Genomic DNA, 43,765 nt, shown 5'->3' on the forward strand with positions numbered 1-43,765 from the left:
TCTCCACCAGTTGCCCGTCAGCTACGAGGCGACTTGGCTCTTACCTCGGCCGGACTTGCACCGGCTAGTTGTGCCTAGCTTGGCTAGGCGCGCGTGAAATACAAAAACCGGTGCTGTTTCCAGCACCGGTTTAGCGTATGGTTATTTATCTTTATCTGGGTCTTTGGAATATATTTTATCCAAATCCGATTGACTTTCTTTGCTTTCCTGCGAGGGCTGACTTTGGATGTTCACTTTCACTTCCTCGGATTTGGCTTCAGAGGAACCGTCTTTCTCCAAAGGCGGCAGCGAACCTTTTTCGATCAGCTCTTTAATTTGATCCTTCTCAAGGGTTTCCCTCTCGATCAAGGTTTCCGCTACAAGACGAACCTGGTCTTTATATTGGGTAAGAATTTCTTTGGCCCGTTCATAGCAAGCGCGGGTCATCGCTTGCATCTCCTGGTCAATTTCATAAGCAATCGCATCGCTATAGTTTTGCTCGTGCCCAAAATCGCGGCCCAGGAAGACCTGACCCTGCGATGTGCCGAACTGCATCGGACCAAGCTTGTCGCTCATCCCGAATTCCGTAATCATGCGGCGAATAATGCCGGTAGCTCGTTGGAAGTCGCTATAAGCGCCGGTTCCGATTTCTCCGATGAACAGCTCCTCGGATACCCGGCCTGCCAGAAGTCCGGTGACTTTATCGAGCAGCTCGGACTTCGTCTGCATCATTTTGTCTTCGCCTTCCTTCGGCAGCATCATCACGTAACCGCCTGCGCGGCCGCGCGGAATGATCGTGACCTTATGCACCACATCGGCATTCTCCACATGAAGACCTACAATGGTGTGGCCCGCCTCGTGGTAAGCGACCATTCTCTTCTCCCGCTCGCTGATCAGCCGGCTTTTCTTCTGCGTCCCGACGATGACACGGTCGAAAGCCTCCTCGATCTCAGACATCGAGATATCCTTCCGGTTGCGGCGGGCTGCGATCAGCGCTGCCTCATTAAGCAGATTCTCAAGATCCGCACCGGTAAATCCGGTCGTATAGCGGGACAGTTGATCCAGCTTCACGTCCTTATTGAGCGGTTTGTTTCGGGCGTGTACCTTCAGGACGGCTTCACGGCCTTTCAAATCCGGACGATCTACTGTAATCTGGCGGTCGAAACGACCCGGACGGAGAAGGGCCGGATCGAGAATATCCGGACGGTTTGTCGCAGCGATAATAATAATCCCTTCGTTTGCGCCAAAACCGTCCATCTCAACCAACAGCTGATTGAGCGTCTGCTCGCGTTCGTCATGCCCACCGCCCAAACCGGCTCCGCGCTGGCGACCCACGGCATCGATCTCATCTATAAAAATAATACAAGGGGCGTTCTTTTTTGCATTCTCGAACAAATCGCGCACGCGGGATGCACCGACACCGACGAACATTTCGACGAAATCGGAACCGCTGATGCTAAAGAACGGCACACCGGCTTCACCGGCCACAGCTCTGGCAAGCAGCGTCTTCCCTGTACCCGGAGGCCCGTTCAACAGAACCCCTTTCGGAATGCGGGCACCCACTGCCGCAAATTTGCGGGGATCCTTCAGAAATTCCACCACTTCTACCAATTCTTGCTTCTCTTCATCGGCTCCGGCGACGTCCTCGAAAGTGACGCGTTTTTTCTCTTCATTATAAAGCCTTGCTTTGCTCTTGCCGAAGTTCATCACCTTACCGCCGCCACCTTGGGCTTGATTCAGCAAGAAGAAGAACAGAATGAAGATGATCACGAACGGGATGATGGAGGTGAGGAAACTGATCCAAACATTGTCCCCTTCCATTCTCTCGATGTAAACGTTCCCCGGGGGAATGTCGCTGGATTCAATCAAACGGAAGATTTGTGGGTCATACGGCGCACGGGATTCGAAATTTTTATTATTCGACGATGGCGCATTTTTATATGTCCCCCGAACTAAATACGTTTGAGCATCGTACTTGACGATGATCGATTCGACATTCTTTTCCGTTAAGGTCTGTCGGAGTTGATCGTAGCTGATGATGTCTTGTTGCTCATTCTGAGTGCTGATAAAATGAACGATTCCGACGGTAACCAAAAAAATGAGCAGATAAAAGCCTGTATTGCGAATAATGCGATTCATTCCCTACCTCCTCTCAGGCAAACGGCAACTTTGTATATTGTACCACAGCAAGTCTTGGCTTCTCAAGAAATGCTAATGGGAGTACACTTCCGGCTTCAATATGCCTACATACGGCAGATTCCGGTACTTCTCGCCGTAGTCCAGACCATAGCCCACCACGAACGCATCCGGAATAACATAACCTTTATAGTCTGCATCCAAATCCACCGTTCTACGCGCAGGCTTATCAAATAAAGCGGCGACCGTGATCGATTTCGCATTGCGTCTTTCCAACACATCGATCAGATAGCTTAACGTCAACCCGCTGTCGATAATATCCTCAACAATGATTACGTGACGGCCTTCTACAGAGATGTCGAGATCCTTGATGATTTTGACTACACCCGACGATTTGGTAGAGGCTCCGTAGCTGGACACCGCCATGAAATCGATTTCGAGCGGTATCGTTATCTGTTTTACCAAGTCAGCCATGAAAATGAAAGCACCCTTGAGCACGCAGATGACGAGAGGGTTGCGCCCTTCGAAATCGCGGCTGATCAATTCGCCCATTTCCTTCACTTTGTCTTGAATTTGCTGCTCAGAGTATAGTACTTCTTGGACGTCGTTTTGCAAAAGAGATCCTCCTACTTCTTAAGTAAAATCAATATCAAGCTTCATACATACCACGTGTTTCGTTTCTTTGCCGGCCAACGCATGCCCTGACCGCCGAACTCCGGGCAGCCATAGAATGCGCCCTTTGGCATCCGTTACAATCGGGATCTTCTCCCTCAAGCTCAACGGGAGCTTGCCGTCAATGAACATATCCTTTACCTTTTTCGATCCATTTAGTCCCAGAGGACGCATACGATCTCCGGGACGACGGCTTCGAAAAATGACAGGGAAGGCCAGTTCATCCACATCGAAGCAAGCCGAATACATATCTCTTGTCTGCGGCTTTTCCGTCGTCCCTATAAGCCATCGAAACTCCGCCCGAACCCCCGTCTCGGGGATCAGCAGCTCCGGCTGGTTCTTCTTGATCTCGTAGACATAAGGTAAAGGTGATAACACCATCGTATGTACAGCGATTTGATCATATTCCCTGCTGAGCGTAATGTTTTGTCCGATGACTCGCCTGAAATTCGTCGGCTGCTTACTAAGCGCGGCTATCCGCATCTGCTCGATTTTCAGGAAATCGATGGATTCCGGATCGGAAGCAAGATAACTTAATATTAGTTTAATCAAACGCCTTTGTAAAGCAACATGTACCCCGCTAAACCACTCCGCACTCCAGAACCAGGCATCGTTCTTCCGGCTTACATGAGCCTTGTAGAGCCTGAGCGTTTCCGCCTCCAGGTAATCGTCCTCTCCGGCCATCATTTCAGCCAGTCGGTTTAAAGCGGAAGGAAGCTGGTCATTGTAGCGGGAAAGAAAAGGCAGCACATCCAATCGTATTTGATTGCGAAAATATTTGGTCTGCAGATTGCTGCTGTCTGTGCAGTAAGGTAAGCCCTGCGCGGAACAGTAATGCAGCAGCTCTGATTTGTATATACGCAGTAAGGGACGAATAAGTTCCACATCATTTTTTTCTTTGCGCCTGATAGGGATACCGGCCAAGCCGGATGGCCCTGTTCCCCGCAGCATACGCATCATAACGGTTTCCGCCTGATCGTCCGCATGGTGCGCAAGCGCGATGCGCCGAGCCTGATAGCGTGCAGCCGTATCCAGCAAGAAAGCATAGCGTTTTTCCCTGGCGGCCGCTTGTGTATTCAGCCCTGTTTCTTCTATATAACGCGGCATATCGATATAGGTGGAAGCCAAAGGAAGGCCAAGGCGCTGTGCCAGTTCACTCACGAGCTCCGCTTCCCGATCGGATTCCAACCCCCGAAAGCCATGGTTTACATGGGCTACGACGAGCCTCCATCCGTATCGATCGGACAACGCAAACAAAAGATGAAGCAGCGCTACGGAATCGGGCCCTCCCGATACCGCTACGACAACCCCATCTCCCGGTTCAATCAGCGTTTCGTCTCGTATGTACCGCTCTATCTTAGCGGATAATGATTGTGCCGTCTCCATCCCTATGTCCCTCTCATTTCCCCAATAGCCCGTTTCTTCTTGTTATCCCGCTCTCTTATGTATTGCCCCTATGGCCAAACCAAATACAACGTTGCGCCGAATACAATTAATGAGGCGGCAAAGCACAGCTTAATCCAATCCCCATTTACCGGCTTTTTATGGACGGTTCCATTTCCCAGACTGCGGGCCCGCCAATCGGCCAGCATCTGCTTTGAGCTGTCGTACCGTCCCGTAAGCGCTTTGCGGAGCAAGGGGGCTGCCTGCGCCAATGGGGGACACCCCTGCAAAAGCTCAATCAGCCATTCTACGTTCCGGGTTTGCGGCAGGATGGATGTCACGCTTTGAAACCTCTCCCGGTCGGTCACTTGGAGGAGCAGCACTGCAAAAGAAAATAAATCATATCCTTCATCCGCCGTTCGCGATCCGTTGTTCCAAAACCCCCGGTCATACACTTCCGTAAACTGTTTAACCGACCGGCCTTTGGCCGTCACCCCTCCGAAGTCGATCAGTTCCACTTCTCCGTACCCGGTAATGATCATGTTCTCCGCCTTCAGATCTCCGAAGACAAAGCCGCTTGAGTGAAGCTCCGATAACTTGCGCAGCAAATTCAAGCCAATCAGAGGAATCCAATCGGTTCCATATTGTTTAATAAACTCTGTAAGAGACTTTCCTTTGATATAACGCATCACACAGAAAGGATAATCCATACCCTCCTGTGAAAAATCATCCGCTTCCACGAGCATATCCTGAAAGGAAGTCGAAGATTTCGTTAACGCCTTGAGCGCATTCACTTCCGATTGATGATCCGCCGGATCAAAGCCTATTTTGAGCGCGTAAAGCCGCTTGCGCCGGCTCACGAGAAACACCTTTCCGTTCGCCCCCTCGCCAAGCAGCCGCTCGACCCGGTACTGGTTTTTGTTCCACTTGCCCTGAATCCAGGCTCCCACAGGTACTGCGGGTTCAAACAACGTAGTCACGGAGTATCCCTTCCTCGTTTGTTATCACAGTTCCGCTCGTTATAGAGAGGCTCCCGGCTGTATAACCCGCGTTCTCTTTGTTATCATCGGCATTCCGGTTCATAGATTGAACCACTTTCAGCAGTGCGGGACCTGTGGGTGTCGTTCCCTTCATGTTTAATTTATAAAACAACCGGTTCAGATTTGCAAGCTCGTTGGTCCAATCCAAATCCATGACAATCTCTTGGTCCCCCGATACGTTCCCCGGAAAATGGAAAACGGCAATCCGGCTTTGGCCGATTCGGGACTGCAAGCTAAGCTGGAGATCCGCTATGGCTTCTTTTACGGCCTGAAGCTTGGGCTTCATGCTGGCGCTCGCATCGATCAACAGCGCGACCTGCAGGCTCGTCGTCTCCGTTAAATCGTCGATGACCCGGACGACCTCGGAGCGCTGTTCCGGCGGCAGCGCTTCAAGCCTGGAATGTCCCAGGATGCTGCGAAGCTCTTGTCCTACGACCTGCTGAATCGTTTGCGCAACTGTCTTGCGCGTCATCATTTGCACCGTCGGGGACAGCTGTGAAGGCTGAACCATGCGGCTCATCCCGCCACCCGCCTTGGCAATTTCCGCGATTTCCGCCGCAGCCGAATCGTCTGTATCGCCGGCATGCAGCACGCCAACCACATGAACAATAATCCCTTCCGCCTTGGCATGGGCCGCCGCTACAACCGGACTGATTCCAACATTCGAACAACCGTCTGTGATGAGAATAATCTGCTTCATCTTTCTGTCCTCCTTCTACTCTATTACATATCTTTACCAGTAGGGAGGATTCTAAACTTGGTTTCCGACAAAAAGGAACATCCCTGTTCATTGGCACAGCAATCCGCCATACCTAAAGAACGGATGTCCCTTAGAAAATCTATCTATTAACTAACCGTCTTCGGACGTTCGACGCGCTGCATTCCCGGCCAGGAGAAGGTAGCCCATTCCGGTTGGAATTTATCAATCCGTGCCACAACCACCGTCATATCATCATAGATATCTCCGTGATGGTACCTTACCACACGCTCGAGCAAAACATCCGCAAATTCCTGCGGGCTGTCCGCCTCGATTTCCGAGATCATTCGCTTCATCCACATTTCTTTGTTGACGGCGTGGCCGGGCGCATCGTAAATGCCGTCGGTCACCATAATCAAAATATCCCCATGCTTCAAAGACACGCTCACGAGATCGATGTCCATGTCCTGCACAATGCCTACAGGCAAATTGTTCGCCGTAACGGCAATCACATCATTCCCCCGTTTGATGAAACTTGGCGTGGAGCCAATCTTCATAAATGTCGTATTCGCGCTGTACTGATCGATCAAGGCCACATCCACTGTCGCAAATACCTCATCCGACGAGCGCAGCATCAGAATGGAATTGAGTGATTTGATCGCCAGCTTCTCGTCCATGCCGGATTGCAGCAACTGCTGCAAAATCGAGAGCGCCGTGCTGCTCTCCGCCCGCGCCCGCTCGCCATTGCCCATTCCGTCACTGAGCGCCACCGCAAATTTGCCGTTGCCCAGCTCTACCGTGCTAAAGCTGTCTCCGGACAGCAAATCCCCTCCTTTCGCCGCTCCGGCGATCCCCGTCTCCACTTCGTATTCCTTGGCTGACCCGAGCAGTACGGCGCTGTACCCTCCTTTTTGCTCGAGCAGCTGCTCGTTCTTGACTGCAATGTTTTCCCCGAGAATATCCGAAAGCAGGGGAGCAATAATTTTACGACATTCATCAAATCCTTTCGTGTATTGATGGATAATTTCAATCTCCACGTTCCCTTCATCCAGACTGATGATATCGATGCTGTGAATGGACAGGCCCAGTTCTTCCAATGCGCTGCGGATCTGCTCCTCCTGCATGAAGAGCTCTTGTCCTTCCCGCTTGATTTCCTTGGCCAGATCTTCCATGACCTGAGAAACGCCCGATAGCTGTTCCGCCACAAGCTGGCGGCTGTCGATGATTTGCTTTTTCCAATGCTGGTCATTCTTATACTGGCCATACTGTTGTTTCATCACCTCCAGCACCTGATCCGGTTTAATGCACAGCTTTTTCCATTCGGGTAGGATGTCTTTGCGTGTCATGTTCTCGCGCAGCTCTACCTCGGTCATCATGTCGGTCATAAATTTATACGTTTGATAAAATTTGCCGTCCCAGCACTGCTGTCGTTTCCAGCACGATGCACATGATTTTTCGGCCACGGAATTCATGAAGTGCCCGACTTCTTCCTCTTTGTGCAGCGGCTGGGCATCCACCGTAATTTGCTTGAAGCTGCGCGACAGCTGGCGGAATACTTCGGAGAACTGTTCAACGCGGTTTGCCGTTACATCGCGGACCCTGCGGGCATAATCATGCTGTGACTTTAAATTCTCTTGGGTCCCCGGCACATATTTGGCCAACGTCTGTATCACTCCCTTGGGAGTCAGCAGGAACAACGCCACCGCCGCGACCGATTCCCAGGTTGAGTTTAGCACCTGAGCTTGGGTCCCCAGATAAACGGATAAGATGGAGGAACCAAGCAGCATGCCAAGCGCTACCGCCAGCCTGCCGCCTTCCCGGAGCAAGCCCGCCAGCATCCCGGCAAAAGCGAGCAGGCTCATCTGGTAGATTGCACTGGAGCTGGCCAAGCTAAGAATGAGTCCGGAGATCACTCCCACCGAAGCCCCCAAAGGCGCTCCCCCGACAAGCGCGAACAGGAGGATCAAATACCGGGACAGCACATGCTCCAGCGTTACCGGACCAATTAACCAGCCGACCGTCCCCGTCATGACGGACGCAAGCAGAATAATAAGACAGATCACCTCTTCATTTTTTAAACTGTAATTTTTTCTGGATAAGGTAAATACCGGTACGGCCTGCAAAAAGATATGAGTCAAAATCAAGCTGAGCATCGATTCGATGGCCGTCATCATTAAGGTATACCACGTGAGCTCAGCGGAAGCGAGGTGTGAAAACAACTGCACAAAGAAGATGGATGCAAACACGATGACCGGCGCGTATGAAATGTCCGATCGTTCGAACCGTTCCACTCCTCTTTGTATGAGAAGAAACACGATCATGGAGGCCGCAAGATAGCCCGCATTCATAGGCTCTACAGAGAACAGGCTGCCGGCTGTCAGGAACAGGCCGGACCAAAAGAGCAGCTCCCGCCTCAAGAAATACATCACGGCAAAATAAGCGACGGCAAACGGCGCAAGCTGTTCAAGAATCATTGCGCGGCCCAGCAGGAACGCCATCACAAGAAGCAGAATGGACCATCTCTTACCGACAAGCGACTGGACAAGCCTGTTTTCTACGGTGACTCTGGAAACGGACTTCATCGAGCGCTGCATCCACCCGGACCATGCCGTTCCCGCTTTGGAAAAAATTTGACGTTTGTGCATAATATGATTACACCACCCATAAACTATTAGTGGTACCTAGTATACGTGGTGCGTTGTGGAAAGTTTGTCAGAATGAGTTGGTAGATTCAAAGTTTTTTCCGACAAAAAGAAGTCTGTCCGCGAATTTCGTTCAGGCGTTGTCCTACCTGTATTTGTTAGGGCTTTCAAAATGGTTTGGAGAAGAAATTCAGTCTTGTTCCCCTTTGTGTTCGCCGCGGACAAGCACTCTTTGCGTTACAACCTGTCGATTCGGGGAGCTGAAATGGAAGATACGACAAATATTGGAATATTTCACAAAAAAAAGAACCGCCCCCACAGTTTCTATGGAAGCGGTTCTGAGCACTTATAGCGGCGGAGGGGATCGAACCCCCGACCTTACGGGTATGAACCGTACGCTCTAGCCAGCTGAGCTACGCCGCCGCAACAAGCATGAGTATATAATAGCCGGCAAGGGCTTGTCAAGTCCCGATGCGCGAAATATACGACCCGTAAAATATTTCCTCCGTATGCAAAAAAGCCGTTCGGACTTGGCCAGTCGAACAGCTTCGAAATATCGTTTCCTGCTAGTCTCGGCGTGCGCCGCGACCGCCGCGCTTACCCTCGGTGTTCTTCTTAAGGGAAGAAATGCGGTCTTCGCTGTCTTTCAGGAAGCGAGCCATTTTATCTTCAAAGGAAAGCCTGGTTGCGGGAGGTTTACCACCACGGCCTCCACGATCCCCACGGTCTCCTCGGTTAAAGCCTCCGCGGTCTCCTCCTTGTCTTTCAAAACGAGCGGGCCTTGTCGGCGGAGCAGCATCTACCGGACGATCCACCGTTTGCTTGATGGATAAACCGATTTTGCCGTCTTTGTCGACATTAATCACTTTCACGGTAACGATATCGTTCAGCTTGAGATGATCGTTGACATCCTTGACATAGTTGTCCGCAATCTCCGAGATGTGTACAAGGCCGGTAACCCCCTCGGAAAGCTCGACGAACGCCCCAAAGTGAGTAATGCCTGTTACTTTTCCTTGCAGCTTGCTGCCCACTTCAATTGCCATAAAGTAAACTGATCCTCCCTTAAATAGTTAGCAATGCAAAAAAAACAATAATGAAGCTACGCAGATTATAACTTATGGAGAAAATACGGTCAACACAAGGCGTAGACCATCATTTGCTAGGTTATTTCTGTGGCGGCTTCGGGGTATAAAACAACGTTTCTCCTTGCTTTACATAATGAAGCTCTTTACGGATTTTTTGCTCTACGTATTCCGGGTCATTGAGCCTTTCGATTTCGCGCTGCAGGCTGTCATAGACCTGCTGCGTCTTGGTCAGTTCCTGCTCAAGGGCGCTAACCTTCTCTTTCCGGTCACTGATTTTGTCAGCCTGGTTCCAAAGGGTAATGCCGGCCCAACTCAAAAAGCATGCCAGCACCAGCATCACAAAACGGCGTCGGCGATACGAGCCTTTGTTTTGCGGCTCACTATGTTTTGCTTTAGAAGCTGCCTGCATGAACCTTGTATCCTCCCAGGTTACGATAAGAGCGAAACTCTTATCTGAATTTTTGCAGCCAGGCTGCGACAGTTGTTATCATTTGCTTCATCCATGCGGGAACCGGAATTCGGGCGCGAATCCATCGGCTAATCGGCCTCACCAGCCATACAAGCAATTTCCGCACAGGATAGCATAATTGTATCACAGTTTTATAAAGGAAAATAGCCACCGCGAGCAAAAATCCTAAAAAGATGATCAAAAACCGGTATAATCCGATCGCGGGCTTGACAATAAACACCCGGATCAACTGCTTTCCAATGCGAACGGCGGCCAGCACAATGCGGATCAATAACCGAATCACCCAGATGACCGCACGGCTAAACACCAAAAAATATAAAACGATGCCGATGCCAAGACCAAGAAAAATAAACGGGCGAACCTCGCCCCAGTTGCTCTCATAAAGAAGCCTGAACACGATCAGCGTGCCGATGAACCAATACAGGAGATCCAGGACGGCTTTCATCCAAGAGGGTACTTTCAGCTGGCCAGCAAGCACCCGGTACATGTCGAACAGCACTCCCAGCGCGAGCCCTCCTGCAGACATCATGCCCAGCGTCACAAATTGAATCTGCAGCGTCACTTAAACAGTTTACCGAAAAATCCCTTGGTTTTCCCCTGGGAGTTTGCATCCACATACGCCAGCTCGTTGACATACCCTTCAATCGCGACCAGGCCCTGCTCGAGACTTAAATTTTTGATATGTAAATTTTGGCCTTTGATCATCAGATAGCCGCACTCGGTTTCCAGCAAAAACTCCTCGCTGTCGAAGCTTTCCACATTCAGCACTCCGGATACTTCCAGCAGCTTGCGGTTGAGCATTTTAATCTCCTGGCGCTTTACCTTCCCCGGCAATTCTGCCATGGCACGTCCCCCTCCTCATCACTTTGGCCTGCCCAAAGCATGCTTACTATAAACGTATGGGGGTCGTCCGAGGTTTAGAACTCCCAATCGGAATCCGATGCGCCATCCTGCAGGATCCGCCTGTGACCGGAAATTACCGCCAGACTAAAAAGAGACCGAGCATCCGCTCAGTCTCTTCTTGATCGAAATCGGATCACAACAAAAAGTCCGAATCACGTTTGTTCATTTCTTCTTTCAGCAGCGTGTACATCTTGGCCGCGTCTTCCTTGCGGGTTGACTCGGACAGCAGTTCCACGCGAACGGTGACCAGCTTCTGCCCGAATTGAATCGTCAGTTCGTCGCCTACCTTCACCGTGCTGCTGGGTTTGGCTTCCCTTCCGTTAATCCAGACGCGGCCCTGTTCGGATACGTCCTTAGCGACCGTACGGCGCTTAATTAAACGGGAGAGCTTGAGAAACTTGTCAAGCCGCATTATTTCACCGCTTCTTTAAGCTTGTTGCCTGCTTTAAAGGCTGGAACCTTGGATTCTGGAATTGTAATCTCTTTACCGGTTTGCGGGTTGCGGCCCGTGCGTCCGGAACGTTTGCGAGTTTCAAATGTGCCGAAACCAATCAGCTGAACCTTGTCACCATTCGACAAAGCTTCTGTTACTTCGCCAAGAAAACTGTTTAATACAGATTCCACGTCTTTTTTTGTAAGGCCGCTTTTTTCAGCGATGTTGTTGATCAAATCGGTTTTGTTCATGAGTAAATATCCTCCTCTTTGAATGACGCTAAGCTTATGTATTCTTTGCTTGCATAGGAAATTCCTGCAAAGATGCTTATTTTTTTAGAACTTTTTTTGCTTCCTGCCAAAGAGATTCCATCTCCTGCAAATCAGTTTGGTCAAATGTCTTGCCCTTTAAACGCAGCTGCGATTCAATATAGCTGAATCTGTCGAAAAATTTTCGGTTGGCGTCGGCCATGGCTTCCTCGGGATCCACCTTCAAAAAACGTGCAAGATTCACGACGGCAAACAGCAAGTCACCAATCTCCTCCTGCTGCTCCGCTTTACCGAACCGTTCGATCGCTTCCTTCACTTCGGCCAACTCCGATTCCACAATCGGCAGCACCTCTTCCAAAGCGCTCCAATCAAAGCCAACGCCGGCGGCTTTCTTCTGAAGCTTATACGCCTTCATCAGCCCCGGCAGATCGCGCGGCACGCCCGACAGCACCGATTGCTCGTCAGGGTTTATGCCTTTACGGCGTTTTTCTTCGTCTTTGATCTGCTGCCAGTTGCTTAGCGCTTCGTCCGCATCCTCCGCCTGCATGGAGCCGAATACGTGAGGATGACGGCGGATCAGCTTTTCGTTGAGCTCCTGAATCACATCGAATACGGTGAAGGAGCCGGCCTCCGCTTCAATTTGCGAATGCAACATGATTTGCAGCAGCAAGTCGCCTAATTCTTCGCACATATGATCTGGATCGTCGTCGTCGATCGTTTCCAGTACTTCGTAGGCCTCTTCAATCAAGTTTTTGCGCAGCGACTTGTGCGTTTGCTCCCGGTCCCACGGACACCCTTCCGGGCTTCGCAGAATGTGCACGATTTCGTGCAGACGGGAGAAGGTGCGGCTGCGCACATCGTCCCGATCCGTCCGCGGCACCCACACCAATGACAAGTTGCCGTAACCTTCTACACGGTCAAGCTCATACAAAGGCACCTCACGAACGCGCTCCTCCCCTGTCACGCCAAGCGAATGGCCAACGGTTACCGGATAGTCGTCCGGGTACAGTTCCATCAGCGTCAGCTTCACATCCGAGGCCGTATAGACATCATACACTTGTCCGATCAAGGTATGCAGCTGCGGATTCAGGGAGCTTGCCTGAAGTGAGGTACCGTCAAGCAGCTGAAAGCCCTCGATGGGATCAAAGCCGAGCCTCAGAAAGGCCTGATCGAGAAAGCTCTCGCCGCCCATGAACCCGAGCAGCACGCCTTCGGCCGGACAACGCTCGCGAAGCAGCTGCACCGTCCGCTCGGCGACCATCGGATGTCCGGGGACGGCGTACAGCACTTCCCCCGCCCCTGGAGTCTTCGCCCGGGCGATCAGCGTAGAGGCGATCGTTTCGTACACCGTGTCGAACGCCTCATTGGCTTCATATACGGCGTCGAACGTCTCATAGCGCAGCCCGTGGTGATCAAGCATCGAGACCATCGGATGCTCCTTGGTGCGCAGATACAGCGCTCCGCCCGTCGTGCCGGTGGATTCGAGCTTTCTCCAGACGCCGAGCGTCAGTTGATTCGGGTCGCCGGTTCCGAGGCCGACAACGGTAATTTGCGGTTGCATAGACATGGCGCAAGCGCCTCCTTAGGTTTTGATGCGGCGCTCCGCTCTAGGGGAGCAGCCGGAGTCTGCGCAGCAGCGCTAGGGGCTTGCCCCCAAGCTTGGGCACCTGAGCCAGCTCCGCGGCGCTCACCGCGCCCAGACGCAGCAGCGCGAACGCGAAAGCCAGCGCCCCCAGCGCGACGCCGCTAAGCGCGATGATCGCGGCCATGCCCCGCTCGGGCAGGGCCACAGGCAGCCGTGCAAGCAGCGGCGGAGCGCCGTGCGTCACGGCCAGCAGGCCGAGCGTCATAAAGCCGACCGCCAGCAGCGGCTTTATGACGGCGCGGCCGCCCGGGGCCGTGATGCCGGCGGCGCGCAGCGCGTGCGCGAGCGTGAGGCCGCCGGCGAGCGCGTAGGCGGCCACCGCGGCTGCCGCGGCGCCGGCGATGCCGAAGCGCGGCACAAGCAGCGCGTTCGCCGCGACCTTCACGCCGGCGGCAAGCAGCAGATACAGCGCCGGCGCACGCACGGCGCCAAGCCCTTGCAGCACGCTGCCGGCGACAATATTGATCACCGAGAACAGCGCGGTGAACGAAAGGATCGCCATCGCCGCCGTACCATCGGCGCTTTTGAAGAACATTACGTTCAGCGGCTCCGCCAGCACGGCCAGACCGAACGAGGCGGCGAGCCCGATCATCCAGGTGAACCGCAGCGATATCTCCGCCCTGCTGCGCGCTGCCGCCAGATCTCCCCGCTGTCTGGCTTCCGCCATCGCCGGCACCAGCGCCGCCGACATGGAAGACGCAATCATGGCAACCAGTTGCACCAGAGGCAGGCCGTGATGATAAAGCCCGAATTGATAAAGCGCCCCGGTTTCGTCATAGCCTGAAATTCGAAGGAGCCTGGGCAGCGTGAAGGAATCCACAAGTGTCAAAATCGGAACCGCAATGGCGCCGAGGCAGAGCGGAATCGCGTAGACCGTCAACCGTTTCATCAGCGCCCAATCCCGCTTCCATTGCCAAGCGCCGAAGAGGGAAGAACCGCCGACCGCACCCGTACTCCCCAGCGTTTCGCGATCCCTCCGCCAAAAAAACAGCATGACCGCCAAACCCGCCATCGCACCTGTCACAGAACCAAACGTGGCGCCTGCGGCAATCCATTCCGGTCCATAACCCAGATGCATGAGCACGATAAGCAGGATCAGCATCGTACCCACCCGCACCGTTTGTTCGGCAACCTGCGACCAAGCGGTCGGAACCATATTTTGAAATCCTTGATAGTAGCCGCGCAGGCAGGACATGACCGGTACGATCAACAGTGCAAACGACACGCTGCGAATCGCCTCGACGGTTTGCGAAGCACCTATCCATCGCGCGATCGTATCGGCTCCGGAATACAGCAGCAGGAAGAAACAAATTCCCGTCGCCATCAGCGCAACCAAGGCCACACGAAGCACACGGCGCGCTTCGTCGAAGCGGCGGGCGGCCGCATACTCAGATACAAATTTCGATATCACCAGCGGAAAACCGGCCGTCGCCAAAAACAAAATTAAAATATAGAGCGGATAAACCGCGTTATAAATGCCGAATACCGCATCGCCGGCCAAATTCTGAAGCGGAATTTTCTGCAGCGTTCCGATCAGCTTGGAGATGACAGCGGCCATCCCCAACAAAGCAGCGCCTTTGAGCAGCGCCGAGCCCGCGCGTCCCCCATCGGTCCGCCCCTCCGGCCCGAACGCCTTGTCCGTCTCCTTTCCTCCGATGCTCTCCCTCTCCTTCTTGCCGTACCGCACTAAAGCTTGGCTTAGCGTCCGTCTTAACGCCAACATTATACCGCACTTGCCGCCCATTTTCCAAAACCAAGCAAAAAAGCTTCCCGATATCCCTTCAAGAGGATGCCATCAGGAAGCCCTGCTTTTGCTTTCTTGCGGTTGATTTCAGCCGCACATTATTGTTCCATTTGCTTGGCGAGGAAGCCCGCAGCCGTTTCCGCCATTTTGAGCTCCATTTGGCCCATTTTCACACTTTCATCCTTGCTGACCAGAATCACCGCTCCGATCGGGTCTCCGCCCGCCACAATCGGAGCAATCACATACGAGCTGTAAGTTTCGTTTACATCCTTGGAAATTTCATATGACCCGCTGCTGCTTTCTATCGAAGCCTTACGGTTTTCCATGCATTGTTCAACGAGAGAACCGATCGGCTTGTCCAAATATTCCTTCTTGGAACCGCCGGCTACGGCAATCATGGTATCGCGGTCCGATATCATCGTAATGTGGCCTGTACTTTCATATAAGGACTCGGCATATTCTTTTGCAAAATCACCCAGTTCACCGATAGGAGAGTATTTCTTAAGAATCACTTCTCCGTCGCGGTCTACAAAGATTTCGAGAGGATCCCCTTCCCGAATCCGCAGCGTACGGCGAATCTCCTTGGGGATGACGACCCTGCCAAGATCGTCTATACGACGAACGATTCCAGTTGCTTTCATAATTCTAGATGCCTCGCTTTCCTGAGAGTTAGATACAGACTGGACTCTAATTTATGCCAATGGAGGGAATTGAACTAATCTTAGTATTCTTCGATTCCCAAGTGGTTATGCATGATACCTGGCGCTTGATCCTTGCGGTCATCGGTTCATTATGTAAGAATGTCCGCCGCTGTTTACATTATGTCCAAAAAAATGAAAACAAAACAGGGCATCCATACGGGTGCCCTGGTAAATCTTACTTGCCGTTTTCCGTCTTTGGAGCATCGGATTGAGGAGCGTCCGGTTGCGGAGCTTGCGTACCCGGCGTTTCTGCGGGCTTAGACTCTTCCGGCTTAGGCAGATTGTTCGTCTCAATAAGCCCAGGAAGCTCTTTCTCCATAAATTCATGCACCTTGTTTTGCGCCGCTTCAGAGCGTAAGTCCGGCTTTACTTCATCAAACGTTTTGGTTTTGCGGGATTCAACCTTCATGATATGGTAACCGAATGTCGTTTCTACCGGATCGCTGATCTGGCCGATCGGAAGCTCGATAGCAGCCTGTTTGAATTCAGGCACCCATTGAGAAAGAGGCATATCCGTATAGGTCCCCCCCTTATCCTTGGAGCCCGGATCTTCCGAATATTCCTTGGCCAGCGCGGCAAAGTCGCCGCCCTGCGTCAGCTTGTCCTTTACTTCTTTCGCCCGCTTTAAGGCTTCTTCCTTCGTACGGGTCTCTTTCCCCGTCGCCGGATCATTAATGCCGATGAGAATATGGCTGACCGTAGCGATATCGTAGGCGTTCTTGTCCTGCGTCAGCTTCTGGTCATAAGCCGCTTTGAGATCCGCATCCGGAATCTTGCTCTCTTCCGACACGAAAACTTGAATGCTCTGATGCACGAATTCATCCAAGTCCTTTTCCGTAATGTTGTTATCCTTCAGCAGCTTTTCCATGCCGCCTTCCTGCATGCCCATAAAGCTTTTAAGCTGTTCAAGCTGCTGCTGCGACTGCTTGTCGGCTTCCGCTTTCGCTTTGTCGTCCGCACGGGACGCCAGAATCTTGAACGCAACCAATTGATTCATCATGTCATGCTGAAACGCCGGCTCATCTTTATACTGCGCATACTGCTGGTTAAAAAGCAAATTGACGTTCATAAATGTTTCAAATTCCCCGCGTGTCACCTGGCCGCCGTCTTTGTACGTGACAAGCACTTCATCAGGATTGCCTTCCGGCGCCGCGGTGGAGCCGCCCTCGTCTTTCTTTCCGCATCCTGCCGTTACACCAATAATCAATATGAGTGCGAAAAGAGCCAAAAGCCCTTTTTGCAACGGGTTCCCTTTATTTTGCCACATTCTGCAGCTCTCCCTTCGATTTCAAAACACGCTTGTATTGTACCAGAAACCTTTCCAGCAAATCGATGGATTCTTCTGGTTTTAACCCTTTGCCCTTCAGCTCGATAATGATTTGCTGCCCGCCGATCAGTTTGATCCGATTCTCGAATTCGCCTGACAATTGGTGCAGCTTCTGCCCGTCCAAATTGTCGTTTTGTCCAGGGTGAATCCGAAGCTCGTAATCCAAACCTTTCTGCGAGATCGTTTCGATCCCATACATCGCGCCGTAGACCTTCAGGCGGGCCGCCTTGAGCAGATTGACCACCGCCTGCGGCAAATCGCCGAACCGGTCCACGAGTTCATCCTCCAGCTCCATCGCTTCATCCAAGGTTTGCACAGCCGCCACTTTTTTGTAAATTTCAATTTTCTGCACGCTGTCATAAATGTAATCGCCGGGAATATAGGCATCCAACTGAATATCAAGCTGCGTTGACCAAACCTTTTCTTCGGGCGTCGTTTCGCCGCCCATTTCCTTCTTCCGCTTATTAATTTCTTCTCCTAGCATCTGGGAATACAGGTCGAATCCAACCGATGCGATAAAGCCGTGCTGTTCGGCACCGAGCAAATTACCGGCGCCGCGAATGGAAAGATCTCTCATGGCAATTTTAAACCCGGAACCCAGCTCCGTAAACTCCTTGATGGCTTGAAGACGTTTTTCCGCTACCTCCGTCAGCACTTTGTCCCGCTGATAAGTAAAATAGGCGTAGGCGATCCGGTTGGAACGTCCGACCCGACCGCGCAGCTGGTACAGCTGCGAAAGCCCCATCTTATCGGCATCATGGACAATGAGCGTGTTCACGTTTGGAATGTCGACTCCGGTTTCAATGATGCTCGTGCTGACAAGAACGTCATATTCTCCGTCAAGAAAATCCAGGATGGTCTTCTCCAGCTCCTGCTCCGACATTTGGCCGTGAGCTACGGTCACCCGCGCATCGGGAACGAGCATCGAGATTTGTTCAGCCATTTGGGTAATTCCCTGTACACGGTTGTACAAATAGTATACCTGGCCTTCACGGGCAAGCTCCCGCTCGATCGCCTCACGTACCAAAGAAGCGCTGTACTCTACGACGTAGGTCTGTACCGGGAAACGGTTCTCCGGGGGCGTCTCAATGACCGACAAGTCCCTTACCCCAAGCATCGACATATGGAGCGTGCGCGGGATCGGCGTCGCTGTCAAGGTCAGCACGTCCACGTTCGTTTTGAGCCGCTTCAGCTTTTCCTTGTGCGAAACACCGAAGCGCTGCTCCTCGTCGACGATAAGCAGACCCAAATCTTTGAATTGGATATCCTTGGACAGCAGCCTGTGGGTGCCGATCACGATGTCCACGGTACCGTTCTTTATGCCCTTCATCGTCTCCGTTTGTTCCTTCTTGGAACGGAATCTGCTCAATACGTGAATGTTAAACGGATAACCCGAGAAGCGTTCCCTGAACGTCTCGTAATGCTGCTGGGCCAGAATGGTCGTCGGTACCAGAACCGCTACTTGCTTCCCGTCGATCGCCGCTTTGAACGCTGCGCGGATCGCCACCTCCGTCTTGCCGTAGCCAACGTCGCCGCACAGCAGCCGATCCATCGGCCGGGGCTTCTCCATATCCCTCTTGATCTCCTCAATGGCACGGAGCTGGTCTGCTGTTTCCTCGTACGGGAACATCCCTTCGAACTCCTGCTGATAGGCGCTGTCTTTGGAGAATGCGTATCCGGGAGTCGCCTGGCGTTCGGCATAAAGCTTGATCAGATCGTCCGCAATATCCTGCACGGATGCCCTTGCCTTGCTCTTGACCCGGTTCCAGTCGGTCCCGCCCAGCTTATACACTTTCGGCTCTTTGCCTTCCTCGGCGCCTACGTACTTCTGGACATGGTCGATTTGATCAATCGGTACCGACAGCTTGTCGCCGCCGGCATACATAATGTGCAGATAATCTTTATGAATCCCGCCAACCTCAAGCGTTCCGATGCCTACGAATTTCCCGATCCCGTGGTTGACATGGACGACATAATCCCCCACCTTAAGCTCCTGGTAGCTTTTGATGCGTTCGGCGTTCTCAATCTTTTTGTCTACCTTGCGGGCCTTGCGCTGCTTTTGGGTGAACATTTCGGCTTCGGTAATAACGACAAGATGAATGCTGGGCAGCTCAAAACCGGTCTGCAGGCTGCCGTCCACAATCTGCGGCTCTTCAATGTGATAATCGGCCAGCACCCGCTTGATTCGCTCAATCCGTTCAGCCCCGCTGGCCACCATCATCACCTGGGCGCCGGATTTTTTCCAGCGTTCCATTTCGCTTTTGAGCAGATTCATCTGGCCGTGGAAGTTTTGCATCAACCGGCACATGAAATTGACGATATTCTGCGGCGTCACCTGCTGTACCTGACGTAGGAACAGCGACATGTACAGCGTTGGATAGGCTTTGCGAAGAAGCAGCGTCTCATAAGGCTTGGACAAGGCCAGCGCCGGGATGCATTCGCCGTCCTGCAGCGACGAGGTCGTCCATTCGGCCTCATCCTTCTCAAGCTGCTTTGCCGTCTCCAGCAGCCTCGAGGGTTCGTCTACAATGATAATCGAATCCTTCGGCATGTAATCCAGCAGCGTTTGCCGTTCCGGAAACAGGAGGGAGACATATTTGAATATCCCTTGAAAGTGCTGTCCTTCCCGAAGCAGCTCGATTTCGTGTCCCATGCCTTCAAGCAGCTTGTCTTTGGCGGCCCGGTCCGTCATTTTGCCGATCTGCTCCTGAAGCAGCTCGTAGGCATGCTGCGCCGCTGATTGTAACCGGTTACGATCGGCCACGATCTCGCGGCAGGGCAGAATGGTCAGTTCGTTCACTTTATCGATGGACCTCTGGTCTCCCGCATCGAACGAACGAATGGAGTCGACTTCAATATCGAACAGCTCGATCCGATACGGATGAGGCGATGTGAGGGGATACAAATCGAGAATTCCCCCGCGAACGCTCATCTCTCCCTTGTTTTCAACCCGCTCCACCCGTTCATATCCCAGCTCGACCATGCGGCTTACCAGCTGGTCCAGCTCCACGGTCTGCCCTACTTCAATGCGGAACTGAGCCTGAACGATGGAATCCCGGCTTGGAAGCAGCCTACGCATCCCCGCATAAGGCACTACGACGATGCCGCGGAAATCTCCAGCCAGACGGGACAGCGCATCCACTCGCTGTGCCAGCATCTCGGGGCTCGCGATTGCCGCCTCAGCGGCAAGCAACTCCTGGGCAGGGAACAAAAGCACCCGGTCCCCAGGCAGCAGTTCGGCTAAATCCTCGTACATTTTTTGTGCAGAAAACATATTGTGCGTCACGACAAATAAAGGCCGCTCCAGCTCCTCATAAAGCGAAGCGAGCATAACCTGACGCGAGGAACCAGTTAATCCGGCGATTAACTGCTCCCTCATCCCCGTGCGAATGCCGGCAACCACGGATTGAAAATCAAGATCCGCGGCGAACGCCCGAATTAAAGCCTGCAAAACAGGACACCCCTCTCAACCGCGTAACACTAAAAAGCCTATAGCGCACTCGCTTTAGGCCCGATTCATGTACATCATGCCGGACAGCCGGACGCGAATAGCCCCTACTGCAGAGGATTCGCGAGGAGCGAGAGCTCCGGATTGGCCTCCAGCGCTTCTTTGCAATAATCGCAAACCACCTTGACGGTGACATCCCCATTTGGGTTATACGATATTATATCTCTCCGCTCTTCAGGGGTCAAGAAATGAAAGCCCAACTGATACTCGCTCACTTCTTCCTGACGAATCTCCCCGATGGATGTTTGGCAATGACGGCATATGTATTTCACGGTCATGCGGCCTTCCTCCTCTCCGCTTTGCCGGGCAAAGCGCTTCTTTACGGACAACGGTCACCGGTACAATCGGCAATCCGCTGACATCATACTTAGTATGACCAAGAATGGAGGATTTTAGCCTGGGGTCGCTGGAGCTTGAATGCTTAACAACCTAACCGTTAAATTTCGCCATCGTCTTCTCGAATGTATGCTCCAATACATATTCCATGGCCTCGCAGGTTCTATCCAGCACCTGAGGCATGCTTTGCCATTCTTCTTTGCTAAAAGGACTTAATACGTAATCGGCAATATCCCGGCCGGGTGCCGGACGTGAAATGCCCATTCGGATTCGATTGAATTTCTGGGAGCCCAGATGCTGTATGATGGATTTGATTCCGTTGTGGCCCCCTGCACTGCCTTGATACCTCAAACGGATACTCCCGTACGGCGTATCCAAATCGTCATATACCACAATCAGGTCGTCCGGGGACGCCTTGTAGAAATCCATAAATGCCCGCACGGACTCTCCCGACAGATTCATATACGTCTGCGGTTTAAGGAGAACGACCTTCTCCCCGGCCACCATTCCTTCTCCCATCAGGCCCTTGCATTTGTTCTGCGAGATTTGGATTCCGTGCTTGTCGGCGAATCGGTCCAGCGCCATAAAGCCGATGTTGTGCCGCGTCATTTCGTATTGCCGCCCCGGATTGCCGAGGCCTACGAACCATTTCAAGCCAACTGCTCCTTTCAAAACCATCCATGTAACCCCTACGAGTTAATCATACCCGAAAAAGCGCCCCAAGCCAACTTTCACATGACCCCGTTCATCAACCTTTTCCCCGAATCGGTAGAAGCTCCTATCATTCGAGCATAATGGAAAAGCGTGTCGATCGACTCGCCCATCAACACGCTTCCTCTAAAAAACATACGGACCGTACGTCCGAACGTTCAACATTATACCGTTTTCTCGGCTTCCTTTTCTTCTTTCTCGAAAGCTCCCTCGACCTTGGCTGCAGGCTCGTCGGCGGCCGGCTCCTCCTCGGCTTCCTTCTGAGGCAGAAGAATCGTTGCAAGCACATCGTTCTCATCGGTTTTTACTTCGACGTCGGCAGGCAGTTTTAACTGGGACACGAGGATATTCTCGCCAACGTCCAAACCGGATATATCTACTTCTACTTCACTCGGGATATGCTGCGGCAAGCAGCGGATCTCAATCTCATGATGCTGGATTTGCAGAATACCGCCGGCCTTGACGCCAACCGGGTCTCCGATAAATTCAAGGCGGACCGTCGTGGTGACGGGCTCGTCCATATTGATTTGATGGAAATCGACATGCAGCGGCTGACGGGTGAACACATCGCGCTGCACTTCATTGATCATCACCGGCTGTCTGCCGAATCCCGGAACATCCATCTCGATAATGCCGTTCGGATTCGTTTTCAACAGGGTAAACAGTTCTTTTTGATCGATGGCGATCGGCGTTTGCGTCACTTTTTTTCCGTAAACGATACCGGGTACTTTTCCTTGCGCACGCAGCCGGTTGAGATCACCCTTCGTTCGGCCTGTACGAGCTTCCGCTTTCAATGTTGCTGCCATAGTTAAACCTCCTTCAATCTGGGCAAACCCAAGCTTCTACTAATTTACCCATTTGAAGGAGGTTCGAAACATAGAAAGGGAAATACGTCCTGCCGATGAAGTTCGATTACGGACGGTTCTTCTTCAGCTGCTCTTTCTTGGCCGCAAATTTGGCGTGAAGCTTCTCGGCGTAACCCGGCTTGTTTACCTGCCGTTCTCTGGCAATGGCAAGATCCCCCGCTTCGACATCATCGGTGATGGTCGAGCCTGCAACGACGTAAGCGCCTTTGCCGATTTTGACCGGAGCCACAAGATTGACGTTGCTGCCGATAAAGGCGTCGTCCTCCACCTCGGTCAGCTGTTTGTTATAGCCGTCATAGTTTACGGTAATCGCGCCGCAGCCAAAGTTCACATTCCGTCCAATCACCGCGTCCCCGACGTAACTCAAATGAGATACCTTGACTCCGTCAGCCAGTCTGGCATTCTTAATCTCAACAAAGTCCCCGATTTTCACGTCTTCGCCCAAATTCGAACCCGGTCGTAAGTAAGCGTAAGGCCCGACGGTCGTTCCGGCGCCGATCACCGCTTCCTGCAGCACCGAATGCTTGACCGTGATGCCGTTGGCGAGGGTGCTGTCTGTGATATCGGCCTGAGGCCCAATGACACAGTCCTCTCCGATCACTGTTTTGCCCCTAAGGATCGTACCCGGTAAAATGACGGTGTCCGCACCGATTTGCACATCCGCTTCGATATACGTATTCGAAGGGTCAATGATCGTAACCCCTCCGAGCATATGGCGCCGGTTAATGATCTGACGCATGTCCGCTTCCGCCTGCGACAGAGCCAGCCGATCGTTGACACCGATGGACTCCCGGATATCCTTCATCACGCAGCCTTCGATTTTTTCACCACGACTGACCAGAATACTGATCACATCGGTGAGATAGTATTCGTTCTGGGCATTGTCATTCTTAACTGAGGCGAGAGCGTCGAACAGTTTCCGGTTATCGAAGCAATAGGTGCCTGTGTTGATTTCCTTAACCCTGCGCTGCTCGTCATTGCAATCCTTCTCTTCGACAATTCCGCTGACATGCCCCTGTGCATCCCGAATGATTCGGCCGTATCCGCGAGGCTCGTCGATCACCGCTGTCAAAATGGTAGCGGCCGTCCCCTTCTCCTGATGAGTCCGAATCATGTCCTGCAGCGTTTCTGCAGAAACCAGCGGCGTATCTCCACAGATGACGATGGTGAGCCCGTCTTCACCCTCAAGCAGCGGTTTGGCCTGCAGGACGGCGTGACCTGTTCCGAGCTGCTTCTCTTGCAATGCATATTCCACGCGATTCCCCAAATACGCTTGAACCGCTTCGGCGCCGTGGCCTACGACGACTACCGTACGCGAAGTATTTATATGTTCCAGTGTGGTGACCACATGACCGACCATAGGCTTTCCGCACACCGGGTGCAGCACTTTATATAGCTTTGATTTCATCCTCTTGCCCTGCCCTGCGGCGAGCACGACTCCCATGATGTTCAAGCTTTCCATCCCCTTCGTTCAAGTTAATCATTCTATGTTAGTATACGGGTCGGGGTCTTCAAAATGCAATCTCCGTACACCCGTTTCATGAGGAAAAAGAAAAAAGAGCCCACAGGCTCTTTAAGAACATCGGTTTATGCCCCTTCTTCAATTACTTCTTCATCCGCTGCGGCCCGTTCATATTCTGTCAGTACCGCCGATTGAATCTTCTCACGAGTGGAAGAGGAAATCGGATGCGCGATATCCCTGAATTCCCCATCCGGCGTCCTCTTGCTCGGCATAGCTACGAACATGCCGTTGTTACCGTCAATCACACGAATGTCATGAACTACAAATTCGTTATCGATGGTAATGGAAGCAATGGCTTTCATTCTGCCCTCGGAGTTTACCCGACGAAGTCTGACGTCAGTTATTTGCACCTCTAGTTCACCACCTTTTTCCATCTTGTTGACTTGAGGTATAAATTCCACATTTTAGGGCAAATTCCTGCTTTCCATTCAAAATTTTTCCGCTTTTTTATAAATAATTTGTCTTTTTAAAATTATTCGACATTTAACGCTGCAATAAGCTCGATTTCGACAAAAACATCCTTCGGAAGCCGCGCCACTTCTACCGTCGAGCGAGCCGGCTTATGGTCTCCGAAATACGAAGCGTAGATTTCATTGATCTGGGCAAATTGATTCATATCTTTGATGAAAACGGTTGCCTTCACGACATCCCGGAAAGTCGCTCCGGCTGCCGCAAGCACTGCGCTTAAATTGCGGAATACTTGATGGGTCTGCTCTTCTACGCCTCCGGGGACCAATTGGCCGTCCGATCCGAGCGGAATCTGGCCTGAAGTAAATAGAAGCGATCCGACCCGAACCGCTTGCGAGTAAGGACCGATAGCGGCTGGCGCCTGGTCTGTTGAAATGATACTTATGTTCGTCATTGATTGATCACTCCTCATCAAAGGTATCGCCTTCACGAAAATAGTTGCCCGGCTCGACTGTGATTTGTTTTGTCTTCGGATCTACCGCGGACAGCTTGGCCAAAGAAACGTAATCTTCCACCAGATGCTCCTCCACTTCACCCGACTCTACAAAAACGCCCACGCCCTTCACCGTAGCTTTAAACTCCTGCAGCAGATCCATCATACCGTGAATCGTACCGCCGACCCTCATGAAGTCATCGATTATTAATACTTTGGATTCTTCCTTGAGCGCTCGCCGCGATAAGGACATCGTTTGAATCCGCTTGTTCGACCCCGAGACATAGTTGATGCTTACGGCTGAACCCTCGGTTACTTTATTGTCCCGGCGTACGATGACGACCGGCAAATTTAAATATGTGGCCGTCGAGTAAGCCAATGGAATACCCTTGGTTTCCACAGTCATGACCACGTCGATGTCTTTGCCCGCAAAAACGGATGCGAACATTTTGCCCACTTCGTTCAAGACCATCGGCTGTCCCATGATGTCGGACATGTATAAATATCCGCCTGGCAGTATTCTCTCCGGCTGCTCAAGCTGTCTGCACAGCTGGTTGATAAACTGCAGGGAATGGTCTCTTGATACTTTCGGGATGAACTTGACACCCCCTGCCGCGCCTGCAAGCGTCTGCAGTTCCCCAAGACCTTCTTCTTCAAACACTTCCTTAATGATGGCCAAGTCTTCGCTAATAGAAGATTTGGCGGAGTTGTAGCGGTCAGCGAAAGTCGTCAAAGGAATCAACGTATGGGGGCGAATTAGCAAGTATTGGGTCATTTCCACCAATCTTGCGCTTCTTTTCATTTTTTTCACTGGTGCACCCCCTAATTTACGACGCATGTTATAATAAAATCCGAATAATATAATGAAAATATAACATTTTTATACGTATTTATACAAGCACATCGCGAAAAATATAATGACACCAAAGTGACATTATCATCTTGTTCAAGTCAGCAGTCTTACAGCATAAACATCTTTGCAAAAGCCTCTTAGCCCGTTATAAATGCGAGGAACCTTGGCTTCTTTCGAAACCAGTCCAAAAACGGTAGGACCGCTCCCCGACATCAATACGCCGTCAGCCCCCAGTTTAGCCATTACTTCTTTCAGCTGCCGCACCTCCGGGTAAAGCTCCAGCGTAATTTCCTCCAGCACATTGCCGAGCTCCCCGCACAGCTGTTCGAACCGCTTCTCCCGGATCGCCTCAAGCACTCCCGCAGTGGAAGGATGCTTCCGGATGGCGCCGACCTGCAGCTTGCCGTATATTTCCGATGTAGACACGTTGATCGGGGGCTTAGCCAGAATAACCCAACACTGCGGGGGTGATTCGATCGGCTCCAGCTTTTCGCCGCGTCCCCGTGCAATCGCTGTTCCTCCGGTTACACAGAATGGCACATCCGAACCGAGCTCTTCCCCGAGCTTCTGCAGTTCTTTCATCCCTATGCCAAGCCTCCACAACCGATTCAGCCCACGCAAGGTAGCCGCGGCATCGCTGCTCCCGCCGGCAAGTCCCGCAGCTACCGGGATTTTCTTATCCAAATGAATATATACTCCTTGCTTAACGTCATATCGCTCTTTGATCAGACGAGCGGCTTGAAAAGCGAGATTTTTTTCATCCAGCGGTATGTACCCGGCTTGACTCGATATGATGATCGTGTCGCGCGGCAGCTCCTGCATTTCGATCCGGTCCGCCAGATCGACCATGGTCATAACCATCTCCACTTCATGATAGCCATCTTCACGCTTATATAATACATCCAGGGACAAATTGATTTTTGCCGGGGCTTTCTCGAATACCTTCATAGGACACCTTCTTTACAACTGTCTGTCTATACGGGCTTACCGTTCTTCTCCTAATACTATACCAAAAACGGCACAAAAAAAAGCTAAAGCGGCCTCTTGGCTGCTCTAGCTTTCTTTAATGGTGCAATTACGGCCTGGAGTACGGGGAATACACCGGCGTCTGTACAGTTGGCTGCACGCCGCCGTACCTTGGCGCTAGGGATTCCTGAAACGGCGACGCTATCGCCCCCTGCGCGGGAATCGTACCTTGTCCGGGAGCCATCCCTACGTTTCCAACCGGGATCGGGTTCTGCTTTTGCAACGTTCCCTCCGCAATTTGGATTGCCCGCTTTACCATATTGCCCGCATCCTTCGTTCTTATGCCGCCCCAGCCTTCTCGCTGTACGGTTTCGTAGAAGCCGAGATCTTTGGCAAGTTCATATTTGAAAGCATCGGACATAACCCCTCTGCGATTTCTGCGCCCCATAACCTTACCTCCTTCGCTGTTGATTTGAAGTTAGTAAAAGCTAGTATGCGCCGATTCCAGGAAATCATGCAACTTTATCGACGGCAGCACCGTCTTATGAAGTACACAAGCAAAAACGGCTGACCGCTCGAGCAAGCCAACCGTTTATGTATTATTGTTGTATTGTAATCCGCACTTCTCCGTCATCGCCTTGCACTGTCACTTCAACCGATTCCGTCAAAATGTCTGCGTAGCTGTAAGAAACGCGCTTGAAGGTCTGGTGTTCCTGATCCAGCTTCACAATAAATACGGAAGGATAGGTTTCCTCCAATACACCGGATCTTTCGATGGTCTTGCGGCGACCGCCATTTGCTTTTAACATGATCTTTTGTCCGACATGAGGTTCCAAACTGCGTTTGATATCCAACAGCGTATTTTTAGCCATTGATCACTACCACCTCTTTCCTATTTAATTATAACGCAACAAAGGTAGTATGTCAATTTAAGCTGAATATTATATCAGCCATACAAACGTGTTGTCAATGACTTTTTTTCCTTGGTTTCTGCAGAAAAACATAAATCACCTTTACTTTCATTCACAGAATTGTCAAAAATTATTCTGGATGGATTGGAGAATTGAAAAAGAAAAAAAGCACCTTTCGGCGCTTAAGTCTGATTTGCGTGTTGAATTTTGGGCACGCCCCGGCGATAGCTGCCTCGTGATTCTATGCCGCCGAGCCCCTCCAAACCACTGTGTGTGAGCCCAATGACATCTACGATATTCACCGTATCGCGAATGGGCGTAAAAGCCACTTTAGCCGCGATGCACAACGGGTCAAGAGCATGAATCAGCACACGGGCGGGGGAACTGGCATAATTGGCTCCGGCTTGCAGCAGCGCTTCAAAATGGGATTGGCACGCACCGGCGATAATCGTCAATGCGTCACGGTTTTTTTCATATTGCCTTGCTGCGTGCACCGCATTCACGAAATTATGCGAATTTTTGTAACTGCTAAGCGAGGTAATGTCCCCTCTACTCCGGTGCTTCAGAAGGCCGTCATGTCCGGTCACCACTACAATATCGGGCTGGATTTGGGGCAGCAGGCGGTAGAGCGCATCAGCCATATGGGCTTCCGTCACATAGAATCCTTCGGCCGGTACCCGGAGCTCTCCGTATAAGACCATGCATTTGCGCAGATAAACTGGATCGCCATCCAGATGCAGCACTTTACCCGGCACGTCAAAATAAGTCGGACGTGACTTGGGCGCCGCACCCGGAGCTGTGCTGCTATCCCCCGCGTTCGGGCTTGCTTGAGATTGCGATGCATTCGTGCGCCTCATGGCATCCAACCATTTCGGACGGATCAAACCCAAATATTGAAAAGGATCGAGCTGAGGCATGGGTTCCAAATCCGGAAGCGGAGCATCGGCCAAAAGCCGCAGCTCTACTCCGCGGAGCACCGCCTGCTGCTGCCTGATTTCTTGGATTTTGAAAACTATGTCACCGCCATACGACTTACGAGTGACGAGGTCTCCCTGTTTCATGGCTGCATCGCCTCCTCGTCTATCGTATGGCGAATATAGGCAAATGGTGCAGGTGAATTGCCTATAACCCCTATGGAGGAGTTAACGGGAACTTAACGCTCTGGCAAGATTCCGGCTCAGTACGGCATATTCTTCCATAGACAATGTTTCCCCGCGGCGGGAGGGATCGATGCCTGATTGTTGCAGGATGACTTCCAGCTCGCTTTTCGTTTCTTTGGTGAAATATTTCGCCGCTAGATTGTTATATATCGTTTTGCGCCGCTGCACGAAGCTGGCTTGGACCACGTCAAAGAAAAAGGCCTCGTCTTCCACATCCACAGGAGGCGTCTGTCTTACTTTCAACCGAATGACCGCCGAATCCACATTCGGCTGAGGGATAAACACGGTGCGCGGGACGATCGTTACGACTTCGGGGATACAATAATACTGTACCGCAATACTGAGACTGCCGTAATCTTTACCTCCCGGCTTCGCAGCCATCCGGTCGGCCACTTCCTTCTGAATCATGACGACGATATTCTCCAGGGGCAGCTTTTCTTCGAGCAGCTTCATAATAATGGGAGTGGTCACATAGTAAGGGAGGTTGGCGACAACGCTAACTTGCGAGACGCCCTGAAAATGCTGCTCGAACAGCTCCTTCAGATCAACCTTCAGCACATCGCCGTGGACAACGGTCGTATGAGGATAAGGGGATAATGTCTCCTCAAGCATCGGCAGTAGTCTTTGGTCGATCTCAATGGCCACGACCCGTCCTGCCGCCTTGCCCAGCTGCTGCGTTAGGGCTCCGATCCCGGGACCGATTTCCAGCGCCCCTTTTTGAGGGGTCAAGTCCGCTGCAGAAACGATTTTATGCAAAATATTGTAATCAATAAGAAAGTTTTGACCTAAGCTTTTCTTCAAGGTAAAGCCGAACTTCTGCATCAGCTCTTTGGTTTTTTTCGGCGAGGCGATGTCCTCCACAGACGCTTGTCCCGCATCCGCCGTATCTGTAAAGCGATTGGTACTCATAACGCTGCACCCTCTTCTTCATCCAAATGCCGCCGCGCCGCCTCGAATTCTTCTTTTGTAATTTGAAACATGCGGCAGCGATGATAAAACTGTTTTCCGTTACAATAACCGATACCAAGCCGCTTGCCCATCTCAAGCCTTCTGGCGGCAGCCGCCGGGTGAACGATCAGACCGGCCTCCAGCAGATCGTTCCAGCCGATTTCCGTACCTTGGGCCATATAATCCGTGCGTACATTCACAAGCGCGGAACGAATCGCTTCCACCGATGCGTTCTCCACCCCAATGTCGCCGCGGCTGGTGGCCGCCTCCTGCGTCAGGAACGCATGCTTGCAGCCGGGGACTTCCCTGGCGATGATTTTACGTATCCTCTCCCCTGCATGATCAGGGTCCGTGAAAATGATTACGCCTCTGCGTTCCTGCGCCAACCGGATACGCTCCAGCACCTCTTTATTGATTGCGGAACCGCCGGTTTCGATCGTTTCCGCTTCGACGGCCCGTTTAATCGCAACCGTATCGTCTTTGCCTTCAACAACAATAATCTCTTTGATCATGGAATTCGTCCGTACCTACTTTCGCAGCAAGAGAAAAGAAGAGGGACGTTAGCCGTACCTCTTCTTCATCTGTTCTATATATGATGAGTCTGCCCTAATTGCCCATCCTTAATCAGCCGACGGCTTCTTTGGACCGATGACATATACGGTTGCGCCATGTTTTGTTCCGAAGCGCAAAGCATAATCATGGCTGTCGAAATAAACGTCGATTTTATTTCCTTTGACTGCGCTGCCGGTGTCTTCCGCTCTGCGGAAGCCCAGACCTTCAATATAAACCCACCAGCCTATCGGAATGACCTTTGGATCGACTGCAATCGTGCGACCTTCCGTTACTCTCGTACCTGATGCCGTGATTCCATACTGCGGATGATCCGGATCCTTGCCTGTCGAGGCCGGTCCCGCGCTATACGCAGTGAGCTTCACGTTATTGATGACCTGTTTAACGTCGAACTTCACGCCGTTTCTGGTCACCTGTTCCAAGGTTGGCGAAGACGAAGAGAGTGTTACTACGGGATTCTTCGTTCCCACCGCAATAATTTTTTGCACACTTTGGGTTTGAATCTTTTCGTCAACGATTTGTTCGGATACGAGCACACCGTCTTCATAGACTTTTTCTTTCTTCTTGAGCAGAACGCCCTCTTGTCCTTCTTGAATAACCTGTTCTTTGCCTCTGATCAGCTTCGGCTCCGTCTTTTTTACCGTTTCGAAAGCGATCGGTTCTTTGATTTCCTCAACATTTTTCTTGACACGGACGATCTTGACTTCACTATTTTCGTTTATTGCCGCATTCAAAGCGGGAGTCACTTTATCAAGTTCACTGAGCTTGATCTTCTGATCGTCAAATAGCTGTTTGACCGTCTTTCCTGTCGTATATACGGTCTTGGTTTGCCCACCGTCTGTCAATTGTACCGGCTTGGCTTTCTCGATAATAATTCGATCTCCCGATTCCACCGAATCATCCAGAGAATGCGACACACGGTCGTGTTCACCGACAGAGATGCCTTGCTCATCCAGTATATGCTGCAGAACTGATTCTCTAGTTTGGAAAGTTTGCTCTTTTCCGTCTACAACAACCGATACGCTTTTGATTGACGTACCGTAATACATGATTAAAAACATGAAAGTCATAGCGAATAATATGAGTGCAATGATCGATATCATACGCAAGTTTTCATGCTTCCATCGCAATGCGAAGGACAAGCTGGATGATCGTCTTTCATGGGTTTGTTCAGGTGTCACAACGCCCACTTGTTCGGTCCTCCTTAAAGCCCCGCCATCCGAGTGTTATGCATGATTAGATCTGACGCGACTATGGTAAAGTATATTCTTCTCCAATTACCAACGTTTGCTTCAACGGCTATCAGAACCGTACTTGCCTAAGGCCACCTCCTGGAATCTTATTTTTTATGAACCGGCTTGGATCGTTATCCCAATGACGGGGGAATACAAAAAAAAGTCAGCGGAGAAGAGGAACCTTCCCGTGACTTTTCTCATTTTCCTCAAAATGAAAAGTTAAGCCGACGACAATCGTTACCTCTCTCTTAACGCTTACGAGGTTAGCTGACGGATTCGGACTTGAGAGTCGCCCTACTCGGAAGCAGCTGCCTGCCCCAAGATTCACCCCTATAAACACCACGTTCATCAACAGCGTAGCGCTGTGACATCCGTGATGCGGTTCCCCCGTTCCCTTACGGAACTCAGCGATGTTGGAATTTTGGCAATCGTATGAAGTTAATATTGAGTGTACGATGTGAAGGCTGGAATTGTAAAGTATACAAACTTTGAAAAAAATCTCGGATTTTACTCAATTATCATTGTTTTTTATTAATTTTTAAACCAAAACCATCTTTTTCTCCATTGGTCACAGTTTTTTGTTTTGTTTTCTTCGATTATCTTGTTTTGTATAAAAAAAGACATGTGTTCTTTTGTGTGAAAATTCACTTTATACCGAAAATGGATATGGCATTCCTCGAGGTAATCCCGGCCAATTCTTCCAGTGAAATGCCCTTGATTTGGGCCGCCGTCTCAGCTACAAGACGAACGTAAGACGATTCATTCCGCTTGCCCCGATACGGATGAGGAGCAAGGTAAGGCGCGTCCGTTTCAATAAGCAGCCGATCGAGCGGAACTTTTTCCAGCACCTCCTTGGGCTGTTTTGCATTCTTAAACGTGACCGGTCCTCCAAACGAGATATAGAAATTCATGTCAAGGCACATTTTGGCTGTTTCCCAGCTCCCGGAGTAACAATGCATCACACCGCCAACCTCCGCCGCCTTTTCTTCGCGCAAAATTTGCACAACATCGTGATGCGCATCCCGGTTATGGATGACAATCGGCATGCCGAGCTTACGTGCGAGCCGGATTTGCTCACGAAACACACGGGCTTGTACATCCTTTGGAGACGTATCCCAATAGTAATCCAGCCCGATTTCTCCTATAGCTACCACCTTCTCATGGCGGCAAAGCGATTCGATCCATTCCAAATCGTCCGGGGTCATATCCTTTGCGTCTGTCGGATGCCAACCCACGGTCGAATAGATAAAGTCATACTGTTCTGCCAAAGCGATGGAGCTGGGAATGGTTTCCCTGTTAAATCCGACATTGATCATGTGACTAATTCCGTTCTCTCTTGCCCTTTGAATCACTTCGTGTCGATCTTCATCGAATGCCTGTACGTTTAGATGCACATGCGTGTCGATCAGCATATGAACATACCCCTTTCTTCGCCATTGCGACAATGTTCAGGACAGACCTAACAGGATGCGAACATCAGCGTCCAGTTCCTGCAGATGGTTCAACAGCAGCTCATGAGGGTAATACAAATGGTATTTCCCCATATGAATACCGCTGATCGAGCGGACAATCTCCGATTTGCAGGAGATCTCCGATAATGTGTTTTTGGAATCCAGCAGCAAGATAGGCAACTTCTCATCCTGCTCTCCGGGACGGTACACATCATACGACAGATCCGACGGGAAATCAATTTTCAGGTAATAATCCGGATCGATTCCAAAGCTTTGCAGCAAGCTTCCCAGGCGTTCCATCAGTTGAGTGTCGATACGCTCGAGCGTTATATATTTGAACAAACGCCGCTGCAAAAACCGGGAGCACAGATCGGAGAGAATCGGATCTTTCTCCAGGGACCACTGCATCAAGACGGTTTGCATGAACGCTTCGTCCAAGAAGTAATATTCGTCTACCGTCAACTGCTGCTGAAACAGCTTATGCAGCGGAGCAATCATAAACTGGAACCGGTATCCCTCCTCATAAAGCTTTTTGGCTCTTTGGAAAATACTGTGGAGCACCACTTCCGCGCTGCGGGTTACCGGATGAAAATAAACCTGCCAATACATTTGATATCGTGACATCAAATAATCTTCCACAGCATGCATGCCGCTCTCTTTGACTACAATATGTCCCTGGTACGGGCGCATGACCCGAAGAATCCGATCTAAATCAAAGGTACCGTAATTCACCCCGGTAAAATAAGCGTCCCGAATCAAATAATCCATCCGGTCGGCGTCCAGCTGGCTGGATACAAGACTGACGACGATTTCTCTGTGATACGTTTTGGAGATGACGTCAGCCACTTGCCGAGGGAATGCCGGAGATACGCGCCGCAGCACTTGATTGACTTCCGTATCCCCCAGAACAATGCGGCACGACCATTCTTCATGGTGGCTCCCGAACGTCTTTTCAATGGAATGGGAGAACGGACCGTGTCCAACATCATGCAGCAAAGCAGCGCACAGGCACAGCAGTCGTTCCTCTTTGGGCCAATCCTCATACTGATTCCGTTCAAACTGGGATATAATCCTGCGTGTGACTTCATAAACACCAAGCGAATGAGAAAACCGGCTGTGTTCTGCACCGTGAAAGGTCAAAAAGCATGTGCCAAGCTGACGGATACGGCGCAGCCTTTGAAATTCTTTTGTATTGATCAGATCCCAAATCGTTTGGTCTTGCACATAAATATACTTATGTACCGGATCCTTGAACACCTTTTCTTCTTTCATCGGCGTGCTCATAGCTTTCCTCCTTGATCAATGAACTATTATTCGACAAACAAATCAGTATATTTGATAATTTTGTCGAATTATGTCGATTTTACTTTCCAATCCTTACTTTTTTTTCTATGTAAACGGTGAAATAAAATAATGAAAAATCGTATTTTTTGTGACAATACACTTTGCAAAAATGTGTGATATCTCACATTTTACTCGATTTTTTCTTTAAGATATAACAAATACAGAGTCATATTCCATAAAATAACATGAAATTGACTCAATTTTTAGTTGACTATTTTTGGAATGGTTGGTATCATATTCGTAAAGAATTATGTCGAATCATGACGATTAATTTTCTTCCAAAATGCTTCTTACTTATACTTCTTGGAGAGGGGAATTTTTATTATGATGAAATCTACAGGTATCGTAAGAAAAGTTGATGAGCTGGGTCGTGTCGTTATTCCTATCGAACTTCGCAGAACGTTAGGCATTGGCGAAAAAGATGCTCTTGAAATTTACGTAGACGGAGAGCGCATTATGTTGAAGAAATATGAGCCGGCCTGTATCTTCTGCGGCAATGCTGAGAACGTCTCTTATTTCAAAGGGAAAATTGTCTGTCATGAATGTTTATCTGAAATGCCAATACCTGTGACAAAATAAAAAAAATAAGGTATAATGAAGATAGCAATTTTATCTAAGGTAATTCTAACCTTTTTCATATCTCCTCTATAACCCCGATTCGTGGTTTCCTCGAATTAGGGTTCTTTTTTTAATCAACCCCCTAAATCCCCCTTCCAAGGGGGACCCCATGGGCGGCTGCCCCTGGACCCCGCTCGGCGCCTTGATGGACGTTTGGGCGGGAGGAGCGCTAACGTTCGGAATCACCTCTTGGATGAGGTGATCGGGCACACGCTTGATTGCGGCGTTCTTCCGTTGGAGTGCATGTCCGGACTTTGGGTGTTTTTTGGAGCGACTGACCGCCGTGGGGACGCACCCGAGGCAAACCTCGACAGCTCTTGTTCGGGCAAAGTGAGCTCGCTGCCAAGGCAGCATCGCAAGATCAAAGGCAAGGTCAACCACAACAACAAAACCCACAAACCAAAAAGCAAAACTAAAAATCAGTTGCCCTGGTGAAGCAGATTGTATAGCTCGCGCTTCGGGACGCCGCGGTCTTGGGCGGCGCGTCTCAGCGCTTCCTTATGGTCGAAGCCCTCAGCCTCGTACCGCGCTACATGCTCCTGCGGCGTCAAGCCAGTCCACCATGCGGCATCATCATCCGACTCAGCAGAGCTTTCGCCGTTGCTGCCGCGAATAACAAGGCAATACTCGCCTTGGGGCGGGTGCTCGTCCAAATGAGCCAAGCATTCCCGGATCGTACCTCGAACGGCTTCCTCATACTTTTTGGTTAGTTCCCGGATAAGACAAATTTCATGGTCCTCGCCAAGGATTTCCGACATGGCGGTTAACGTTTTTACCAGCCGATGAGGCGATTCATAGCAGAGTACCGTGCCCGGCTCACGCTTTAGCGCTTTAAGCTCCTTTTCCAGCGGCTTCTTGTCTCGCGGCAGAAAACCGACAAAGGTAAAGCGCTCAGTCGGTAACCCGGACATGATGAGCGCGGAGAGAGCCGCATTAGCACCGGGAACCGGGATAACGTCGATTTCAGCGTCAATCGCAAGCCTTACCAAATCTGCCCCGGGATCGCAAATGGCCGGAAGCCCTGCATCACTGACCAGCGCGATGGAATCGCCCGCCTGCATTAGCCGCACCAGCTCCGGTCCGCTCGCATGCTTATTGTGTTCGTGGTAGCTGACCATCCGCGTGGCAATGTCGAAATGCGTGAGCAGCTTACGGGTTTGCCGGGTATCTTCAGCGGCAATCCATTGAACTTCCCGCAGTACGCGAACCGCCCGGTACGTCATATCCTCCAGATTGCCGATCGGCGTCCCAACCAAATACAGTTTTCCGCGCTGCTCTCCAGCATCATGGTAACTCTTTTGAATGTTCAAGTTGATCTATTCCTTCTATTATATATGTTCTCTGTATAAGCAAGTTTATCTCGACGGCCATAGTACACTTCGAACAGTTCGTCGGTGTATTCCTTTTCGTTCTTGTACACAATCAGCGGCGGAAGCATGCGCACTTCCGGCTTGCCATCACGCAGCGCTTCGATCAGCACCATGTTGGCCTCCGCGTTTGCCCGCGGATGAACAAAACGTATGCGTTTGGGTTCCAACCGGTATTTTCGCATAGTGCAGCAAATATCAACCAACCGGCTTGGCCTATGCACCATCGCTACCCGACCGCCGCTGCGAACGAGCCGGCTGCTTACCCGCACGACATCATCCAGTGTGCAGTACACCTCGTGCCGGGCTGCGGCGACATGAGCATTCACATTCTGTTCCCCATTGGGAACGGGCAGATAAGGCGGATTCACGGTCACCAGATCAAATTGCCCATGGCCAAGCTGATCAGGGGCATCACGCAAATCACCATGGATCATCGTAATTTGTTTTTCCAATCCGTTGAGCAGCACATTCCGTTTCCCCATATCGGCCAGACGCTCTTGAATCTCCACCCCGATAATCGATCCACGGGTTCGCGTCGTCAGCAGCAGCGGTATAACCCCATTGCCTGAACACAGATCGACAATGCTGCCCGTATGCGGAACAGAACAAAACCTCGCCAACAGAACTGCATCCATGGAGAAGCTGAATACTTCATCGCTTTGAATGATTTTCAGTTGTTGGGTTAATAAATCGTCGACCCTTTCATATTCATATACCGGTACTTGTTCCAACACAAAATTCCTCTTTCCTTCAAAAAAACCGTAGAGAAGTCCATCCTCCCTACGGTTCGCTTTTATTTATTCAAAAATGACATGCAAAACAGACAATCGCCTTCCGTTCGCAAATGCCCGTAATTCACGTTACAAATGTGGAATCCTTCATGATAGATGCGGGCCAGATTGTCATAGCCTTCACCGGTAGGCTCCTTGACTAAAACGGAGGCGGCCGCAGGATCCGTACTTGCGTCAGCGACTTTACCTACCGCCAGAAGAGCAGGAGTGATCGGCTCCGTCTCTTTCTTTAACAGCTTGCGCAGCTGCTGATTCTCAATGCTCAGCCGCTTGTTTTCCTCAAGCAGCTCAATAATTTGCCGCTTCAAAGATCCGAGCTCGGAATGCACAACACCCGTTTGCTCTTCCAACTGTTCGATTTGTACGAATATATCCCTTTTATTCACTCTTTCTTCACCTCAAGCCGCGGAAGCAGCGAATAGCTTAGAGCTGCTCCACCACATCATCCAAAGGAAGATCCATCACTTTTTTGAGTTCAAAAATCTGTACTTTAGCCATACGTTCGGATACATTTAAGGAGATCAGCCTTCCGTTTCCGAACGATGTAATCACTTCACTGCCGACACGGGGCAGGTCGTCCTTGGCACTTTCATAATTATCATGCTCATATTTCAAGCAGCACATTAATCGTCCGCAAAGACCGGATATTTTCGTCGGGTTGAGCGATAAGTTTTGATCTTTAGCCATTTTGATCGATACCGGCTCAAAATCCCCCAAGAAAGAAGAGCAGCACAGGATGCGTCCGCATGGTCCGATGCCGCCCAGCATTTTGGCTTCGTCCCTGACACCGATCTGGCGAAGCTCGATGCGTGTCCGGAAAATCCCGGCCAAATCCTTCACCAGCTCTCGGAAATCAACTCGTCCTTCCGCCGTAAAATAAAAAATTATTTTGTTTCGGTCAAATGTATATTCAACATCCACCAGTTTCATACGAAGCTGATGATCCTTAATCTTTTCCTGGCAAATAGTAAATGCATTATTGGCCGCCTGCTTGTTATCCTCTACCAGCTTGGCATCCTGATGGTCAGCGATGCGGATAACCTTCTTCAGCGGAAGAACCACATCGGACTCTCCAACCGTCCTGCGACCGATCACAACCTTACCGTATTCAACACCGCGAGCCGTTTCTACGATCACGGCGCTATCTTGGTCGACCGGAAGATCACTTGGGTCAAAGTAATAAATTTTACCCGCTTTTTTGAAGCGAACACCTACTACGGAGAACAATCCTACACCCCCTTAAGCTTCATAAATATATTTTCCAGCGCCAGCTGGGGATTGGCATGAAACCGCAATCGTTTCTGCGTCTCTACCGCCTGCTCGAGACAGTAGATCCAATGCTCGATCGGGTAAGACAAAGCTTGCTTCGACATCCAATCGGCCTGATCGGAATAAATCAGTCCGTCCTTATTGCCCAAGCTAAGCTGTACCATATCCTTGAGCCACAAAATAAGCATATCCATAAATTTTGGCAGTTGTTCGGAAAATTCGCCCTTCGTCAGCTTCTGCTGTGCGGTCAGCAGAGCGGCGGGCAGCCGGGTCAAACTTTCCCTTACTAATTGTATCACTAGATTTCGAAGTTCTGCAAACCCATTTCCTTGAATCAACCCGCGAGCCGCTTCCGTTCCCGCCGCCATATGCACAGCGGCTTGCACCAGGACAGCCGGGTGCCCTTCTTGAAGCAGCGCCTTTTGCATTTCACTCCGGCCGATTGGCACAAAGGGAATCCATTGTGATCTGGAGCGGATTGTCGGAAGCAGGGCTTGTCCGTTATCCGTGATCAGAATGGCCACAACCTGGGATGCGGGTTCTTCCAAAAATTTAAGCAAGCTGTTCGCAGCCTGAACCGTCATTTTTTCGGCTTCCTCAATAATATACATCTTGATTCCGGAAGCCGAGGCACGGTAAGCGAATTGCTTTTGAAGCTCCCGGATTTGCTCAATCTTAATTGAGGCCCCCTCCGGCTTCACCTCGTGCAAATCAGGATGATTTCCATGCAGTACCTTGCGGCAGTCCAAGCATTCACCGCAGGCATCATCGGGCAGCACCTTACAATAAATTGCTTGCGCAAAAGCTTTGGCCATCGCCCTTCGTCCCGTTCCGGACGGCCCCGTGAAAATATAGGCATGCGATATTTTATCCGTTCGAAGACTGTTTTGTAAAATACGTTTTACACGTTCCTGTCCTGCTATGGATTGAAAAGACATGACTGTCTCTATTCCTTTCCGTTATAAGAAAACCTCTATCAAGGCCATTATGATGAGCAGCCCCGATCTAAAAAGACAAATTGATCAGGATGCCGCGAATTTCACCGACTTTGCGGAGCAACTCAATACGTCCTTGCTCACTATCCAGCATCTCCTCGGCCAATCCAAGCAGTTCCCGATCAATTTCCTCCAGAAGCTTATACCGTTTACCTCTGCCTCGCCGATCCCACCCTCGCGTCTCACGGAGCTGTACGCCGCGGCGCGCGGTTTCCTCAAGAAACTGCTTGACCAGCAGCTTATACTGCCGCAGCTCGCGGACGGTCATCGATTTGGCAAGCCGCTGCCCCTGGTGTTCAATTTGCTGCAAAATACGTTGAAGCTGCTCCCGGGTAGCTCTTTGGTCCTGCTGCTGCATCATATCGCTAAACGACTTTTGCTGAAGCTGCTGAGACGAATTGTTCTCGCTTCGTATAATTTCTTTACCGAAAGGCCGCCAGCCCGGGTTAATTTTCACATCGTCCGCATCCTTTTTCCTTAAAAATGCTCAAATTGTTCGACCGGAAGCACGAATACCGCGGCTCCGCCCACCTGAACTTCGACCGGGAAAGGAATGTATGAATCCGTTGTTCCTCCCATCGGAGATACCGGGGTGACCACCTGTTCCCTGATCTTGCAGTTCTCTTTAATGATCTGCAGCGCTTCATTCACCCGTTCGTCTTCCGTACCGATGATGAACGTCGTGTTTCCCGCACGTAAGAATCCGCCTGTACTTGCCAATTTCGTAGCGCGAAAGCCTTCTTTAATCAATGCGTTGGACAAGCGATTGCTGTCTTTGTCCTGCACAACGGCTATAACCAATTTCATACATCCAGCCTCCTTTGCCAAATGAATGATCCGCGTCCCTACATTTATAATTAGACAAGAGGTTGAACAATTCCTTCTATTATATAATATAGGCTCGATTTTATATTATTTCAGTTTTATTATACTCTTCTGGGGAGATATTGGTTCACGATTTGTTTCAGCTCGCGGTGTACGGCATCCAGCTCTTGCTCTGCATCCAATCTTATCATCCGATCCGGAAATCGCTCCAGCAGCTGCAGATAACCTTCCCTGACCTTATGGTGAAAAGACATGGATTCCAAATCAAGCCGGTTGATCTCCCGCCCTTGATCTGCATGAATCCGGGCAAGCCCCGTTTCCGGACTCACATCCATGAATAAAGTAAGGTCCGGCATCCACTCTCCGATCGCGAATCGATTAATCGCCAGCACATCATCTATTCCGAGCCCCCGGGCATACCCTTGGTAAGCCAAACTGCTGTCGATAAACCGGTCGCATATGACCACCTTACCTGCTTGGAGAGCCGGAATGACCTTTTCTGTCAAATGCTGACGTCGTGCCGCCGCATAAAGCAGCGCCTCGGTACGGGCATCCATAGCCGTGTGGCTTTTGTCCAATATCACCGCTCGGATATGTTCCGCGATAGGAATTCCCCCCGGTTCACGAGTCGATACCACCTCATAGCCATGCTCCGCTGCCTGATCTATAATCACGCCGATCGCCGAGGTTTTCCCGGCCCCCTCGCCGCCTTCCACCGTTATAAAAAAACCTTGTCTCACGTTCCCGTCTCCTTATTCCCCAGCTTGATATACCGGCACTCTTCCGGATTTTGCCACATCATACCCGTGAAACCGGGAACCGAAAACCGTAAGCCGCTCCAAGTAGGCCGCCACTTGTTTCGTAATCCTCTCTCCCGGATACAACACCGGAATACCCGGAGGGTAGGGAACGATCATTTCCGCCGCTCTACGGCCTGCACATTCGGCCACCGGCAGCATGTCAACCTCACAAGAATGATGATGTTCCTGTCCCCAACCGAAAGACACAGGCTCAGAGATGCTCCCCTCCAATACCTCGCTCTCCGCATTGGTACAAACCAATTCCGATGAAGGAGAGTCTCCTGCGGCCTTGTCGATGTCGGCGAGCGCTTCTATAAGACGCTCCCCGTCGCGGAGCGTACTGGCTATACTGAATACACATAGCACATGCTCCGGGTCGGCCAATTCAGGATAACAGCCACGAAGCTCCAACTGCTCCTTTAAGGAATAGCCTGAAAGTCTATTTTTTGCATCGCTGAGCACGATTTTGAAAGGATCCTGTTTATAGCTGTTCCCGGATCGCAGGCTCTCCGGCATCGTCCACAGCTTCCAACGTGGCTGCGCGGCGAGGCGCTTGCGAATCTCGTTCATTATCTGCAGTCCGTGCTCCAGAAGCTCCGTCCCCTGCTCCGCCAGCAACCGCCGGCTTACATCAAGACTCGCCATAATCGGATAAGAAGGACTCGAACTCTGCAGCATGGCGAGCGCTTTCCGAAGTAAACGACGGTTAAGCCGTTCACCCTGCACATGCAGCATGGCCCCCATGGTCATGGCGGTCAGCATTTTGTGAGTAGACTGCACCACCGCATCCGCGCCCGCGGCCAGCGCCGATGACGGCAAAGCCGGATGAAAGCCAAAATGAGCGCCATGCGCTTCATCTACGAGCAGAAGCTTTCCTTGGCCATGCAGCAGCTGAGCCAGAGAAGTAAGGTCTGCCGCCATTCCGTAATAGCTTGGATTCGTAACAAACAGCCCTTTCGCCTCAGGATAGCGCTTCAGAGCTTCTTCCACGTCTGGGACACGAAGTCCGATGGTCAATCCGGAATGCCGCTCGCATTGGGGCGTAATAAAAACGGCCTGCGCTCCCGCCAGCGTAAGCCCGTGAATGACCGATTTGTGTACATCTCTCTGCACGAGCAGAAGATCCCCGGGGCGGCATGCGGACATGATCATCGCCAGATTTCCAGCCGTACTTCCGCCCACAAGAAATAACGTTTCTTCCGCTCCAAAGCAATCCGCGGCCAATTCTTGAGCTTCTTTGATCGCCTCTTCCGGATGGTGCAGATCATCCAGTCCGGGAATTTCCGTCAGATCGATGTTCAGTACGCTGCCGTAATGTCCCCAAGCGCCTGAATATGCCTTTGACCTGGATTTGTGGCCAGGTACATGAAGGCTTACCGCGTTTCTTTGCGCATGTGCGGCAAGCTTCTCGAAGAGCGGTGCTCTATGATGTAATCCCATGAACATCCTCATTTCACAAACCGATAATACACGTATTGTACCAAACAAAAAAGCCCGCTTCCATCCTTGTTCAAGATAAAATGAGCCGGTTCGCGCAAAGGTTCACGCATTTTTTTTATAAATAATTTGTTTCATCTGATGTATGAAAAAAGGATATTTAGGGTCGCTTACATCCGTTCTGACCATCTCTTTCTCACAATCGTCACATATAAATTCGGATATAATCATGATGCCTTGTTCCTTAGAGAGTCCGCAGATGATGCAGGGTCCTGTACATTCGTGCTGCAGCGCATCGCCCATTTCAATCACCTCTATTCTTTTATCTATCAGTATGTCCGATTCTCTCAAGAATAAACCGTCCTGAAGTATTTTTATGTAAACGATGCTTATCCTGTGCGTATTGCCTTATAATTTAACTATAGCTTACCGATATATGTATTGGATTTATTATACGATAGACAGGTGGATGCAGACCTTGAATACTTACAATAAACCTAATGAAAGAAGCTTGTCCAAAGATTCAACCATCTATCACTATCGTCTGCTCAAAAGGATACATTATAAACCTTTTTTTGCATATATGTTCTGGCCTGTTGCGGCCATTATTCCGCTGCTGTCTTTTTTTCTGATTCACCCCGCAGCCGTCTTGTCAGGTATTGTCGTTGTCCCCGTCCTTCACGCTTTTATCATTCAATTGCTGCTCCGGACCAAAGAAAGACATGCGCCCAAAACTTGGAAGTGGTCTATGCGATTCCCTTGGCTGGGATACGTCCCCGATAGCTATATTGCATTGGCCAAAGCCTGCCGGCTTCATCTGCACACATTGTGGATCGTGTTTATTATTATAGGATGCTTCTATCCCTGGATGTCACCTATGTATTTGGTTTACCTGCTGTTCATCCATATCTGGCTATTGCTTCCCCGTCTCCTTCTGCTATTCCTGCTTCGTAAACATCGATCCAACGGGTACTTGAAACTTAATGATAACGACACGTCCTGCTATGCCCAATAGCGGGATGTTCGCCTTAGCCATATCATTAGGCCTTTGGATATAAGTGAATTAAAAAAAGCCAACGTTCGTGATTTGAACGATGGCTTTTCGCTTGCGCCCTGAAAACTGGATCGAAACCAAGCTGCTGATCATCTTCATGTGCATTTTTGGATAAGCCCTCGACCGATTAGTATTCGTCAGCTCCACACGTTGCCGTGCTTCCACCCCGAACCTATCTACCTCGTCGTCTACAAGGGGT

The 43,765-nt window shown here is 50.8% G+C and carries 45 protein-coding genes, 1 tRNA gene, 1 rRNA gene, 1 pseudogene and 1 riboswitch; of the genes and pseudogenes, 3 read left to right on the forward strand and 45 right to left on the reverse strand.

Going from position 1 to position 43,765, the window contains the following annotated elements:
* Window positions 1-141: 141 nt before the first annotated feature.
* The 34 genes and pseudogenes from ftsH to BLT35_RS22600 all read right to left on the reverse strand — a co-directional run bounded on the left by ftsH (window position 142) and on the right by BLT35_RS22600 (window position 34,347).
* The gene (ftsH, locus tag BLT35_RS22435) at window positions 142-2,118 is read right to left on the reverse strand and encodes an ATP-dependent zinc metalloprotease FtsH (protein ID WP_062410345.1); all 1,977 of its coding nucleotides are present in this window, start codon (window positions 2,116-2,118) and stop codon (window positions 142-144) included.
* 72 nt (window positions 2,119-2,190) lie between these two features.
* The gene (gene hpt / locus BLT35_RS22440; protein WP_054819654.1) at window positions 2,191-2,730 is read right to left on the reverse strand and encodes a hypoxanthine phosphoribosyltransferase; all 540 of its coding nucleotides are present in this window, start codon (window positions 2,728-2,730) and stop codon (window positions 2,191-2,193) included.
* 18 nt (window positions 2,731-2,748) lie between these two features.
* Entirely contained in the window at window positions 2,749-4,173 is a 1,425-nt protein-coding gene (tilS, locus tag BLT35_RS22445) for a tRNA lysidine(34) synthetase TilS (RefSeq protein WP_074729809.1), read from the reverse strand.
* A 68-nt stretch (window positions 4,174-4,241) separates the two neighbouring features.
* Window positions 4,242-5,150 carry a serine/threonine protein kinase gene (locus BLT35_RS22450; protein ID WP_054819657.1) on the reverse strand — a complete coding sequence of 303 codons (909 nt, stop codon included), beginning with the start codon at window positions 5,148-5,150 and terminating at the stop codon, window positions 4,242-4,244.
* A complete protein-coding gene (locus BLT35_RS22455; protein ID WP_062410343.1) occupies window positions 5,134-5,910 on the reverse strand; it encodes a vWA domain-containing protein in 777 nt (258 codons plus the stop codon). Before BLT35_RS22455 ends, BLT35_RS22450 begins: the two co-directional genes overlap by 17 nt.
* Window positions 5,911-6,056: 146 nt before the next feature.
* Entirely contained in the window at window positions 6,057-8,552 is a 2,496-nt protein-coding gene (spoIIE, locus tag BLT35_RS22460) for a stage II sporulation protein E (protein ID WP_062410342.1), read from the reverse strand.
* Window positions 8,553-8,898: 346 nt separating this feature from the next.
* Window positions 8,899-8,972: transfer RNA gene (locus tag BLT35_RS22465), tRNA-Met, on the reverse strand.
* Between the two features lie 143 nt (window positions 8,973-9,115).
* Window positions 9,116-9,592 carry a S1 domain-containing RNA-binding protein gene (locus tag BLT35_RS22470; protein ID WP_054819659.1) on the reverse strand — a complete coding sequence of 159 codons (477 nt, stop codon included), beginning with the start codon at window positions 9,590-9,592 and terminating at the stop codon, window positions 9,116-9,118.
* Between the two features lie 121 nt (window positions 9,593-9,713).
* Window positions 9,714-10,043, reverse strand: a complete 330-nt coding sequence (locus BLT35_RS22475; RefSeq protein WP_062410341.1) for an FtsB family cell division protein — start codon at window positions 10,041-10,043, stop codon at window positions 9,714-9,716.
* A gap of 40 nt (window positions 10,044-10,083) precedes the next feature.
* A complete protein-coding gene (yabQ, locus tag BLT35_RS22480; RefSeq protein WP_074729810.1) occupies window positions 10,084-10,665 on the reverse strand; it encodes a spore cortex biosynthesis protein YabQ in 582 nt (193 codons plus the stop codon).
* The gene (gene yabP, locus BLT35_RS22485; protein WP_062410339.1) at window positions 10,662-10,946 is read right to left on the reverse strand and encodes a sporulation protein YabP; all 285 of its coding nucleotides are present in this window, start codon (window positions 10,944-10,946) and stop codon (window positions 10,662-10,664) included. The genes yabQ and yabP overlap by 4 nt, the downstream gene beginning before the upstream one ends.
* A 193-nt stretch (window positions 10,947-11,139) precedes the next feature.
* Window positions 11,140-11,418: an RNA-binding S4 domain-containing protein gene (locus BLT35_RS22490; RefSeq protein ID WP_054819661.1), complete on the reverse strand. Its 279-nt coding sequence runs from the start codon at window positions 11,416-11,418 to the stop codon at window positions 11,140-11,142.
* Complete coding sequence (locus tag BLT35_RS22495) at window positions 11,418-11,690, reverse strand: HU family DNA-binding protein (RefSeq protein ID WP_010501443.1); 273 nt, start codon at window positions 11,688-11,690, stop codon at window positions 11,418-11,420. The genes BLT35_RS22490 and BLT35_RS22495 overlap by 1 nt, the downstream gene beginning before the upstream one ends.
* A 76-nt stretch (window positions 11,691-11,766) precedes the next feature.
* Window positions 11,767-13,269 (reverse strand): bifunctional methyltransferase/pyrophosphohydrolase YabN, encoded by a 1,503-nt coding sequence (yabN, locus tag BLT35_RS22500; RefSeq protein WP_074729817.1) that lies wholly within the window; start codon window positions 13,267-13,269, stop codon window positions 11,767-11,769.
* A 46-nt stretch (window positions 13,270-13,315) separates the two neighbouring features.
* Window positions 13,316-15,097: a putative polysaccharide biosynthesis protein gene (locus BLT35_RS22505; protein ID WP_254777641.1), complete on the reverse strand. Its 1,782-nt coding sequence runs from the start codon at window positions 15,095-15,097 to the stop codon at window positions 13,316-13,318.
* 98 nt (window positions 15,098-15,195) lie between these two features.
* Window positions 15,196-15,738, reverse strand: coding sequence for a stage V sporulation protein T (gene spoVT, locus BLT35_RS22510; RefSeq protein WP_054819640.1), 543 nt, complete (start codon window positions 15,736-15,738; stop codon window positions 15,196-15,198).
* 235 nt (window positions 15,739-15,973) lie between these two features.
* Window positions 15,974-17,065 carry a peptidylprolyl isomerase gene (locus BLT35_RS22515; RefSeq protein ID WP_062410337.1) on the reverse strand — a complete coding sequence of 364 codons (1,092 nt, stop codon included), beginning with the start codon at window positions 17,063-17,065 and terminating at the stop codon, window positions 15,974-15,976.
* The gene (gene mfd / locus BLT35_RS22520) at window positions 17,052-20,576 is read right to left on the reverse strand and encodes a transcription-repair coupling factor (protein WP_062410336.1); all 3,525 of its coding nucleotides are present in this window, start codon (window positions 20,574-20,576) and stop codon (window positions 17,052-17,054) included. The genes BLT35_RS22515 and mfd overlap by 14 nt, the downstream gene beginning before the upstream one ends.
* Before the next feature lie 104 nt (window positions 20,577-20,680).
* Complete coding sequence (fin, locus tag BLT35_RS22525) at window positions 20,681-20,911, reverse strand: anti-sigma-F factor Fin (protein WP_062410335.1); 231 nt, start codon at window positions 20,909-20,911, stop codon at window positions 20,681-20,683.
* A gap of 151 nt (window positions 20,912-21,062) precedes the next feature.
* A complete protein-coding gene (gene pth, locus BLT35_RS22530; protein WP_054819644.1) occupies window positions 21,063-21,623 on the reverse strand; it encodes an aminoacyl-tRNA hydrolase in 561 nt (186 codons plus the stop codon).
* Window positions 21,624-21,844: 221 nt separating this feature from the next.
* Entirely contained in the window at window positions 21,845-22,486 is a 642-nt protein-coding gene (locus BLT35_RS22535) for a 50S ribosomal protein L25 (RefSeq protein WP_062410334.1), read from the reverse strand.
* Window positions 22,487-22,592: 106 nt separating this feature from the next.
* Window positions 22,593-23,999 carry a bifunctional UDP-N-acetylglucosamine diphosphorylase/glucosamine-1-phosphate N-acetyltransferase GlmU gene (glmU, locus tag BLT35_RS22540; protein ID WP_074729811.1) on the reverse strand — a complete coding sequence of 469 codons (1,407 nt, stop codon included), beginning with the start codon at window positions 23,997-23,999 and terminating at the stop codon, window positions 22,593-22,595.
* 134 nt (window positions 24,000-24,133) lie between these two features.
* Entirely contained in the window at window positions 24,134-24,418 is a 285-nt protein-coding gene (spoVG, locus tag BLT35_RS22545; RefSeq protein WP_054819642.1) for a septation regulator SpoVG, read from the reverse strand.
* Window positions 24,419-24,540: 122 nt separating this feature from the next.
* Window positions 24,541-24,930, reverse strand: a complete 390-nt coding sequence (locus BLT35_RS22550) for a RidA family protein (RefSeq protein ID WP_054819637.1) — start codon at window positions 24,928-24,930, stop codon at window positions 24,541-24,543.
* 7 nt (window positions 24,931-24,937) lie between these two features.
* Window positions 24,938-25,780 carry a pur operon repressor gene (purR, locus tag BLT35_RS22555; protein ID WP_062410332.1) on the reverse strand — a complete coding sequence of 281 codons (843 nt, stop codon included), beginning with the start codon at window positions 25,778-25,780 and terminating at the stop codon, window positions 24,938-24,940.
* A 135-nt stretch (window positions 25,781-25,915) separates the two neighbouring features.
* On the reverse strand, window positions 25,916-26,770 hold the full coding sequence (gene ispE / locus BLT35_RS22560; protein ID WP_062410331.1) for a 4-(cytidine 5'-diphospho)-2-C-methyl-D-erythritol kinase: 855 nt from the start codon (window positions 26,768-26,770) through the stop codon (window positions 25,916-25,918).
* A gap of 286 nt (window positions 26,771-27,056) precedes the next feature.
* A pseudogene (locus BLT35_RS27665) lies at window positions 27,057-27,236 on the reverse strand (small, acid-soluble spore protein, alpha/beta type); the annotation flags it as partial.
* Window positions 27,237-27,387: 151 nt separating this feature from the next.
* Window positions 27,388-27,660 (reverse strand): biofilm formation stimulator Veg, encoded by a 273-nt coding sequence (gene veg, locus BLT35_RS22570; RefSeq protein ID WP_054819635.1) that lies wholly within the window; start codon window positions 27,658-27,660, stop codon window positions 27,388-27,390.
* Between the two features lie 221 nt (window positions 27,661-27,881).
* Window positions 27,882-28,760: a sporulation peptidase YabG gene (gene yabG / locus BLT35_RS22575; RefSeq protein WP_062410330.1), complete on the reverse strand. Its 879-nt coding sequence runs from the start codon at window positions 28,758-28,760 to the stop codon at window positions 27,882-27,884.
* Between the two features lie 81 nt (window positions 28,761-28,841).
* On the reverse strand, window positions 28,842-29,768 hold the full coding sequence (gene rsmA / locus BLT35_RS22580; protein WP_062410329.1) for a 16S rRNA (adenine(1518)-N(6)/adenine(1519)-N(6))-dimethyltransferase RsmA: 927 nt from the start codon (window positions 29,766-29,768) through the stop codon (window positions 28,842-28,844).
* On the reverse strand, window positions 29,765-30,319 hold the full coding sequence (rnmV, locus tag BLT35_RS22585; RefSeq protein WP_062410328.1) for a ribonuclease M5: 555 nt from the start codon (window positions 30,317-30,319) through the stop codon (window positions 29,765-29,767). Before rnmV ends, rsmA begins: the two co-directional genes overlap by 4 nt.
* Before the next feature lie 108 nt (window positions 30,320-30,427).
* Entirely contained in the window at window positions 30,428-31,567 is a 1,140-nt protein-coding gene (locus BLT35_RS22590; protein ID WP_062410327.1) for a resuscitation-promoting factor, read from the reverse strand.
* Between the two features lie 281 nt (window positions 31,568-31,848).
* Window positions 31,849-32,032, reverse strand: a riboswitch (cyclic di-AMP (ydaO/yuaA leader).
* A 224-nt stretch (window positions 32,033-32,256) separates the two neighbouring features.
* Complete coding sequence (locus BLT35_RS22595) at window positions 32,257-33,024, reverse strand: TatD family hydrolase (RefSeq protein WP_054819633.1); 768 nt, start codon at window positions 33,022-33,024, stop codon at window positions 32,257-32,259.
* A gap of 36 nt (window positions 33,025-33,060) precedes the next feature.
* A complete protein-coding gene (locus BLT35_RS22600; protein ID WP_062410326.1) occupies window positions 33,061-34,347 on the reverse strand; it encodes an HD domain-containing protein in 1,287 nt (428 codons plus the stop codon).
* A gap of 384 nt (window positions 34,348-34,731) precedes the next feature.
* Here BLT35_RS22600 and BLT35_RS22605 point away from each other — a divergent pair, with 384 nt between their 5' ends.
* Complete coding sequence (locus BLT35_RS22605; protein ID WP_010501678.1) at window positions 34,732-34,986, forward strand: AbrB/MazE/SpoVT family DNA-binding domain-containing protein; 255 nt, start codon at window positions 34,732-34,734, stop codon at window positions 34,984-34,986.
* Between the two features lie 228 nt (window positions 34,987-35,214).
* Window positions 35,215-35,460, forward strand: coding sequence for a hypothetical protein (locus tag BLT35_RS27215; protein WP_217634739.1), 246 nt, complete (start codon window positions 35,215-35,217; stop codon window positions 35,458-35,460).
* Here the strand turns inward: BLT35_RS27215 and rsmI are convergent.
* The 10 genes from rsmI to BLT35_RS22660 all read right to left on the reverse strand — a co-directional run bounded on the left by rsmI (window position 35,445) and on the right by BLT35_RS22660 (window position 42,815).
* Window positions 35,445-36,341: a 16S rRNA (cytidine(1402)-2'-O)-methyltransferase gene (gene rsmI, locus BLT35_RS22615; protein WP_171006035.1), complete on the reverse strand. Its 897-nt coding sequence runs from the start codon at window positions 36,339-36,341 to the stop codon at window positions 35,445-35,447. The two genes, BLT35_RS27215 and rsmI, sit on opposite strands and share 16 nt — an antisense overlap.
* Entirely contained in the window at window positions 36,332-37,126 is a 795-nt protein-coding gene (locus tag BLT35_RS22620; protein WP_054819631.1) for a tRNA1(Val) (adenine(37)-N6)-methyltransferase, read from the reverse strand. The genes rsmI and BLT35_RS22620 overlap by 10 nt, the downstream gene beginning before the upstream one ends.
* 62 nt (window positions 37,127-37,188) lie before the next feature.
* Entirely contained in the window at window positions 37,189-37,572 is a 384-nt protein-coding gene (locus BLT35_RS22625; protein WP_054819630.1) for an initiation-control protein YabA, read from the reverse strand.
* A 37-nt stretch (window positions 37,573-37,609) separates the two neighbouring features.
* Window positions 37,610-38,413 carry a PSP1 domain-containing protein gene (locus BLT35_RS22630; protein ID WP_062410323.1) on the reverse strand — a complete coding sequence of 268 codons (804 nt, stop codon included), beginning with the start codon at window positions 38,411-38,413 and terminating at the stop codon, window positions 37,610-37,612.
* Between the two features lie 2 nt (window positions 38,414-38,415).
* Window positions 38,416-39,393: a DNA polymerase III subunit delta' gene (gene holB, locus BLT35_RS22635; RefSeq protein WP_074729814.1), complete on the reverse strand. Its 978-nt coding sequence runs from the start codon at window positions 39,391-39,393 to the stop codon at window positions 38,416-38,418.
* Window positions 39,394-39,460: 67 nt separating this feature from the next.
* A complete protein-coding gene (locus tag BLT35_RS22640) occupies window positions 39,461-39,907 on the reverse strand; it encodes a YaaR family protein (protein ID WP_062410321.1) in 447 nt (148 codons plus the stop codon).
* Between the two features lie 20 nt (window positions 39,908-39,927).
* A complete protein-coding gene (gene darA, locus BLT35_RS22645) occupies window positions 39,928-40,257 on the reverse strand; it encodes a cyclic di-AMP receptor DarA (protein ID WP_062410320.1) in 330 nt (109 codons plus the stop codon).
* A gap of 119 nt (window positions 40,258-40,376) precedes the next feature.
* Window positions 40,377-41,015, reverse strand: a complete 639-nt coding sequence (tmk, locus tag BLT35_RS22650) for a dTMP kinase (RefSeq protein ID WP_062410319.1) — start codon at window positions 41,013-41,015, stop codon at window positions 40,377-40,379.
* A 12-nt stretch (window positions 41,016-41,027) separates the two neighbouring features.
* Window positions 41,028-42,515 (reverse strand): aminotransferase class I/II-fold pyridoxal phosphate-dependent enzyme, encoded by a 1,488-nt coding sequence (locus tag BLT35_RS22655; protein WP_174351222.1) that lies wholly within the window; start codon window positions 42,513-42,515, stop codon window positions 41,028-41,030.
* A 102-nt stretch (window positions 42,516-42,617) separates the two neighbouring features.
* Window positions 42,618-42,815, reverse strand: coding sequence for a sigma factor G inhibitor Gin (locus BLT35_RS22660; protein ID WP_062410317.1), 198 nt, complete (start codon window positions 42,813-42,815; stop codon window positions 42,618-42,620).
* A 175-nt stretch (window positions 42,816-42,990) separates the two neighbouring features.
* Here BLT35_RS22660 and BLT35_RS22665 point away from each other — a divergent pair, with 175 nt between their 5' ends.
* Window positions 42,991-43,527, forward strand: a complete 537-nt coding sequence (locus BLT35_RS22665; protein ID WP_062410316.1) for a hypothetical protein — start codon at window positions 42,991-42,993, stop codon at window positions 43,525-43,527.
* Between the two features lie 146 nt (window positions 43,528-43,673).
* Here the strand turns inward: BLT35_RS22665 and BLT35_RS22670 are convergent.
* Window positions 43,674-43,765: ribosomal RNA gene (locus tag BLT35_RS22670) — 23S ribosomal RNA — on the reverse strand; the annotation flags it as partial.

This window comes from Paenibacillus naphthalenovorans (genome assembly GCF_900099895.1).
In the GTDB taxonomy this organism is placed as follows: Bacteria; Bacillota; Bacilli; order Paenibacillales; family NBRC-103111; genus Paenibacillus_G; species Paenibacillus_G naphthalenovorans.

Excerpts from the sequence above, each read along its gene's own strand:
- BLT35_RS22595 (WP_054819633.1), bottom strand. The coding sequence starts at position 33,024 with ATGCTGATCGACACGCATGTGCATCTAAACGTACAGGCATTCGATGAA.
- BLT35_RS22655 (WP_174351222.1), bottom strand. The coding sequence starts at position 42,515 with ATGGGATTACATCATAGAGCACCGCTCTTCGAGAAGCTTGCCGCACAT.
- BLT35_RS22495 (WP_010501443.1), bottom strand. The coding sequence starts at position 11,690 with ATGAACAAAACCGATTTGATCAACAACATCGCTGAAAAAAGCGGCCTT.
- holB (WP_074729814.1), bottom strand. The coding sequence starts at position 39,393 with ATGTCTTTTCAATCCATAGCAGGACAGGAACGTGTAAAACGTATTTTA.
- spoIIE (WP_062410342.1), bottom strand. The coding sequence starts at position 8,552 with ATGCACAAACGTCAAATTTTTTCCAAAGCGGGAACGGCATGGTCCGGG.
- yabG (WP_062410330.1), bottom strand. The coding sequence starts at position 28,760 with ATGAAACAGGGAGACCTCGTCACTCGTAAGTCGTATGGCGGTGACATA.
- BLT35_RS22505 (WP_254777641.1), bottom strand. The coding sequence starts at position 15,097 with ATGGGCGGCAAGTGCGGTATAATGTTGGCGTTAAGACGGACGCTAAGC.
- BLT35_RS22660 (WP_062410317.1), bottom strand. The coding sequence starts at position 42,815 with ATGGGCGATGCGCTGCAGCACGAATGTACAGGACCCTGCATCATCTGC.
- BLT35_RS22470 (WP_054819659.1), bottom strand. The coding sequence starts at position 9,592 with ATGGCAATTGAAGTGGGCAGCAAGCTGCAAGGAAAAGTAACAGGCATT.
- fin (WP_062410335.1), bottom strand. The coding sequence starts at position 20,911 with ATGACCGTGAAATACATATGCCGTCATTGCCAAACATCCATCGGGGAG.
- BLT35_RS22455 (WP_062410343.1), bottom strand. The coding sequence starts at position 5,910 with ATGAAGCAGATTATTCTCATCACAGACGGTTGTTCGAATGTTGGAATC.
- yabP (WP_062410339.1), bottom strand. The coding sequence starts at position 10,946 with ATGGCAGAATTGCCGGGGAAGGTAAAGCGCCAGGAGATTAAAATGCTC.
- BLT35_RS22475 (WP_062410341.1), bottom strand. The coding sequence starts at position 10,043 with ATGCAGGCAGCTTCTAAAGCAAAACATAGTGAGCCGCAAAACAAAGGC.
- BLT35_RS22535 (WP_062410334.1), bottom strand. The coding sequence starts at position 22,486 with ATGGCAGCAACATTGAAAGCGGAAGCTCGTACAGGCCGAACGAAGGGT.
- yabN (WP_074729817.1), bottom strand. The coding sequence starts at position 13,269 with ATGCAACCGCAAATTACCGTTGTCGGCCTCGGAACCGGCGACCCGAAT.
- spoVT (WP_054819640.1), bottom strand. The coding sequence starts at position 15,738 with ATGAAAGCAACTGGAATCGTTCGTCGTATAGACGATCTTGGCAGGGTC.
- BLT35_RS22550 (WP_054819637.1), bottom strand. The coding sequence starts at position 24,930 with ATGACGAACATAAGTATCATTTCAACAGACCAGGCGCCAGCCGCTATC.
- darA (WP_062410320.1), bottom strand. The coding sequence starts at position 40,257 with ATGAAATTGGTTATAGCCGTTGTGCAGGACAAAGACAGCAATCGCTTG.
- rnmV (WP_062410328.1), bottom strand. The coding sequence starts at position 30,319 with ATGATCAAAGAGATTATTGTTGTTGAAGGCAAAGACGATACGGTTGCG.
- BLT35_RS22605 (WP_010501678.1), top strand. The coding sequence starts at position 34,732 with ATGATGAAATCTACAGGTATCGTAAGAAAAGTTGATGAGCTGGGTCGT.
- BLT35_RS22490 (WP_054819661.1), bottom strand. The coding sequence starts at position 11,418 with ATGCGGCTTGACAAGTTTCTCAAGCTCTCCCGTTTAATTAAGCGCCGT.
- veg (WP_054819635.1), bottom strand. The coding sequence starts at position 27,660 with ATGGCTAAAAATACGCTGTTGGATATCAAACGCAGTTTGGAACCTCAT.
- BLT35_RS22515 (WP_062410337.1), bottom strand. The coding sequence starts at position 17,065 with ATGTGGCAAAATAAAGGGAACCCGTTGCAAAAAGGGCTTTTGGCTCTT.
- tilS (WP_074729809.1), bottom strand. The coding sequence starts at position 4,173 with ATGGAGACGGCACAATCATTATCCGCTAAGATAGAGCGGTACATACGA.
- BLT35_RS22600 (WP_062410326.1), bottom strand. The coding sequence starts at position 34,347 with ATGAGCACGCCGATGAAAGAAGAAAAGGTGTTCAAGGATCCGGTACAT.
- ftsH (WP_062410345.1), bottom strand. The coding sequence starts at position 2,118 with ATGAATCGCATTATTCGCAATACAGGCTTTTATCTGCTCATTTTTTTG.
- ispE (WP_062410331.1), bottom strand. The coding sequence starts at position 26,770 with ATGAAGGTATTCGAGAAAGCCCCGGCAAAAATCAATTTGTCCCTGGAT.
- rsmA (WP_062410329.1), bottom strand. The coding sequence starts at position 29,768 with ATGAGTACCAATCGCTTTACAGATACGGCGGATGCGGGACAAGCGTCT.